Source organism: Massilia sp. CCM 8734 (genome assembly GCF_011682155.1).
GTDB lineage: Bacteria > Pseudomonadota > Gammaproteobacteria > Burkholderiales > Burkholderiaceae_D > Telluria_A > Telluria_A rubra.
Genome location: NZ_WHJI01000029.1, coordinates 56792 through 102587 on the forward strand (window position 1 = coordinate 56792; position 45796 = coordinate 102587).

Sequence of the window (45796 nt, forward strand, 5' to 3'; positions counted from 1 at the left end):
ATAAGCTTGCTTGGTTTCGCTGCGCCCCCCGCTAGTGCCAGGCAGGCCACGCGCGAGGCGTGCCACGGAATTTGCGGAGAAATGATGACAGGCTGGCTCGATTCGGTTGTGCAGGCGTGGTCCGGACGCCGGACGGCATGGCGCCGCGCGCGCCACTTGCGCCAGGGTGCGCGGCAAGCGGTGGCGCCACGCACGTTTGCGCTCACCTCGGCGCACTGGATCGGCGCGGCCGGCGCCATCGCCGCGTGCGCGGGCGCGCTGCTCATCAGCGCCCACGCGCGCCACCTGGCCGCTTCATCGGAACCCGGCGCCGCCATCCTGCATGACGCCGGCCTACCGGTATCGGCCGATGCCTTGCAGGGCGCCTTGCCCGGAGCGCAATTTGACGTGGCGCCGCAGCCCGGCATCAGCGTTACGTCCCACGCCGGCGGAACGCTGCTGGTCGCGTCCAGGCTGCGCAGCGCGCCGCCCGTGCGGATCGACCTGTGCACGCAAATGCAGGGTCCCGCCAATGCGCGCCTGCTTCCGCTGCGCATCGGCTACCGCTTCGCCGACGTGGCGCGCTGGGTCGCCCGCAACGACGCCTCGGCCAGCCCAGTCACGCTGCGTAACATCGCCCTGGCCGGGCCGGACGTGGCGGGCATGCCGCAAGTACAACTGAGCGGCAGGGCCTCGATCGATTATGCCGCCCCATTGCGGCTCGAATGGACCGGGGCGCAGCCGGCCATGCGCTGGGTCGGCGAGGGCGCGCTCGCCGCTGGGGGCGCGCGCGGCGCGGCCGATCTGCGGCGCGAGGGCTGGCTGGTCTGGAAAGACGCCGCCTTGCGCTTCCAGCGCCGTGCCAGCAAGCGCTGTCCGCAGGCCGGCGAGCTGCTGGTCCAGCTTTTCCAGACGGGCGATGTCGCCAACGCCGCCAAAGCGCTGGTGGTGGCGTTTCCGGCCGACGGGCCGGCCGTGTCGGCGTGGTTCTCTCCCGGGCGTTACCAGGTGCCGCTGCTGCCGCGCGCCAGCCTGGAAGACCAGGCCCTGTTCCAGGCCTTGCAGCGGCATGGCCTGGTGCGCCTGGGTTCCGGCGGACTGGCGGAACTGGCGCCGCGCGACCTGGCGGCATGGCAGGCGGTCGGCGACGGCACGCGCGCCGCGCAACTGGCCGGCTGGCCCGGTGCGCGCCTCGATCCCGATTCCCTCAAGCTGCTCAAGCGCCTGTACCGCATGGCCGACGGCGACTATGTGCGCGAACAGGTCCAGGTGTTCAACAGCGAACGGCGCCTGCTGGCGTGGCGCATGAAGCCGCATCAGGGCGGCGAGTGGCAGGCCAGCGTGGCCAGCGCGCCGGCGTCCACCACCGCGTCGATGCCGCCGGCGGCCGCGCGCCTGTTCGCCGATGTGCCGCAAGGCTGGGCGCCATGGACCCGCGTCAAAGCCTGGCCGGACGCCGTCGCCGGTGCGTCCGCGCGCCTGACGCTTGCGCTTCCGCGTGCCGCGCAAGCCGGCCAGGCGATCGAATTGATGCTGGTCGGGCGCCTGCTGTCGGTGGATGGCGCGCGCCTGCGCGGCCAGCCCCGCGACGCCTGCAGCGGGCGCGATTGCCCCTCGGCTGGGTCGGTCCAGTCGCTGGTGCTGGACGTGGAGCCCGGCGCGCGCGGCATCACCCTGGACGCCGCGCCGCTGCGCATGGCCGGTCTCGCGGGCGACCAGCAGTATCGCCATCTGCGCGTGGCCGGCGGCCAGTTGGCATGGCAGCCGCTGGCGGCCAACAGCGCCACCGCCCGCGCCACGACCCTGGCGTCGGTGACCCTGGCCGACCGTCATGGCACGGTCCTCTGGAGCGGCGGCGAGCCAAGCCGCGCGGCGCGCGATGCGGGACTGGCGCCGCTGCTCGGCATCCGCGCGGCGCACGCCAACAGCGTGGCCGGCATGCTGGCGCGCCTGCCCGCGCCCGATGGCGTGACCCACCAGGCGCGCCTGACCCTCGATTTGGCCTTGCAAACGGCCAGCCAGCAGGCGCTCGAGTGCATCGGGATGCGGCGCGGCCACTGGAACGGCGGCGCCTGCAGCGGCGCGCAGGCGGTGACGCCGGGCCGCCAGGCCGGCCTGGTGATCCTCGATACCGCCACCGGCGACGTGCTGGCGGCGGCCGGCGCCGGCGGCGCCGCCGTCACCCCGGCCAACTGGAACGAGGTGCGCGATTTCGACCGCGCCAATCCGGCCCGCAGCCCGTTGCGCCTGCCGGCCTTGCAGCACGATGGCGGCGCCCACCGCAGCCCCGGTTCGACCTTCAAGGTGATCAGCGCGCTGGGGCTGGAACTGGCCGCCAGGCGTGATCCGCAGCTCGAAGCGCTGCTGGCCGGCCTGCCGCTGCCGGCGATCAACCGCATGGCGCAGTCGAAGGGCTTCGCCTTCCAGACCAATGCGGCCAGTTATCCGCTCGATACCAGACTGGCCCACATCACCAACTACAAGGACCAGCACCTGGACCGGCGCGCGCAGGATGGGCGTCTTGGCTTGTCGCAGGCGCTGACCTACAGCCTCAATACCTGGTTCGCCTGGTCCGGTGAGCTGAGCGACCGCAGCCTGTTCGGGCGGCCGGACGGCGGCGCGCCCGACCTGCAGGCGCTCGACGGCGGCGCGCTCGACAGCGTGCGCCCGATCGTGGCAATGGCGCACCGGCTCGGCTTCGAACAGGCCGCGCGCCTCGATGGCGGCTTGCTGCCGCCCGATTTTTCATGGTCAAGCTGGGACGCGCTGCAAGCGAGTGCCGCCCACATCGATCCGATTCACACGCGCCACGAGCTGCGCCAGATGGCGATCGGCCTGCGCATGCAGGTCACGCCGCTGCAAATGGCGCTGGTGGCCGGCGCCGTGGGCGAGGGCAGGGTGATCGCTCCGCGCCTGCTGCTCTCGCTCGACGGCCGCGACGCGCTTGCCGGCGCCACGCCGGCGCTCGGCGTGCGCCTGGACCGGGTGCGCTCCGGGATGAAGGGCGTGGTCGACAGCGGCACGGCGGCCGGCGCCTTTCGCGGCGCGCACCTGGCGGCGGTGCGGCGTGGCCTGTCCGGCAAGACCGGCACCTCGCCTTCCATCGTGGATGGACGCGACCTGGCCACGGTGTGGTTCACCGGCTGGCTGGAACCGGGCAGCCTGCCGGGCCAGACCCGGCGCCTGGCGGTGGCGGCCTTTGTCAGCCATTCCGACGCTACCGGGGGCGAGCACGCGGCGCCCATCGTGGCGGCCGTGCTGGGGGCGATGGCGGCCCAGAATCCAGAACAGAAGGGTAAATAGGCGTTTCAAGCGCGCCTTGCCGATTCCGGTTGTATGGCATTATTTTGATGCCAAGACAACGATAGGGATGCTATGCGCTTGCCGGGAACCCGGTATCAGGAGCAGGGCTGGGAACAGGTGCGCAAACTGCTTGGGCACTGCTCCCTGGAGGCGTTTGCGGTTCTGTCGCCGGCGCGCCTGCTTGATGCGCCCGACGCGCCCGATACGCTGGCCGAGTATGTGGACCTGGCGGCCGAAGCGCTGCACGCGTGCGCGCGCTCGGCGCGTGCCGGGGCGAGCGCCAACAGCTATGGCGAAAGCGTGCTCGAACTGGCACTGAGCCTGTTGTACGAGCTGCGCGCGCGCCCCGCCGACTGGGCCGCCTTGTCCGCCGCGGTGGCCAACGAACACCGGAAAATCGGCCCGTTCTGGGCTGCGCCCGGCGGCGACGCCATGTTGCGCAAAAAGGTCAACGATATGTACGCGGGCGTGCGCGATAAAGTCGATTCGGACAACTACCAGGCCGCCTGCGGGCGCGCTTGCAGCCCTAACAAGATGTATGCGTACCGCATGCTGGACACCGCCTACAGCGACATCGCGCGCATTTTCGGTGGCTGGCGCGAGCATGCCGCGCAGGTGGCGGCCATCCTCGGACGCGAGGTGACGGCGATGCCGATCGAAGTGCGCCAGATGCGCTCCATCGGCGCCTGCAAGGCCGAGTGGGTGCTGCGCTGGAGCGAGTCGCTGGAACGCTTCGGCGGCGGCGCGGGGCCGCTGCACACCAAATCGAAGCGCTTCGCCAACCTGAAAACCAGCCCCGGGAAGATCGGCGCCATGCTGCTCGAGATCGGCGATTACGAAGAATTATCGTCCAACCGCGACAGCGACTGGCTGCACGACGCCGGCGAAGCGGCCAACTGGCTCGAAGACCTGTGGAGGGTGGCCGACGCCGCCGTCGAAGAGGGCGAGAGCCGCATCCTGCCAGAGGTGGCGCTTGATAGCGACGGCGCGCAGCCCGATCCGGCCGCACCGGAGGCGCCGCAGCCGGCCCCCTACGACAGCGCGATTGCCGCCAGCCTTTCACTGCCCCCCCGCTTCATGGAACTGGCGTGGGTGGCGCAGGAGCACGGCAGCTGGAGCGCCCGCGCACTGGCGGCGACTTCGCTGCCTGTGCGCCTCGCCGTGTATCTCAAGATGATCGGTGGGCAGGACGACAGCTATCCCGGCGAATGGCTGGACCCGGCCACCGGCGAGCTGCCGACCATGCAGCAACTGGCGCTGCTGGACCAGGTCTCGCTGCCCACCCTGCGCAAGCGCCGCGACGCCGCCATCGCCAGCCTGCTCGACGCTGTTCCATGAAGGAGAATGATGTGAAAATGAACCAGGAACCGGAGCGCAAGCTGCTTGAACGCCTGCTGCTGTCGCCGCGCGTGGAGGGCGACCGCCTGATGCTGGCCGACGCCGTGCTGCTCGCCGCCATCGACGCTAGCCACCCATTGAACAGCGCGGAACTGGCGGCCCTGCGTGCTTCGCCGCTGACCTTGCGCCGCTTTCGCCAGTTGGCGATCGAGCGGCGCGGCGCCGCGCGCGCGGCCAACGACGACACCTGGAGCGGCAGCGCCGGCATGCTGCGCGCCGCCTCCGGTGGCGCCGACCTGGCGCGCCTGCTGACCGACGACGGCCACTGGACGCTGCATTTCGTTGCCCACGATGACGACTGGCGCCTGATCCTCTCGCTCGACGCCGCCGCGCCGTTCGCCGCGCGCCTGCTGCGCGAGCAAGCGATACTGCGCGTGGTCGACGGCGGCGGGGCGATTTTGCTGCAAGGCCGGCTCGATGCCGACGGCGAACTGGAATGCGGCTGGCGCTTCGATGGCGCGCCCGCATCGCACTTCCAGCAGTGCGGCGCGTGCTTCGCGGTGGAACCGGTGCCCGCGTGAGAAACACCATGATCGGGCTGTTCAAACGCCACGCCAAAGCCACCCCGCCCGATACCACGGCGCTGGGCACGGCCACGCTGGCGCTGCGCATGGGCTCCGGCTGCACGGTGCCGAAGGGCTGTACCGGCGTGGTGGCCGACCAGGGCGGCCACACGCGCCGCGTTACCGAAGGCAGCCGCATGGTGCTGGCCGAGACCGAGAACGCATTCTGCTTTCATCCCGGCCCGTATGGTGTCGACCTGGCGCCGTTCGCCGCCGCGCCCGAACTGGGCCTGCGCCTCTCGTTCGCCGTCGATGGTCCCGATCCGCGCGTGGCGCAGCAGCGCTTCGACCTGTTCCTGGCCAGCGAGGCGGGCGACACGCTCGGCGTGCGCGAGTTCGCGGCGTCCGTCGAGTGCGCGCTCCAGCGCGAACTGGCGCTCGGTCACCTGGCGCTGCCGCCTTGCACCACGCTGGACGAATGGAACACTTTTCGCGGCGGCTTCAACCAACTGTTATATACACGCTTCGGCATCAGCGTCGACGATTGCATGCCGGTGGACCTGGGCGATCGCATCGACTACGCGCAAATGCTGCTGGCGCGCGCGGTCAGCGTGGCGGATGCGCCGGCGCCGCCGGCGCAAAGCGAGCCGATTGCCGCGCCGTTGGACGCCATTGGCGCCGACGCCAAAGCGCTGCGCCGCCTGTTCCTCGAACTGCCTTGCGTCATGCACGGCCTGCGCATGGCGCTGCTGCCGCCCGGCCAGGCGCTGTTCCAGCGGCATGCGGCGCTGCTGCAGCGGCTCGACAGCGTGAGCCTGTCGGTCAACACCATGCCGGCGCTGGAGCTGGCCGCGCCGGGCCAGATGCTGCCGGCCGACCGCCAGTTGGCCCGCACCCGCCACAGCCTGCGCGCCGGCGCCGCGCTGGACGAAGCCTGGGCCTTGCTGGCCCGCCTGGGACTGGCCGGGGATGCCGACCTGGCGGCGCTGTTCGATGACGCCGACCGCATCATCGCCAACCTCGAACACGCATGCGCCGCGCGCCGCGTGGCCATAGTTCTCCCCGAAAGCGAGCCGGCATGAGCATTGCAACGGACAAACCGGCCGACAAACGCCACGGGGCCGAATGCCGCAGCGTGCTGGCCGGCGGCGCACTGCTGACCGTCAGCGCCACCGTGCGCCCGCGCGCGGGCCGCGCCGACGTCAAATGCAGCGGCGCCGGTGACGCCGCCCTGGCCGAACGCATGCAACAGGTGGTGCGCCTGGCGCGCCTGACCGAAGGCTGTTGCGACAGCCGCGACCAGGTGGTCATCAGCATCGATCGCGCTCCCGGGCGCCATGAACGCGACTGGGAACTGGCCGTGGTGCTGGCCGACCGCATGGCGCGCGGCGTGTGGCGGCCGAGCAGCCCGGTGCTGGCCAACGGCTGGTCCGAGCAATGGCAACTGGGACGCATCGGCGGCCATGACGTGGTCAACGCCCCGGCGCACGCGCTGCTGGGCGGGCCGGATGGCCTGGGCTGGCTGGGCGCGCTGACCGGGCAGCCCGACGGCGCGGCCAGCGTGGCCTCGGCGCGCGCCTGGTTCCCGCTGCACAGCGGCGGCGTCAACGACAGCTTGTGCTGGGTCGAGGTGAATGTGTATCCGCTGGGCGGTGTGGGCGCGGACGAAGAAGAAACCATCGCCGCGCCCGGGCTCGACCCGGTCCAGCTGCTGGCGGTGCGCCAGGCGCTGGCCGGGGCGCGCCATTTCGACGGCCGCGCGCTGGGTCGCTGGCGCACGGTGGTGCGCTTCGGGCAGGCGCGCTTCCAGGGTAATTCGTTCGAACTGGCGCTGGTGATGGCCGACCGCATGGCGCGGGGACGCGAATTCCTGGCGCGCGGGCGGGTGATCGCGAGCGGCTGCTCGGGCGCCTGGCACGCGGGGCGGGTCGATACGGTGGACGGCTGCGCGCCGAAGTGCGAACTGATTTTGCGGCAGGCCGTCGCCGGCGACCGCATTTTGCTGCCCAAAACGTGGGAAGACGCGCTGGCGCCGGGCTTTGCCGAGGCGCTGCGCGAACGCGGCGCCAGCGTGGCGCTGGTGGAGCGGATCGGGATTATTTGAACACCCGTTCAAGAGAAACGGCGAGGGGCGGTGTGCGCGACGGTCGTGCGCCTTGTCCCCTGCTAAAATCGTGACGGCCGTGCCAGGTTTCGTAAAATGTGGTGCAAGTTGAACAACCAGGAGTCGATATGTTCCAGATGTTTGGTTTTGGCGGCGTCACCTGCCCGCGTTGCGAGCATCAGAATGCCGGCGATGCGGGCTATTGCGCCAGGTGCGGCCTGACCTTGGGCGGGCCGCGCAACGAACCGGTGTTCCGCGAGAACCGCTGGATTCCCGGTCCCGGCGAACTGGCGGTGTTTTTCGGCGTCGAGCAGCTTTCCGGCCTGTTCGTCAAGACCTTGCGGGTGCCGGCCACCACGCGCGCCTACATCCTCCAGGCGGACAAGGCGACCGAGGTGCCGCAGGGCGAATACGAGATCGAGGGCTTTTTCACGCGCCTGAACCACCTGCTGCGCAACCAGCACGCCGAAATCCTGATCACGCGCACCGCCGCCATGCCGGTCGAATTCTCGTTCGACGACCTGCAAACGTCCGAGCACCTGGCCATCGGCGCGCAGTTCACCGTGAGCATGAAGATCGAACAGGTCAGCGCCTTTGCCCGGCACTTCATGACCATGCCGGGCACGGTGACGACCGAGCACCTGCGCGAACTGCTGGCGCCTTCGGTGCGCCAGCTGGCGGCCGAATTCATCGCCGGCCAGTCGATCCGCGACATGTCGGGCAACCGCGACCTGCGCCCACAGCTCGACGAGCGCCTGCAAGGTGCGCTCAAGCTGCGCCTGGCCCAGTACGGTCTGGCGGTGGCGCAGGTCGATACGCTGGCCCTGCGCCACGATAAATTCGACGCCCACCAGGCGCGCATCGGCACGCTGTGGCTGGTGGCCGACGAGCGCCACGTCAAGCTCGAACACGCGAAACAGCTCGACCAGTTATACAACGACGAAGAATGGCAGCGCATCCGGGTCGAGGAGCAGGAAAACCGCCTGCGCTACCGCCGCCAGGAACTGCGCCAGGACGACAGCATCGAAAAAGCCGGGCTGACCTTGCAGAACGCCGAGCGCCTGCAGGCGCTGCGCGCGCGCGAGATCGACCTGTATGGCCGCATCGTCGAGTCGAAGAACCGCAAGCAGGCCATCGAGCGCGGCGCCGGCGACATCGTCACCGAGCTGGAACACGAACTGGCCAAGAAGGGCGCGGCGCGCGAGGACGAGTCGACCGAGTGGGCGCATCTGCGCCACCTGGCGCAGATTCGCATGCGCACCGAACTCGAAGTGGCGCAGCAGGGCGCGCTGGAGATGCGCCAGCTGGCGCAGCAGCGCTTTTCGCACCAGCTGCTGCAACAGCAGATCCAGAACAAGATCACCCAGGCGCTGGGGATCGAGGACGAAACGCGCAAACGCGCGGAGCTCGCGCGCCTGCACCAGGCGCAAAAAACCGCCAGCGAACGCCAGGCGGCACTGGAACAGGAACAGCACACCGCCCAGTGGCAGTCGCTGGCGCTGGCCAACGCCGCCTACAAGCGCGAGACCGAGCGCATCGCCGAATGGGAAGAAGAACTGGCGCTGGACCGCAAGCGCGACCTGCTGCGCGCCGACATGCTCAAGGATGCGGGCGCCAGGGCCGACGCGGAACAAATCAACCAGAAGATCGGGACCCTGCGCCGTGGCGGCGCGCAGCAGGATGCGATTGCCCAGCACGAAAAACTGCTGCGCACGATCGACGCCGACGGCCGCCACCAGCGCCAGTCGCAGCAGATCGAACTGGAAGCCGAAGAAAAGCGCCACGCGCTGCGCCGGCAGGAGCAGGAAGCGGCCTGGCAGCAGGAACTCAAGCGCCTTGGGCACGAGCGCGAAACGCAGTTCGCGCAGCAGGCGCACGAAGCGGAGCTGGCGCGCATCGAGATCAGTCGCGTCTCGACCATCGGCGCCTTGAGCGACACCGGCAAGGTGGCGCTGGCGGCCGGCCCGAACGCGCTGGCGCTGGCCGACGTGATGAAAACCCAGGTCCACGCCAGCATGACGCCGCACCAGTTGGCGGCGCTGGCGTCGGTGGTGGCGGCGACCTACAGCGTCACGCCGGCCGAAGCGGCGCGCGGCGCGCAGGAACGGGTCGAGCGCGAACGCGCCCTGCGCGACGCCGAAGTGGACAAGGACCGGCGCCACCAGCTCGACTTGCTGGGGATGCAGAACGACGTGAACAAGGCGGCGCTGGCCTCGCAGTCTGGCCTGGGCATCGGCGTGGCGCAGGGCGGGGCGAGGGTAGGCTATGATCAGGCGGCGCGAGCGCAGGTGCGCGTGTGCCGCATGTGCATTAACGGGCACCGGGCCGGTCCCACTGACAAATTCTGCGCCGAATGCGGCGCGGCGATCCAAGCTTGACAGGACAGATGCAAACGGCAAGAGACAAGATCCGCGAGCTGCGCAGCCTGCACGAAGACGGCCTGTTAAGCCAGCAGGAATTCGACAGCCGCAAGAACGCCATCCTGGACGCGGAGTACGCGCCGCCCGGCGGCAGCGGCACGCCCATGGCGCCGGCGATCCACATCCGCCAGGGCACCGAGATTGGGCTGATGGTGGGCCAGGAGATCGGGCCGCAAAACCGCCGCTACCGCCTCGAACAGCTCATTGCGCAGGGCGGCATGGGCCAGGTGTGGCAGGCGATGGACCTGGCCACGCACGCCGAACTCGGTCACAGCGCGATGGTCGCGCTCAAGATCCTGCCGCCGCAACTGACGCAAAGCGCCACCCACGCCAAACTGCTGATCGAAGAAGCGACCCAGGCGCGCCGCCTGGCGCACGAACACATCGTGCGGGTCTACGAATGGGCGCAGGACCCGGCCACGTCGAGCTACTTCATCATCATGGAATGCCTGGAAGGCGAGGACCTCGACAGCCTGCTGGCGCGTGAAGGGCCACTCACCCTGGCGCGCGTGCAGGAACTGCTGGCGCCGATTGCCGAGGCCCTGCAGTACGCGTGGGACAAGCACAAGCTGGTGCACCGCGATATCAAGCCGGGCAATGTGTTCGTCACCAAAAAGGGCGAGATCAAACTGCTCGACTTCGGCATCGCCGCGCGAGCGCGCAGCAGCGCGAGCAGCATCGGGCTCGAAGCGCCCGGTAATTCGGGCACCGCCGGCTACCGCGCGCCGGAAGCGGGCACCCTGCAACGCCAGCCGAGCCGCGCGCTCGACGTGTATGCGGTGGCGGTGATGATCTACCAGATGGTGGAAGGGCACATGCCGTTCGACGGTCCGCGCAGCGCCAGTCACGAGCCGCCGCGGCCCGAGGCCTTGTCCGCGCGCGAATGGGATGCGCTGCGCAGCGGGTTTGCGTTCGACCCGGACCGGCGCCCGCTCACGGTGCCGGACCTGCTGGCCGCCCTGCGCGGCGCGGTCGGGCCGTCGCCGCAGGAACTGGCGGTCCAGCATGCGGCGCAACAGGCGCAGGAACAGCTTGCGCACGCCGCCCAGCAGGTGGCCCAGCGCGCGCAGGAAGAAGTGCGCGCCAGGCAGCTGGCGGCGCAGCGCAAGGCCGAGGCGGAAGCTGCCGCCGCCGCCCATCTGCTCAAGGAAAAGCAGCGCAAGGAGCAGGAGGCGATCGACCGCGCGCAAGCCGATGCGGCCAAGCGCGAACGCAAGGAAGCATTGAGCCGCCAACTGCGCGAGCGGCGCGAGGCCGACTTTGAGGCAGAGCGCAAGGCGCGCGAGGAACAGCAGCGCAAGGCGATGCAGGCCAAGGCGGTGGCGGCGTATCGCGCCGAGCAGCAGCGTGCGCGCGAAGAGATGGCCGAACGCAGCGTGGCCGAATCGTCGGCCCAGCCGCCCGAGCAGGGCAGTCCGGTGGCCGATACCGAAGGCGTGCTGCGCGACCGCTTCCTGGACGGGACGGGCACCGGGCCGGAACTGGTTCTCTTGCCGACCGGGCGCTTCCAGATGGGGTCCCCGGAGCACGAGCGCAAGATCGCGATGCGGGCCGGCTCGCAGCAAGCGTGGGTGGAGCGCGAAACGCCGCAGCACTGGGTCGGCATCGAGCAGCCGCTGGCGATGGGGCGCTTTCCGGTGACGGTGGGCCAGTGGCGCCAGTTTGTGCGCGCGACGGGCTGGCAACCGCACGGCGAGGTCAATTGGGCCGAGCCGGGGTTCGCCCAGGCCGACGACCATCCGGTGGTGGGCGTGACCTGGCACGACGCGCAGTTGTACGTGCGCTGGCTGAGCGAGCAGACCGGCCAGGTGTACCGCCTGCCGAGCGAGGCGGAGTGGGAATACGCGTGCCGCGCCGGCACCAAAACCGCGTTCAGCTTCGGCGACGAGATCGATACCAGCCTGGCTAACTACGACGGCAACTACACCTACAACGGCAGTCCCAAGGGCGAGTACCGCCAGGGCACCACGCGCGGCGGGCTGTTCGCGCCCAATCCGTGGGGGCTGTACGACATGCACGGCAATGTGTGGGAGTGGGTGCAGGACACGGTGCACGACAATTACCAGGGCGCGCCGAGCACCGGCGACGCCTGGGAGCAGGGCGGCGACCAGAGCCGGCGCATCCTGCGCGGCGGCTCGTGGCTGTACAATCCGCGCTATCTGCGCTCGGCGCTGCGCAACGGGTTTTCGGCGCAACTCAGTAATGATATCGTGGGTTTTCGGGTGGCGCGCAATATCGTCGCGCCGTGATGCCCGTGTTTGCGCTTGCGCACGTGGCTTGCATTTCCGGCCAATGAATGGATAAAGGTGGTAGTGGTGGAATTGGACGACAAGATAGCGGCGGAGATTCGAGAGATCTGCGACGAAGCGGATGTGCTGATCGAGATCGGGGAGTTCGATCACGCCTTTCGGAATTTCTCGGAGGCGCTGTCGCTCATTCCGGAGCCGCGCGAAGAATATCGGGAAACGGCTGGCATTCTCGCGGGCCTTGGCGATGTCTATTTCCGTGCGAAGAGCTTCGCACAGGGCAAGGAGGTCTTGTCCGATGCGATGCATTGCACCGGCGCGATCGGGAGCCCGTTTTTACATTTGCGATTAGGTCAATGCCAGTTAGAACTAGGAAACGGTTACCGCGCCGCGGACGAACTGGTGCGCGCCTACATGGGCGCCGGTAAAGAAATTTTCGAACGCGAAGATCCGAAGTATTTCCTGTTTCTTCAGAGTCAAATCGATCCTCCCGCCAATGGTCAATGGTAGCGCGGCGCGTGTGCCGACTTCAACATGGTGGAATGAAGAAAGTGAGCACCGCCTCGGTGCAGCCGTGGGCATCGTCCACCTCGTCAAACCGCACGACACACGGCGCCGCTTCTTAGCGGCCGAGCCGGCGCCGTTGTTGGCGCCATGTAATCATCCCCAGACCGACCAGCAATATCGCATCGGTTTCGGGCTCAGGCACGGGCAGAGGCATGCCGTTGCCGTTTTCCCAGGCATACGCGTTGACCCAGAAGTACGCGTCGACCGACGTTTCCCCCAGTTGGCTTTCATAGGTCGTGCTCATGGTAAGCAGCCCCGGCGTACCCGAGCCCTGGTAGAGGGACTCGACCGCATGCGTCGCGCGCTCGACTGCCCGGTTACCAATCCAGAAAGAGGCGCTGGAGGTGCCATACCCGTTGAAGTTGGCATTGGTTTTTCCGGAAAGTACGGTGACATCCATCGTGATCGTTACGGCGGTGTTGGGCGAGAGCGTAAACGAGCGAACCAGCAGCGCTCCCGCACCAGCGGTGCGCTGGCGGGTCCCTGCGACCGTTGCATTGGCGGCAAGCGCGAAGTGATCGAACGAGTCTCCGCCGATGCTGACCGAGCCGGTGACGCGGTTGGGTTTGGGGCCTGCCGTGGGGGTATCGAAAGCGACCGTGCGCGAGTCGAAATACGCCGGATCGGCGGAAAATGATTGGTATTTGCGAGCATCATTGTCCTCGTACCAAGTCGAAAAATCGCGCGTCACCGCGCCGCCGTCGAGCTTGGGAACCAGCGACGGTGCGATGCCGTCGTCCAGATTGAGATCGGTGAGCGTGAAGCGGATGTTGGACATTGTCGCGCTAGCCGAAAAATCGGCATGCGCCTGCATAGGCGCGATAGCGAGCAGCGCGGCGAAGGGGAGTGCAAAAGCGCCTTGTTTCATAGGGAATGCCTCGAAGCAAGCACGTTGGCGAGGTTGCATTATAGTCAATATTTTATCGCTCGCTTAATAGGCGTGATGGAATTGGCTGGCGCTGCCAGCGACTTCGCGTTCGACCGCGACCTGAGCGCATGCTGTTCGCACCATGGCGGCGATGACTTTGCCGTGCGTCTACCGCTATCGTCGGGTTTCGGGGCGCAGCCATTCTCCGCTGCGCGCCCCTGCCGGGAAAATTGCTGATATCGCCACAGAAGATTAAGTGATACATTGCTATTTCGCCATGGGACGGCCAGGCGTTGACGGTTGGATCGTCGCCGGCGGCTTTGCCACGACTGCAATTGAATCGCTTCCAGGGAGACTTCCATTATGGCACTGCATGCTGGCTTTGCCGCGGCGCTCAGTTTCACCAAGGACGTGCTGCAGTCGTTTATCCATGCCGGCTATGTCAACAATACCGTGCTCGGACGTATCAAGGGTGGAGCGAACGGCGTCGCCCAGAGCGATCTGAGCGAGTATACGGTCGATTACGACTTGTTCCAGGTCGAGCCGCGCCTCACGCTGCAAACGAACGCGGGCAAACATGTCATCCTTGCGATGGACCTGGCCGGCACGCTCACCTGCAGCGCCGACAGCAAGCCCACCCGTACCGTGAGCGTGCGCGTGAAGCTGACGGCTACCTGCGAAGTGGCCGCCATCCGGCCGAACGGCAATGCGCTTCACTTCGGGCTGAAGATGAGCAGCCTTGCCATGCTGACGTACGATCTGAGCGTGATCGGCGGCGACCAGATCTCTCCCTTGTATCCCTCATCCATTTTAGGCCCGCTGAACGGGGGAATGCTCTCGGGCGTGATCGCGAGGGCGATGCCGACAGTGCTTCTGACGCCGCCCCAGCTTGCCCATTTCGTCCTGCTCGGATACACGCTGGGGCCTCTGGGCAGCAAGAAGGACAGCATCTCCGTGCGCGTGTCGGCCGACTCGCTCAACATCGGGGTCGACGTGCAGGAGTTGTACTTCCAGGGAGACGCCGCCCAGTTGGTCGATCTGAATCGCGTGTCGACACCGAAAGGATGGAAAAAGACCCTATTGCAATCCGTACACACGGACGACGACGAATACGGCACCCCCCTGTATGACACCCAATGGACAGCGTCGAAGTTACGCACCGCCGGGGCGCACAAGACCGATGCCGCGGTCAGCCTGCACGAAATGGCTTTCCAGCGCATGTTCGATCAGCTGGGACGTTCGCAGGTCATGGCCACCTTTGAAGGGCAAAAATATGCTCAGGTGCAAACTGCGCTCTTGCAGTTGATCGGCAAATTCCCCAAGAAGAGCTTCGAGCCATCGACCTTGCAGCTCACCGCCTTGAATGCCTTGAAGATCGTGTTCGGCCAGGACATCCTGATGATCAACGGCACGGGCAGCAATTTCGAGGTCTTGCCGGTTCATGTCGGTTTTTCCCTCAAAGCGCGCATCGTGCATACGTATTTCGATGGCGATACCAGTTTTGTGATGCGTTATGCGAATGCCGACGGCATCACCGGGGAAATCTACGACGTCGATCTCGATTCGCCGGCCTGGCTCGGCTTCATCCATGCCATGGGGATCGCGAGCGGGATCATGCTCGCCCCGCATGACGGCGCGGTCAATCTTGCCGTGTCGGCGGTGGCGGCGACGGTTGTCGGCGCCGTGGTCGGCAACCTGCTTGGCGCCTCGCAGGACGACCTGATGCCGGCGGTCCTCGATTCCCTGTCCGGTTTTCACACGGCTATCCAATTTACCTTGCCAAAGACCAGCGGGCCGACCTTCACCTTGCGCTGCGACGACGTCCTGCTGCGGCCGGGGGCCATGACGGCATGGTTCAAGCTCGAACGCAGCGCGGCCGGCGCGCGCATCTATGTCACGAGATTCCCCAACTACACCAGCACGGGGAAAGTCGAGCACCTGGATTGGCCCTCGAGCGAACTGAGCCAGATCGTCGTGCGTTTCAGTACGCCGGAGCCGCTCCATAACATCCACGACACCCAGGTGCGGATCGCCTGGAAGGTGTTGGCCGGCGCCTCCGCGGTGGTGCTGGTCGATACCGATCTGGCGTTCAACTCCGCGAGCGCGCAAGTGAGCGTCGATCATGCGTCGCCGGCACTGGGCAAATACGACAGCTTCATCATCCGCTGCCGCATCTACCGCCCGTGGGACAGCTCGACCGATGAATTGTTCAGCCAGGAGATGGCCGTCAGGATCACCGACCGGCTCAATCGCACCCACCGGTACGTGCACTGGAACCATGTGGCGTATTACCCCGGTTTTTCGGCACCGCTCGACCAGATGGACAAGCGGCACGCGACCGGCTGGGTGGTGGCTGAACGCAAGAGCAAAATCCATTACACCGATCCGGCCAAACGCTGCCGCTTCGCGGACGCCTACACCCCCGAGCTGGGCAAGGACGACCTGATTTACCATGACGTTTTGCCGTTTGACATTGCTCACATAGCGCAGCATCGCAAGCTGGTCTGCCCCTACTGTTTCTTTGGCGGGCCGGACAAAAAGATACTCAAGTGATGTTGTGAAAAAGGCGAAAAATATCAGCTTAATGTTTTGACATTCACCGCCCGGAATGCGATTATGAAATCGGAAACGTCCGGGTCTCGAAAGAACCCGTGGGAAAAATTGTAGACTGGCCTACTACGGTGCGCTGCTCTCCTTTACGGCTCGGGTCAGGTACCCGTGCGTGTGACACTCAATCGTCTTCCACCCATCCCGCCTCCTGGCGGGATGGTCCTTTTTGCGATAGGGCTTCCTGATATGGCCTTGCATGCGGGGTTTGCGGCAGCATTAAGCATCAGCGCAAAAGCGCTACAGGCGTTCATTCACGCGGCGTATGTGAACAACCTGATGCAGGTGCGCCTGAAAAATTCGGTGGCCCATGGCGCCAATACCGTGGCCTTCGATCTGGTGCTGGTCGAGCCCATGCTCGATCTGATCGACAACCCCGACAATCTCGTTTTCGCCGATATCGAGCTGGTGGGGCCGCTCACCTTTTCCGGCCCCGGACTTCCTACCCTGGGCTGCGTGATCAGCGTCAAGGCCCGGATCAGCATGCCGGTTGTGCGGCTGGTCGATGACAAGAGCAAAGCGATCCAGTTTGGCCTGGACACCGAACACGTCGTCGTCGTCTCGTCCGGCAGCACGCTCATTTCAGGCACCGATCCGAATCCCGTCTACGGCGATATCGTGGGCAACAGCCTGCTGACCTCTTTCGCGATCATGGGGGCGGTCACGCAGGATCCGAATCAATTTCTGTTTACGCCACCACTGCTCGAACCATTTGCCCGTCGCGCCTATGTGATTTCCGCGCTCGGCGTGCTGATCACGCAAGGTTCGCTCAATCTGGGCGTCGATATCGCCGGTTTCGGCCAGGGCGATGCGAGCAAGCTGGTGGACATGAACCTGGCGGCGACCGACAAAGGCTTCAAAAAAACCCTGCAGCAGGCGGCCCACACGGGTGACGACGACTACGGGGTGCCGTTCTACGACACCGTCTGGAGCGGCACCACCCTGCGCCAGAAAGGCCCGCACAAGACGGGTGTCGCGGTCTCGATCAATAGCGTGATCCTGAACGACCTGTTCCTGCACAGCGGCCGCTACGAGCTGTTTTCGCGCTTCGAGCAATCCAAGTTTGAGGGTATTTCGGGCGTCATCAAGCAGATCAACAGTCCGTACAATACCGTGTACGAGCCGTCGGCGGTTTCGCTGACATCGCTCAACGCGATCGACGTCGTGCTGGGCCACGACGTCATCGAGGTCACCGGTATCGCCAGCAGTTTCAGCGCCATCGCCGTGCATGTCGACTTTGCGCTCAAGCTGCGCATCGTCCACACTTACATGGAGGGCAATACGCAGTACCTGATGAACTATGCCAGCGCCGACGGCGTCACCGCCGAGAGCTTCGACGTGGACATCAGCCAGCCGGCGTGGTTGACCGCATTGCAGGGCGTTACCGGCGTGGTCGGGGTGTTGCTGGCGTGGCCCACGAGCGGCGCGAGCCTGGTGGTGGTGATGCTGCTCGAAACGGTCGTCTCGGCCGTCGTCGGCAGCGTGCTCGAAAACGCCGAAAGCGGTTTGTCGAGCGGCGTGTTCGATGCCGTGTCGGGCTTCAAGGGCATCACCGGGTTCACCTTACCCGGAACCCAAGGCCCCACCTTTGCGTTGACGCTCGACGATGTCGTCGTTCGCCCCGACAGCATGAGCGCCTGGTTTCATTTCGAGGAACAATTCACGCAGTCGTATATCCATATCCAGGGTAAAAACGGACCGGCCTACGCGCCTGTGGTGAACGATACCTGGTCCGCCCGCAGAAGCGAAGCGATCGACGTCATCATGGAAAATGGCGGCGAGCTGTATAACCGCTTCGATCCGCGGGTACGCATCCAATGGCGGGTCTACGCCAACGATACCGGTAATCCGATCGCCGAATCGGATGTCGACATCGCCAGTGCCGCCGATCCGCTGCACGTCTCGATCAACCATAGCTCGGCCGCGCTGGCGAGCTACACCGGTTTCATCGTCCGCTGCCGCATTTATCGTCCGTGGGGCGGATGGACCCAGGAGCTGTTTAACCAGGAACTGCGGATTGCCAAAGAGGACAGGCTGGACCGGACGCATCCTTACGTGCGCTGGCAGCACACCGTTTTTTATCCGGGCTATTCGGAAAAACAGAACGACCCCAAGCGCCAGGCCTTGGGCTGGGTCGTGACGGACCGGCTCAGCAAAATCCATTACACCGATCCCGCCAAGCGCTGCCGCTTCGCCGATGCCTACAGTCCCGACCTGGGTAAAGACCAACTGAACTACTTCAATACGCTGCCCTTCGAGCTCGCCGATATCGCCAAGCACCGCAAGCAGGTCTGTCCCTACTGTTTTTTCGGCGGCCCCGATAAACTCAAGCTGAAGTAGTCCCAGGCAGTGCGCAAGAGCGACGCCACGCCGCTCGATTTCGACCGGATTTTCGCGCCATCCCCCCATTCCGTGGGATGCGCGATGCCGCGAAAGGGTGTAAGTTCCGCCAACACCCACCCTGATTTAGAAGGAAACCCATGACCATTACCGTCAAGCGCGATCTGTCGCAACCGATGCGCCATATCGTCCACGTGCGCAACCACCTGATTCCGGCCGACGGCTCGGTCGAGGAGGGCGGGGCCGATGCCGGTCCGTCGCCGCACGACCTGTACGACGCCGCCCTGGGCGCCTGCAAGGCCCTCACGGTGGTCTGGTACGCCAAGCGCAAGGGCATTCCGGTCGAAGACATCGAAGTGAGCATCGAGCGCGACGCCAGCGACGAGCGCAAGGGCGTGTACCGCCTCTCCGCCGCCTTGCGATTCGGTGGCGAGCTGTCCGACGCGCAGCGCGCCGACCTGCTGGCCGCCGCCGAAAAATGCCCGATCCAAAAACTGATGACCGGCGTGACGACCGACATCACCACCACACTGGTAGCGCCATGAGCGTGGCCCACTTCTTCAAGCCGCACGAAAAAGATATCGGCGGCGGCTTTCGGGTACGCCGCGTGCTGCCGGCCGCCGCCAAGCAGGCGGTCGGGCCGTTCATCTTCTTTGACCATTTCGGTCCCATCGACGAGCCGGCCGAGGCCAATCACGACGTGCGCCCGCATCCGCACATCGGCCTGGCCACGGTGACGTATCTGTACGAAGGCGCCATCGAGCACCGCGACAGCGTCGGTTCGGTCCAGCGCATCGAACCGGGCGCGATCAACTGGATGACGGCCGGCAGCGGCATCGTCCACTCCGAGCGCACCCCGCTTGATCTGGCCGGCAAGCCGCGCCGCTCGCACGGCTTGCAACTGTGGGCCGCGCTGCCGCGCGCGCACGAGGAAGACGCGCCGAGCTTTGCGCACACGCCGGCGACCGCGATTCCGGTGGCGCAGCTCGACGGCGCGCTGGTGCGGGTGCTGATCGGCAGCGCCTTCGGCCACACGTCGCCGGTGGCCACCTTCAGCGAAACGCTGTATCTCGACATCGCGCTCGACGCGGGCCGCAGCATCGAGTTGGACGACCTGCCGCAGGAAGCGGCGATCTATCCGGTGACGGGCGAGATTGCCATCGATGGCGAGTTGCTGGCGCCGAACACGATGGCGTACCTCGACGCCGGCACCGGCGCGAGCGTGTATGCCGGCGCCGGCGCGCAGTTTGTGGTGATCGGCGGCGCGCCGCTCGACGGCCACCGCCACATGGTCTGGAATTTTGTCTCGTCGAGCAAGGAGCGCATCGCGCGCGCCTGCGACGACTGGGAACAGCAGCGCTTCGACAAGGTGCCCGGCGAAACCGAGTTCATTCCCTTGCCAAAACGTTAGACTTGCCTCAAAGAAAATGGAACTTTGCGGCAAGCCTGGAATCTAAGCCTTCACGCAAACAAAGTGTGGAGGTGATCATGAAAATTCCTGATGAGCTGCAGATTCCCGCTGTCGTTTTCAGCCTGCAGGCGGCAATGCTGGTCGGCCTGGCGATGGTGTTCCTGGTACTTCTTCCCGACTGACCACGCACCCGGCCGGCAGCAAGACGCTGCCGGCTTTCTCCACGCTCAAGCCTGCGCTTTCCCTCATGCTTGAACAGGCGCGACGGTCGTTGCGCGACTGCCTATCCAATTTTGCACGCAAGAAAAATACCCTGCGCGCGGAAGATTATTTGTTCGGCCATAGACAAGCGCCCTAATGGCTTGTGTTTCCTCATTACAACGATTTGGCGAATTTGAAGTAGTCCTCGGTAGGCAAATAGTTGCCCGTAGTCCACAATCCGTTCCCTGAAACAATTACACCTTTGAGGACAAAGAATGAATCAACCACTGCGCCTGGCCCTGGTCACAGCGATCCTGGCAGCCTTCAGTGTTTCATCGCACGCAGCCGATGATGCTCCTGCCGTCACCATCAGCGGATTCGGCACGGCCGCCCTGACGGCCGCCGATACCGATGACGTTGAGTACGCGCGTTTCAACCAGGCCGCTGGCGTGGGCAACAGCCCGCGCGCCGGCGTGGACTCCAATTTCGGCATCCAGGGCACCGCCAAGATCAACAACTGGCTGTCGTTTACCGCACAGGGCCTGGCCCGCAAGAATGCACGCGATTCCTATGGCGCCGAACTGAGCTGGGCGTTCGCCAAGTTCAAGATCAATGATGAAATCTCGATCCGCGTCGGCCGCATCGGCATGCCGGTGTATATGATTTCCGATTTCCGCCAGGTGGGCTACGCCAACACCATGATCCGTCCGTCGCAGGAAGTGTACGGCCAGATTTACGGCGATTCCTACGACGGTATCGATGCGGTGTACCAGCACAATTTTGGCGACACCACCGTGACCGCGCAAGTCGGCATCGGCAAAATGTCGACCAGGATTACCGACGACAACCGGGTCGAGTACAAGCCGGCGACCACGATTCATATCGTCGCTGAAAACGGCCCGTTCACCGTGCGCTTCGGCCGCGCCGACGCCAAGGTCAGCCTGCAGGGCAGCGAAACGCTCGACGGCCTGCTGGGCACCCTGCGCCGGGTCGGCATGGACAAGGTCGCCAGCGACCTGTCGGTGACCGACGTCGACGGTTCCTTCACCTCGCTCGGCTTCACCATGGACTACAAGAACATCCTGGTGCAGAGCGAGTACGCCGTGCGCAGGACCGATTCGCTGGTGATCCACGACACCACCTCGTACTACACGATGCTCGGCTACCGCTTCGGCAAGATCACGCCTTACTACTATTATGGCAACGTCAAGCAGGACAGCGATCGCGCTTACGCGGGCTTGCCATCGAGCGGGCCGCTGGCGGCGCTGTCGGCCGGCGTGAACACGGCGATGAAGGCCGGCCTGCAGTCGACCAATGCGCTCGGCGTGCGCTGGGACTTCCATAAATCGGCCGCGCTGAAGGTGCAGGTCGACCGCATCAAGCCACGCGATGGCTCGGGCACGTTCCTGAACGCCAAGCCAGGTGTCCGCGATGCGGTCAATGTCTACGCCGCCGGCGTCGACTTCGTATTCTGAGGAAGCGAACATGAAGACAATTATCGGCAAGATGTTGCTGGCGGCGGGTGTGTGCGTCGCAACCGTGCCCGCCCTGGCGGAAATCGTGGTCATCGTCAATCCAAAGAACCCGGCCACGCGCATGTTCAGCGAGCAGGCGGGCCAGTTCTTTATTGGTAAGTCGGCCTTGTTCACGCCGGTCGAGTTCAACGAGGGCGCGCCCATCCGCAACGAGTTCTACAGCAAGGTGCTGCAGAAGGAACCGGCGCAGGTCAAGGCCATCTGGTCCAAGCTGGTGTTTACCGGCAAGGGCACGGCGCCCAAGGAATACCATACGGCGGCCGAGGTGAAGAAGGCGGTTGCCGCCGATGTCAGCGCCATCGGCTACATCGACAAGTCGGCCGTGGACGACAGCGTGAAAGTCATCCTGACAGTGCAGTAAGCGATAGCGGCCCGCGCGCATGCGCCGGGCCGTTCTCATCAGTTGGTCCCCTTGCGCCGCTCGGCGCGGCCGCCGCCAGCCTCCTCGCACCATCCCGGCAGTCATCATTACTTTCCTCCTGGTTCGTCTTTGCTTGCCAAGCGTAATTCACGCTTGCGCTTCGTCACGTCTGAATATTTTCTCTTTTGGCATGCCATAAAAATACGGTTTACGAAGAAGGTTATGTGTTCGGCCATATTCAAGCGCGCCAATGCCTGTCTATGTTCCTTCGATACAACGCTTTCGTGAATTAAGCCGCGTTCGCTGTACACAAATAGTTACTCGTGTCCCACACTAGGGACTCAGCACTAGCGAACTATCGAGGAGAAAATATGAATAAACCACTGCGTCTTGCCATGGTCTCAGTCATCCTGGCAGCTTTCAGCATGTCGTCGCAGGCGGCCGATGGGCCTACCGTGACGATCAGCGGATTCGGTACCGCGGCCCTGACCGCGACCGATACGGATGACATCGAATTCGCGCGGCCGAATCAACAAGCCGGCGTGGGCAAGAACCCGCGCCCCGGGGTCGATTCCAATCTTGGTATCCAGGGTATGGTCAAGATGAACGATTGGCTGTCGTTTACCGTGCAGGGCTTGGCGCGCAAGAATGCGCGCGACGCCTGGGGCGCGGAATTGGCGTGGGCATTTGCAAAATTCAAGATCAATGATGAGCTGTCGGTGCGCGTCGGTCGCATGGGCATGCCGGTCTACATGATTTCGGACTTCCGCCAGGTTGGTTACGCCAATACCATGATCCGTCCGCCCACCGAAGTGTATCGCCAGGTCAATGGCGATTCCTTCGACGGCGTCGATCTGGTGTACCAGCACAGCTTCGGCGATACCACGGTGACCGCACAGGCCGGTATCGGCAATGTATCGGCCAAAATCACCGACGACAACCGGGTCACTTACAAGCCGGCCACGATGATTCATATCGTCGCCGAAAACGGTCCGTTCACCTTCCGCGTCGGCCGTGCCGACGCCAAGGTGACGATCCAGGACAGTGAACAGCTCGACGGCTTGCTGGCCACCTTGCGCCGGGTCGGCCTGGTCCAGGTCGCGAATGATCTGAGCATCACCGATGTGGACGGTTCGTTCACCTCGGCCGGCTTCACGATGGACTACAAGAATTTCCTGGTGCAGACCGAGTATGCGATCCGCAGGACCGACTCGCGCATCGTGCCGGACACCAATTCGTATTACGCGATGTTCGGCTATCGTTTCGGCAAGATCACGCCGTATTACTACTATGGCGACACCAAGCAGGACACTGCCCGCACGTATGCCGGTTTGCCGACGGCCGGCCCGCTGGCGCCGCTCACGGCCGGCGTCAATGGCGTGGTCAAGGCGGCCCAGCAGTCGACCAACGCGATCGGCGTGCGCTGGGACTTCGCCAAGTCCGCCGCCTTGAAGGTACAGGTCGACCGCATCAAGCCGCGCGACGGCGCCGGTACCTTTCTGCGCGCAAAGCCAGGATTCCACGACACCGTCAACGTATATGCCGCCGGCATCGATTTCGTATTCTAAGGAGAGCAGGATGAAGATAACAATCGGCAACATGCTGCTGGCGGCAGGCTTGTTTGCGGCGGGTGTGCCCGCCTTTGCGGAAATCGTGGTGATCGTCAACCCCAAGAACCCGGCCACGCGTATGTTCAGCGAGCAGGCGGGTCAGTTTTTCATTGGCAAGTCGACCTTGTTTACGCCGATCGAATTCAATGAGGGCGCGGCCATCCGCACCGAGTTCTACACCAAGGTGCTGCAAAAGGAGCCGGCCCAGGTCAAGGCAATCTGGACCAAGCTGGTGTTTACCGGCAAGGGCACGGCGCCCAAGGAATATCACACGGCCGCCGAGGTGAAGAAAGCGGTCGCGGCCGATGTGAGCGCGATCGGCTACATCGACAAGTCGGCCGTGGACGATACCGTCAAGGTGATTCTGACGGTGCAGTAAGGATCGGCGGCAGGAACACAAGCCCTCCAGCCCACGGCGGAGGGTTTTTCCGTTTCTGGCGCAAGCATCTTGCCCTTGCGGGGTCGCATCTGCTAGGCTGGGCGACCGCCGCCACCTTGCCACCGCGATGACGCCACTTTCCGCCGCACCCCTGACCGTTCCCGGAGCGGACGGCCATCCCGCCTTGGGCCGCTTTGCCGGCGCCGCCACGCGCTTCGACTGGGCGCTGCTGGCCGCGCCGTACGCGCGCAGCCGCTGGTGGCGGCGCTTTCACCACAAGCGTTGGCACTACACCGCACTGGCCACCGATCAGTTGTTCTGCGGTATCGCCATCGTCGATGTCGGCTGGACCAACACGGCGTTTGCCTACGTGTTCGAGCGCACCCGGCGCGAGGTGGTGGCCGGCTTCTCGCGCGACGGCTTGCCGGGACTGACGGCGCGCCTGGCCGGGCACGCGGGCGGCCACAGCCGTTTCAGATTCGGCGCCAGCCGGATCGACATGTCGGCAAGCGCGCTGTCGCTGCGCTGCAAGGGCTTGGAGATCGAGGCCGCCTTCGGCGCGCCCGCCGCACCGCTGTTGCTGGCCGTCGGGCCGGTGCGCGGCGGGGCGGTGCATGCGACGCAAAAATCATCGGGCCTGGCGCTGGGCGGCAGCGTACGCGTCGGCACGCAGGCCTATGCGCTCGATGGCGGGGTGGCCAGCTTCGACTACTCCAACGGCTTGCTGGCGCGCGAGACGGCGTGGCGCTGGGCCTCGGCGCACGGCCTGGCGCTCGGCTTCAACCTGCAGGCCGGTTACTTTGGCGCGCACGAGAACGCCTTGTGGCTGGACGGGCGCTTGATCGGCCTGGGCGCGGCCACCTTCGATTTCAACGAGCACGATCCAATGGCGCCGTGGCATGTGTTCACCGACGATGGTTTGCTCGACCTGCATTTCACGCCGGAAGGATACCGGCGCGAAGACAAGAACCTGCTGGTGGCGGCGAGCCGTTACGTGCAGCCGATCGGCACGTTTTGCGGATGGGTGAGGGCCAGCAGGGATGCGCCGCGCCGCGCCGTGACGCGGCTGGCGGGCGTGACCGAGGACCACGCCTCGCGCTGGTAGGCGTGCAGACCAGCAGGCGCGTGCGTGCGGCCTGCACAACATGCAATTCTTTTTATCTTGACATCAAAATTCAGGCGGCATATATTCCACCTGCCTGAGTTGGAAGCGTTTCCATAATGGAGGGAACCGGTTGTTTCCTTGCTCCAATAATTCAACAGGCCCCCGCATTTTGCGCAGTTCGGCACAGCGCGGTGTCAGCGATGGTGGAAGCGCTACCACAGCGCTTTCCGGCTTGATGCCGTTTTTATGAAGAGCAGTTATCAGGAGACATTGTGAAAAATCAAAACAACATCCAGGCAAAGCGGAAATTCATGCTGTCCGCCATCGCGGGCGGCATTCTCGCCATGTACGGCGCCGGCGCGCACGCCAGCGTGACCAATCCCGTCATCGGGCAATTGCTGTGGTCGGAAGAATTCAACGGCCCCAGCCTGAACAGCCTGGTGTGGACGGCGGACGACGGCAACGGTTGCCAGATCAACCTGTGCGGCTACGGCAACCAGGAATTACAGTACTACAGCCCGAATAACCTGTCGATCGTGAACGTGCCGTTCGAATCGAACTCGCGCGCGCTGGCGATCAAGGCCCAGCGCCAGACGATCGGCAGCAACTCCTTTACTTCCGGCAAAGTGACTTCGGCCGGCAAGGTGCAAGTGCAGTACGGCATGATCGAAATGCGCGTGAGCACGCCGGCGCTCGGCACCGGCTTGTGGCCGGCCGCTTGGTTGCTCGGTTCCAGCCCGCAGAGCTGGCCGCGCAATGGCGAGATCGATATTGTCGAGATGGGCCACCGCGCCAGTGCGCGCGCCGCCGCCGGTAATGCGCCGATCGACAGCTTCGTCGGCGCGAACGTGATCACGTACCAGCAGGCCGCCTGCGTGCCGGGTAACGAAAGCTGCGCGGCCTCGACCGCGTGGCAAACCAAGAACTGGTATATTGCGCCGACCTCGATGGCGAACCGCTTCGTGACCTATCGCCTGTACTGGACCGAGTCGCAAATGCGCTTTACGGTCGTCGATAACGGCGTCGAGCACAATATGTACGACAAGCCGTTGCCGGTTAATTCGAGCGCGCTGCAAGCGCCGTTCTACCTGCTGCTGAACCTGGCCGTGGGCGGGAACTTCACCGACGCCGCCTCGCCCGGACAAGTCACCGCGCCGCTGCCGGGCACCATGTACGTCGATTATGTGCGCGTGTATCAGCTCGACGGCAAGGGATCGGTCAAGCTGGGCAACCAGTCGACGCCGGAAGTGGGCAAGTTCGGCGTCTTCACCGATAACACCGCCGTCAACAACAAGCAGGTGGCCGGCGCCAGTTCGGATATCTTCGTGTGGAATAACGCGTCCATGTCGGCCGGTAATATCGCGCCGTTCGAGGGCAGCAATGTCATGGCCTTGAACTACACCGCGCCCAACCAGTGGTTCGGCGGCAGCGTGCAATCGCGCCAGGCGCACGATATGAGTAATTTCAGGAACGGCAACCTGAAATTCCGCATCAAGATTCCGGCCAATGTGGCCTTCAATGTGAGTATCCAGGATACCTACACCAACCAGAATGCGGTCAAGTTCCCGGCCAATGCGACCACGTACGGCCTGGTGCGCAACGGTGACTGGGCCACGGCGACGATTCCGGTTTCGACCCTGGTCGGGCCGAAAGTGGCCTTGCAGTCGATGCTGGACCTGTTCCAGTTTTCCAGCGAAGCGACGCAACTGCCGACGGCGCCGTTCCAGATGGCGATAGACGATATTGTGTGGGAGTCGGGTACGCCGACGCCGACGCCGACCCCAACCCCGACGCCAACGCCGATTTCGGTCAGCGCCACCCAGACCGGCCCGACCACGCTGCAATTCGCAGTGCGCTCATCGGCCTGGGCGGACGTGCATTACACGGTCAATTCCGGCGGCCAACAAAACATCCGCCTGCGCCAGGATGCCGGCAACAATACCTATGCCGCCGGCGGCCTGAAGGCCGGCGACGTGGTCAAGTACAGTTTCACGTACTGGGACGTGGCGAAGAACTATGCTGTCGATACTGCGCAGCAAACGTTCACGATGAAGTAAGCGCCAAGGGCGAGGCGCTTGCGTCTTGCCTGCCTTACCTGGCCTTGGCTGGCTGCGCCGGCAAGGCCGGCTTGCTGGCGGCCGGCGCCGCCGCCAGCCATTGTGTCGTCGGCGCCGTCATGTCCGGCTTGCGTTCCGCGGCGAAGGCCGCCGCGAGCGCCGTCGAATTCATGTCGCGGAACAGGCGAATCCACTTGCCGTCTTCCGACACCAGCATGGGAACCACAGGTTTGATGGCTTTCAAGGTGACCATCATGTGGAACAGCAAAGAAAAATCGCGCTGCACGTTTTGCGTGGTGAGACCGCACGCCTTGGGCTGCGGCAGCGTACGCTTGGCCCAGAATGTCTGCCATGCCAACGCCGGATTGGCGTCGCAGCGTATCTTGACCACCTTTTCCAGCGCTGGCACGGCTGCGGGGTCGCTTCCCAGCAAGGAGGAGGGGACCAGGTAAAACGTCGTGTTCAGGCGCGACGCGGCCTTGGCCAGGTCTTTTTCCAGCATTTGGCAGCCCGGACAATCGACCGCCGAGAACATCAGGATCTTGCGTCCGCCGCCGTTGCCGTAGCTGATCTTGATCAGCTTGTCGTAATCGAGATTGGCCATGACTTCGGCGCGCACTTCATCGACTTGCTTGGACGTCATCCGGCGTGGTTTGCCGGCTTGCAGCCCGATAGTGCTCAAGTCGCCCCCTTTGGTGCTGATGGTTCCGGCATCATTCGTGAGGGAAACCAGTTTACCGGCCGGCGTGAAAATGCCGTACATGCCTTTTACATGGGTTGGCACGACCTCGGCGTTGGCCGGGGTCACATCCGCAAGCGTCACGCCCGCCTTTTGCATGTTCGCAAAAAAATTGGTCCTGGCTGTATTCTGATCGGCCAGCGCAGCCGATGGCGCGATCGCCGCCGCCACAGCCAGCAAGGCGGCCATGATGGCGCTCGCCGGTTTGAACGGGGCGCGGGCGAGGTGGTGTGACATTGTTTTCACGGGAATACCTTTATGGAAAGATGAAAAATCAGCTTTTGCGCTTTGCAGCGGCCAGCCAATGGGTCGTGGGCGCAATCGCCACACGCTTGCGCGCCGCCCCGAACATGGTGTCGGCCACCTCGGGCGTCATGTCCAGGTTGAAGTTCTTCGGAACCGGCGAGCCATCTTCGGCGATGAACATGGGAACCGCCTGGATCATGGATTTCACACCCGCCATGATGCTCGACAGCGCCTCGGTATCGCGATGAACCGACTGGGCGCTCAGCGCGCAAGGCTTGGCCGGCGGCGCTTCGCGAGTCGCCCAGAACTTTTGCCAGGCGACGCCCGGCTTGTCCTCGCACATGATGCGGGCAACTTGTTCCATCAATGCCAGGCCACGATTCTCCAGCCCGCGCAGCGAGGCCGGCGCAATGTAGAAGGTCGTGTTCAGCGTCGACGTGGCCTGGACCAGCTCGGTTTCGTGGATGAAGCATGTGCGGCAGTCCACCGACGAAAACGTCAGGATCTTGCGTCCTCCACCATTTCCGTAGGTAACCTTAATCAGTTTGTCGTAGGCCAGATGGGCCATCACTTCCGCGCGCAACTCGCCCACTTCCGCGGGCGTCATGAGGCGAAGGCTGCCCGGTTTCGGCCCCAGGGTGCTGAACACGCCCGCCTTGCCGTACAGGGTGCCCGCCTCGTTGATGACGCCCATCAACTTGCCACTCGCGTTATAGGTGGCGTACAGCCCCTTGACCAGGGTGGGGGTGACGAGCGCATGCGCGGGGTCCAGGTCCCCGATGTCGATGCCGGCTTTCTCGGCGTTGCCGAAAAAATTGGCGGCGGCGCTGGCGCTGTCGGCATGGGCGCTGGCTGTCAGCAAGCCCAGCGCGGCGGCGCACAGCGCGCGTTTGAATAAGGTGTTCAGGGTATTGCCTTGTATAAAGATGCGGAAGGCGGAAACGAGCGCATCGACGCCGTCGCCCCGCACGACGCGTGGGCGAGGACATGACGCGCTCCGTACGCACTATGCGTCGGCGCCGTCCAGCCAGAAAATGGCGTAGGCCTTGGCCGGGGTCTTTTCGGTCGGCTTTTCGATCTGGACCTGGGCGCAGTCTTCCGCCACCAGGCTGCGCCAGTTGGGAATGCCGGCATTGGCAAACACCGTCGTCGCTTTGGAAGCCAGGCTGATATCGAGCGCCAGGCGTGCGTTGCGCTGGCCGGTCTTGGCGTAATTGACGCCGCGCAGTTCGAAGCCGAACGCGCTCAGCCACGGCTCCCACAAGCCCGATTCCACGCCCTGCACGATGCGGCCGAACATATCCTTGAGCGGCAAGCCTTTTTTGATCACGCCGCGCAGCGGTTCGAGCGACGGCGCCGTGCGCGCATCGGTCGACAGCTTGCCGGCGCCACGGTCGCCGATGGCCTTGATTTCCTTGGAAAAGGCCGCATCGCGTTCGGTGTAATCGCGCATCCGGGAGAAAAACTCGGTGCTGATAAACGGGTTTTCAGGCCGGCCGACTGGTTCTTCGGGGGCGCGTTTGGCCGGAGGCTGTTTTTTGGTGGTCATAGATTCGGAACTGGAGTGTAAGGGGCGTAGTTTAACTTACTTGCCAAGCAGGGCAAGCGACTCATTCCATTGCCCCAGCCACGGATAGAGGAAATCGTGGGCCTGGAATGCACGTTTGAGTTGCGAAATCGGCACGCGGTACGCATCGTTCATTCCCAGGGCGAGCGTCACCGGATTCCACATGGCCTGTTTTTTCGATTTGCGGGCGCTGCCTTTGATGCGCGCGCCTTCATCGCCGAAAATGCCGCCGGCGTCGTCGAGCGCCTTGTGCATATCGATCCGCAGCATGGTCCCGAATGCCGCCAACACTTCATCCTTGCTGATGCCGACGCGCGCCTCGCTGGCCGTTTCGACCACCACCGGCTTCGGCTGCGCATCGTGTTTGAGCCTGGCGACCAGGCGTTCCAGCTCCTTTTTGAGAAAGCGCAGCTCATGCAGCTCGCGCCGGAAACCCGGCGCCGGCAGTTGGGCCACGATCTTGTAGGCGTCCTTGGTCGTCGTGATCAGCACATCCTCGCTGCCGGCCACTAGGCGCGCCACATCGGCTTCCAGGAAGATCGGGGCCGCATAACCGCCGTTGGCGTCGCCGAACAGCTCGGCGTGATTGGCGTCGTAATCGAACCACACATACGGTGTGAGCGCGTTTTCCAGCAGCCGCGCCAGGGTCCACGGCGTGCCGGTTTGCTGTTCCATCCACGCGCAGGATTGTTCGGTAGTCGCCCGGAACGGGAGTTCGATGATCGTCATTGTTTATCCACTTGCAAAAAATTGAGCCACCGGGATGCCCGGTCAATACCGCCATGATAGGCGATCGGCCGGCGCACCATGCATTTTAGGATGGCATGCGCCGTGAGATAATGGCCGCCATGACGCTCAAAATCTCCAGGATTCTCCACGCCGGCTATGTGTTCGAGTGCGAAGGCACCCGCATCGCTTTCGATCCGGTAGTCGAAAACCCGTTCAGCCGCAATTGCCACGCTTTTCCGGACGTGCGCTTCGACCACGCGCAGTTCCGCGCGGTGCATTTCGACGCCGTCTTCATTTCGCATTTCCACGACGACCACTGCTCGTTCGACAGCCTCGATCTGCTGGACCGCGCCACGCCGCTGTACATCTACTGCCTGTTCGAAGAATTGTTCGACATGGTGCGCGAACTGGGCTTTAGCAAGGTGCACCAGCTGCGCCTCGACGCGCCGGTGCGGGTCGGCCCGATGACGGTGATCGCACGTGAAGCCATGGATGCGGATGTGGACTCGATGTTCCACATCCAGGCTGGCGGCCTGAATGTGCTCAATGTCGTCGATTCGTGGATCGATCCGGACATGCTGCCGGCGCTGGCGCGCTTTGCGCCGTGGGACATGGTGCTGTGGCCCTTCCAGACCATGCGCGAAATCGAAGTTTTATCGCCCTCGCGCGCCGCGCCCGCGCCGCCGCGACTGCCGGAAGAATGGATCGGGCAATTGGTGGCGCTCAAGCCGCGTTATGTGGTGCCCAGTTCCTGCCAGTTCGTGCAGGAACCGTGGTCCTGGTATAACCACGCGTTTTTTCCGATCACCTACCGCCAGTTCGAGCAAGAAGTGGGAGCGGCCTTGCCTGATGCGCAGGTGGTGCGGATGAATCCTTCGGTGTCGTTTGTGCTGGACCGCGATGGCATCTACGCCGCGCCGCCATTGAGCTGGGTGGTGCCGGTCGGTGATCAGGATGTCGATTACCGGTACGAAGGCCACGCGACGCCGCCGCCAACGGCCGATATCGCGCGCCATTTCCCGGCGCTCACTAGCGACGAACACGCGCGCGTGATCGATTACTGCACCTCGGGCTTGCTGGATAAATATCGCGGCATGGCACTGCCGGAAGAGAGTTTTTTCGAAAAACCGCGCGTGTGGCGCTTATCGGTATTCGATCATGCGGGGGAGGGCACGCATTTCCATTACCGGATCGAGTGCGACAAGATCGACCTGCTGGCCGGCGTGCCGGATGCCTTGTCGTGGACCACCGAAGTGCCGGTCGCCAGGCTGTATGCGGCGCTGGAACTGGGCGAGGCGCTGACGTCGATGTATATGCGCATGAACGATGCGGTGTTCGTCCAACAGACCGAGACCGATTTGCTCGATGCGGAACTGGTGGACGATCCCTTGATTCGCTGCCTGTTTAACGACGTGTTCGGGGCGTATCAGGCGGCGCAGCTGCGCCGCATCCAGGATCGGAACCGGCGCGCCTGACCATCTAGTGCCCGAAAAAAGGTAATACGCGCGTCTACGCCAGGTTGGCGCGGAAGAACGCGGTCAGCTTGTCGAAGGGAATCACATCGAGGCGGTCGTACAGATCCGTGTGGCTGGCCCCGGGAATGATCATCAGTTCCTTCGGCTTCGCCGCAGCCGCGTAGGCGGTCTCGCTGAAATAGCGCGAATGCGCCTTCTCGCCATGGATAAACAGGACCGGACGGGGAGAAATCTCGGCGATGTAGTTCAGGATCGGCAGGTTCATGAACGAGACCGGCGTGGTCATTGTCCATGAACCGTTCGAGTTGACAGCACGTGGATGGAAACCGCGCGGCGCCTTGTAATAGTCGTGGTAGTCCACCAGGAATTGCGCTTCGCCCCCTTTGAGCTCATTCATGGGCGGTCCGTAGGCCGGGCCGCCTTTTTCCGCATCCAGCCAGCCCTGCCGGCCAAGCTGCTCGAGCGCCTGCGTGCGCTGCTCGAGAGTCACGCTGTCGTTGTAGCCCTTGGACACGACCCGCGTCATGTCGTACATCGTGCTGACGGCGACGGCCTTGACCCGTTTATCGACGGCGACAGCGCTCAGCGCCATGCCGCCCCAGCCGCAAATGCCGATGACCCCGATGCGCCCACGGTCAACGAAAGGCAGCAAGCCCAGATGATCGACAGCTGCGCTGAAGTCCTCGGTGTTGATTTCCGGCGAGGCCAGATTGCGCGGCTCGCCACCGCTTTCCCCGGTGTACGATGGATCGAAAGCCAGGGTGACGAATCCCCGTTCGGCCATGGTTTGCGCATACAGGCTCGACGACTGCTCTTTGGCCCGCGGCGAACGGGCCGCTGACGACCAGCGCCGCCAGCGTGCCCCTATCTAGCATTTTCGGCTGGAATTACATCGCCCCCACTATGTGGCGTGCACTGACAGCGTTAGCTGCGCGGCGCCCGGCAATGTTCGCATACATGTTCCAGCTTGCCTTTACGGAGGCGTGTGTATGCAATTACATGCACGGGTTTTGGGAAGTGACATGATTTCATGACAGATTCCTTTCATCGTTTCGTCTCGATAATGAACTTGACGCTTGCAAAACAACGAAATCACGACTAAACTCCCGCTGCTGTTCAAAGCAAACATTGCAAGAGAAAATCAGAGACCATTTGATTTTCTTTTGCCTCGGCGCCTATAGAATCCCCACTCTATAGGCGCTTTTATTTGGATAGTTGATTAATAAATTCTGAATGTCATAGGCGATTTACGATGTCATCAATCGCTTCAATAGCTTGGTCTCGGTATTCCGGCTTCACTTGAACTCGATGCCCACTAATTTGTAGTTTTCCAGTTTGCATAGTGGAAAATGGACAGCCCCGAGCAAAAGCCACGATGCCGGTAGTGCCAAAGTCTCGGACGTCAACAATGCCGTCTTTAGTCTTCTTAAAAGTAAAATGTTGCCCATAAGATTTGATTAGTTGGGTCAAATCGCTATCAATTCCGGATAAGACCGCCGCATAAGCCGATGCCGAACCCATATATTGAGTAAGCCGATTTTTTAAGATAAGATGAACCTTTGGCAATTCTCTTTTCGCGGCATTTAACTTGGTTGCAAATGTATATTTAGAATATACCTCTGATGGCAACTTCAGCCCATAGATAAGTGAGAATGCATTTTGTATAGCTCGACGTGAGGAATCATCAGCCATTACTGGCAGAATAACTTTATTTGAAGTTGAAATTGCAATTTGGGTATACATCGAGAAACTAGGATTAGTATCGATAAAAATCAAATCATACTCTTTTTCTACAACCCTTATAAAGTCGCGCAACCAATCGATTACTCCGAGCCAAGCATTAACGCCTGGCAGGTCGGCATTGGCAAGCGTGTTCATGGCGATGGCTTGAAGTTCAAGCAGAGGGTCACCACATACTAAATGGATTTTCTTTGGGATGGCTGGATTGTATTTCGAAGGGTTTGTAATATAGCTGTGTGCCTCAATCTTGGGCGGAGAGAATGGTGCAGGTAAGCGGGAATCAAAATATCCACCTATACTGCAGCGAGGCGTAAGTCCTTGGCGCTCAAGTAAGCGCTGGGAGCCATTATTAGATAATCCACCCAGCATCAGTTCCGACAAGTTTGCCTGCGGGCACATGTCGATGACCAGAATGCGGGCCTTGGGGTTCTTTTCTGCGTAACGGCATACAGTTTGAAAGGCTAAACTGGTCTTGCCTGTGCCACCTTTATTGTTCCAAACGGCAAATATGTCCATTTATTCCTCCTTGATGTCTATATCTGATTGTCGCACGTCCATTGTGGACATGTCAAAGGAAAAATTGGACAATTTTGGCAATTGCACTAGAGGACTTATGATATTCCTGAAGAGCATCGACGTTCTGCCCACGGCTATGCGCGTTGGTGGTCCGGGCTTGCCATTGGCGAGTGTGGTCATCGCCGGACAATGCGGCGACGTGGCAAATTTGGGGTCTGCACTGGACGGAATTTGCGTGCCCCAGTTTGGGCACGCGCGTCCAGGCTAACGTTCCTCCAGTCTGTACGTTGAGCGTGTTGACTGACGTCGCGTTGTAGTCGATGTGTAATCGAGCCTCGCGGTATCTGGTACGTGCGCCTGAAGATCTTGATACACAAACACGTCGGCTATGCCGAGGATGCCGTGAGGTTCACCTCTACGGTTTGATGCCGAAGCCTACAGTGGCCGCAACGTCGTTGGGCGCGCGCTCAACCAACTGAAAAAATCCCGCGTCCTAGCAACAGCGGTACGACAAGCGCAGCTATAACGCCTTTACGGACGTGTTTACGGCACAATTATGATCTGACTCCTACAAAGTCAATCATACACACCCTAGCCGTGACGAGGCCCTGTCGGCCTGCTGAAAAGGGGAGTAGGCTTGGCGACAGTCGCCTCAAGCCGTATGCATCTCCGCCGCCGCATGCGTCGATTTCAGGGCCGTGCGCACGATCCAGCATTCCGGATACGACTCGCTGGCAAAGCGCGTATGGCGCGCAAACTGCGTCAGCCGGTCGAGCGGGGCGCCCGGACTGAGCGCGGTTTCCTTGCCGGTGGTCGGATCCAGGTGCCAGAAACCGCCGTTCTGGTGATACAGAACCGGCATCACCGCCGCCCTCGGCGCGGCGCCGAACGGCGCCACCGGGAAGCCCGGATGCTTGCCCGGCTCCAGAAAGTAAAAACACTCGGCATGCGCACCCTGGTCGATGCGGTGAATGATCACCCCGTGCGGCATCACCGCCGTCACACTGAGCACCACAATCCCCTTGATGCTGGCCGACAGCTCGATGCGCATGCCCAGCCGTAGCGGCACCGGCTTGTTCTTGCCCGGCCACACGCCGTCGAGCAAAATCCCATAGCGCGACACATCTTCGATCTCGAAACCGTTCATGCCGCGCCGGATCACCGCGTGACGCCCCGACAGGCGGCGCGTCAGGCCGTCGCGGTCCTGGCCGTCTTCGCCAAAATGGGTCAGCAGCACGTCGGCGTCCGGATCGTACAGTTCAAAACGGCCCAGCACGCACTCCGGCATGGCGAACAGGCGCACCTGGCGCTGCGAACCGGGCTCGGGCGCCGCATTGACGAGGCAGGCGCAGGCGGTCGGGTGCGGATGCGGCTCGGCATGCGCGGGCACGTCGATTTCGATCAGGTCTTCATCCCAGGCAATGGTCGAAAAGCCCATGTCGACCTTGCCCGGCTTGGCGTCCAGGTTCAAATGGGCGATCGAGGCGTTGCGCGCATGCACGTCGATATCGAGCCGGCCGCCGCCGGCCTGGGCGTTAACCCGGGCGATGGAGGCGTCGTCCGCCATGACACGCACGTTTTTGTGGGTCGACAGGAACGTCTGATGGATTTCGGTCAGGGTGGCGTCGGGACGCGGCACCAGGATGACCAGGGTGCACACCCATTTATGGCGGATGCGGCCATCGTGCAGGTTGAACAGCTCGACCTCGATCCGGTATTGCCCGTGTTCCTTGTCGCGCGAGGAGAATTCGATGAACAGCGGGCGCCAGTCGCCGCGCAGGGTGCGCACGAACGAGTGGCGCGCGTTGCCCTGTGCAATCAGGGCCGACTGCAATTGCATGGTGACCAGTGGCGCGCTGTCGGGCGGCATGCCGCGCAGCTCGACCTTGATGGCCTGGCGTCCGCCGGCGGCGCGCGGGTCAAAGCCGCTGATGTGCAGGTGCGGACGCTGCAGCGTCGGCAGCGCCTCGTCCGGATACGCGAGCGGCGCCGCGTCCGGCCTGGCGCTCGGGCGCGCGCTGCGCAGGGCGCTGATCAATTCATAGCTGGAATTGGCTGGGGCGGTCACGGACGCCGGCGTAGCCGCGGCCGGTACAGCTACGGCGGCCTGGCCATGGCCATTCGCGCATGCAGTTTCCCCTGGCATGACCCAGAAGGTGCAATGCGGATGCAAGGAGTTGTTGCATTTTTTCATAGCAATATTCGCCGTTCGTGAGTATCAAAGAATACGCGCTTTTCTTGAAGTGCGGCACGCCAAACGTCCGTGCCTAACAACAATATTTGTGTTTTGAAACAACATCTTGTCGAGTCATCAAGGCTCTCCGCCGCAAAGTTGTTCGCTTGCTATCGGCGCCGCCGTGTCATCGTGGACCAAGGGCCGCAGCACGATGGCCGTCAGGTTGTCGATGTGCAGCTCGGGCGGCGGATTACTGCTCATTTCGGCAAACAAAGCGTCGGTCATGGCGCGCGCGTCCGGCTGCGCCTTGAACAGGGCCGGCCAGCGGGCCAGCCAGGCGCCCGGGTCGGCGCACGCCCAGAAACCGTCGCTGGCCAGCAGGTATACCGCGCGCGGATCGAGTTCCAGCGCGCGCCGGTCGGGCAAGTGGTACAAATACGAGGGCAAGTTGCGTGGCGAGAGCTCATACAAACCATCGGCCAGCTCGGCCGGATTGGCAAACGCATTGCCCAGGATGAAGGCTTGCGAGATCTGGCAGCGGTGCTCGCCATGCACCTGCTGCCACCACTCGTGCTCGCCCAGCAAGCCGCCCATCGCGAAGGCCGTGGCGGGAACATGGTCGATGGTCATCGGAGTAACTTGCGTATCGATAATTTCGTACAAGCGCGAATCGCCCACGTGGTACAGCAGCGCCGGCTTGCCGGAGCGCAGTTCGAGCATGGTGAGGGTGGTGCCGGGGCGTTTGCCGGTACTCGGATCGCAGCCGAACTCTTCCTGCAACTGCGCGTGCAGCAGGTCGAGCCGGGCCGACAGCTCGCCCAGGGTGTGGCAGGCCGGCATGTCCAGCAAGCCGCCGACCACCGCCTCGGCGGCCTCGCGTCCGCGTCCGTGGCCGCCCATGCCGTCGAGCACCGCCACGCGCATGTGGCCGCCCGGCCAGCCGGCCACCTGCTGGCGTTGCGCGGCCTGCTCGTACAAGAACACCGCGCTGCCGGCGCTGTCGATGACCAGGTAATTATCCTGGTTCTCGAGGCGCTGCGGCGCATCGGCGCCGGCGCTGGAATGCACCGACACATCGAGATAGGGGCCAAAATCGAGGCTGGGAGCTGCTGTTGTCATCGGGCGTGGCCGGAATGGTTGGCAATCCTGACAGCTTATCGGAAAATTTGCCGTGCCAAAGCGACGATCAGATGGAGGTTTCCCGCTTTCCGGTCGCCAGTGCGATGGCGTTGACGATCACGCAGGCGCCGGCGGCGGCCAGCGCCGCCTGCACGCCGACCTTGTCGGCCAGCGCGCCCCAGGCCATGCTGCCCAGGGTGTAGCCGCCGGCCATCACGAACAGGTAGATCGACAGGGTGCGCGCGCGTATGCTTGCCGGAAAAGCTAGCTGCGCCGCCGCGTTCAGGGTCGACACGGTGGCCGACCAGGCCATGCCGGCCGCCACGATGAGCGGCACCAGCAAGGCCAGCGAGCCGATGAAGGGCAACAGGCACAGCATGGCGCCATACACCAGCAAGGACGCGCTTAACAGGTGCGTCTTGCCGATACGGCAACGCAGCGACGGCAGCAGGAAGGCGCCGCACACCGCGCCCGCGCCCAGGCTGCCCATCAGGACGCCGAACACGCTCGAATCCCTATGCAGCACTTGCTTGACGAACACCGGCAGCAAGGCCGCGAACGAAATCGTCGAGAAAAACACCGTGCACACATTGAGTAAGATGCGCCGGTAGCGAGCGCAGCCAAGCGCGGTACGCACGCCGAGCTTGAGGCTGCTTGCAAAATCGACTTTGGGGCGCACCTCGGGTACGCCATCGCGCCACCACGACCAATACACCGTCAGCAAACCGACAAAGGACAGCGCATTGACCAGGAACAGCGCGCCGGCCCCGACCCAGTTGAACAGCAGTCCGCCGAGGGCCGGCCCGAGGATGGCCGCCACGTTGTAGCTCAGGTTGTTCAGGGTGGCGGCCGCTTCGACCTCGTCTGGCTCGACCAGGCCCGACATCGACGCTTGCCAGGCCGGCCACATGAAGGCCGCGCCGGCGCCCATGCAGAACGTCAACACCAGCACGGGCGCGGTCGAAATGCGCCCGCTGATGGCCAGCGCCGCCATGACGCAGGCGCACAGGGCCATGAACAGATTGCAGAAGAACAAAAATTTGGGGCGGTCGACGGCGTCCGCGATGACCCCGGCAAACAGGGCGAACAAAAAGATGGGGATATAGCTGGCGGTCTGCACCAGGCTGGCGGTGGAGGCCGAACTTGCCACAAGGGTAATCAGCCAGGCCGAGGCGAAGGTCTGGGTCCAGGTACCGAGGTTCGATATCAGGTTGGCGGTCCACAGTTGCCGGAAGCGCGCGTGGCGCAGCGGCTTGGACAAGGGCACCTTGGGCCGCAGCGACGGCGCCGGCAGCGGTACGGACAGGCTCGGTTTAGGCATGATCGTTCCAGTCTAAAGCGCGTTCGTGCCGTGCGTCAACATACCGGCGCAAATGACCTGCACATTCGCGGCCAAACGTGCACAATGAGCGTTCTGTCAACCGTCCCGTACCGACAATGCACATCCGTCCTATCGAGCACAGCGACGTCTCGGCCGTGGCCGCCATGTTCCGCGCACTGGCCATCGAGTTCATCGTTCACGAATCGCCGCCGGAAGCGGCCGCCACCTTCTTGCGAGACAATGACGAAGAAGGTTTCCTGGGCTTTTTGCGCCTCGGGCATGCCTATCACGTCGCCGAGGTGGACGGCGAACTGGCCGGCTTTATTGCCGTGCGCGAGCGCCAGCACCTGTATCACATGTTCGTTGCCAAACAATTCCAGGGACGCGGCATCGCGCGCGCCTTGTGGGACGTGGCACGGCGCGCGGCGATTGTGGCCGGCGGCGACGGCAGCTTTACCGTCAACGCCTCCAACTACGCGCTGCCGGTCTACGAAGCGATGGGCTTCGAGCGCACCGCGCCGACGCAGTGCGTGAATGGCTTGTACTTCAACCCGATGAAGCGTCCGGGCTGACAGGATCAGCGCGGCGCTTCCTCGGCGCGCCGCAGCCACAGGCTGCTCGACCAGCCGCGCACCTGCCTGCCGTCGATGCGCGCGCTGACCTGCCACCAGTCGCCGTCGCGCAGGCCGGTCGTGGTGACCACGGTGCCCGCCGGCGCCACCGCGATGCGCGGCGCGCCGATGCCTTTGTCCGCGCGCAGGTTCAGGTCGTCGAAGACGGTGTAGCTGACGCCCGCATGGGAGGGCGAGGGCGGCGCGGTGGCGGCCACGACCGGGCCGCTTGCGGGCAGCAGCGACAGCAGCAGGGCGCCCAGCCCCCAGGTGCCGGCCGCCAGGATACCCGCCGCGCGCAGGTTCGGCCGGCGCCACCAGCGCGCGGGCGTGAGCCACGCCGCCAGCACCAGGGTGGCGATCAGGCCGGCCGCGTAGGCGAGCACGGTGAGGGAGTTTGCGCTTGGCATGGCACTGTCCTTACGCGTCGAAACGCAGCACGTAGTGGCCCGCCACCAGATGGTGACCGGCAGGCAGCTTGTACGGTTGCTCAACGCTCGCTTCGCCGATGCTGGCCACAAAAGCGAGCTTGTCGTCGAGGTGATACAGCGCCTGGGTGGCGGACAGGCGCCCGATCAGGTAACCGTTCGGCTCCGCCTCGAAGCTGAAGGCGCTGCGCGAGAGGCCAATGCGGTCGGCGCTGGCGCTGTCCGCCCCGCTCACAAGGTGCAGGAAGCGCGGCGAATCGAGCACGCGCAGCGCGGCCAGCATGGGCGCGCTGCGCCCGAAGGCAAAGCGCGCACCGCCGGCGACGGGCGCGGCGATCGGGTGCGGCAGGCGCAGCACGGCGCAGTATCGGTCGCTCATGGCTGGTGCGACCGCCAGCAGTTCGACCGTGCGCGCGTCGACCGGCGTGAAGCTCGCTGGCGCCGCAATCGGCTGGCGTCCGGTGCTGGTGAGCGCGTACAACTGGTCGTCCGCATTGACGCCGAAGGTCAGGGCCGCCGCTTCGCCGTCGCTTGCCAGCAGCAGCGACGGGGCCAGCCCGATCTCCATCGACACCGCACCGGTGTCGCGGTAGCGCGACAGGCAGGGCAGCGCCAGGCCGACCAGGCTGACCCGTTGCCGCGCCAGCGGGGCGTAGGTGGCGTCGCTTTCGACCGGCGCGGCGGCCGGGCGGTGGCTGAAGGGCACCGCGGTGTCGCCGCTGTCGATGCCGGCGGGAGCGCGCGGCTTCCACACGGCGGCCGGCTTGGCTGAGGGAGCCGGGATCGGAGCCGAACCGGCGCGCCGCACCCGCATCAGCAGGCGCGCAGCCGGGTCGCCCCTGGCGGTGACGAGGTACTGGCCGCTGAGCGCATCGAGCACGCAGTCGAACGCGCCCTTGGGCCGCACCTGCACCTCGATGGGAGCGTCGGGACCATCGTTAACGAGCAAAATGGCGCCGACGGTGCCGAACGGCCAGCTTGGTACCGCGTGGCTGGCCAGGTCGGCGTCGTGACCGATCAGCGCCAGGCGCTGTTGCGGGTAGATCGGGCACACCGCCTGCCAGATGGCGCTGTCGCGCGAGGTTTCCACTGTATACAAGGGCTGCTCGCCGGCGGCCGGCAGGTAGACCGCGTGGCCGAACTTGACTTCCACCTGGCCGGGTTCGAGCGCATCGGTGCCCACCACGTCGTAGCGCACGTCGTCGCTGCCGAGCAGGTCGCCAAAGTCTTTCTGGTGCAGGGCCGTGAGCGACTGCGCCAGGTCGCGCACGCGGGCGCCGCGCGTCAGGTGGCGGTCGTCGTCGACTTCGTCCTGCGCCAGCATCAGGGTGATGTGCGAGAAGCAGCGTGTGGGAGCGCGGCCCCGGTGCTCGCGCGGGGAGCGTTCGAGCAGGTCGCGCAGCAGCGGGCGGCGCGAGAACAGGGCCAGGCCGGGCGCCTGCCACAGGGTTTCGGCGTTGAACACATCGTTCACCTTGCCCAGGACTTCATGTTGGACGTAGACCGGCATGGTTGATTCTCCTCGAATGATTGCGCACTGATTGCACTGAACGTTAGCAGGGGGCAGATGAAAAACAGCAGATGGCTGCCGCCGGCCGACAGAAAACTCATGGGCTGGCCCATGATCGGGAAGATCGCCAGGTTGGTCCCCCACGACAGCAAAAAGTGGCCCAGCACGAAGGCCGCGCCGCCGCACAGGGCGAAGCAGCGGAAGCGCCACAGCCAGGCCTGGCGGAAGTCGCGCGTTTGCTCGCTCGCGCCAAAGGCGCGCGCCGCCGTTTGCAGCAGGCCGACCAAAAACAGCGCCTGCAAGGCCCACAGCGCCAGTGCGCCCAGCAAGCCGTGGCGGTTCAAAAAGAAGGAGGGCGCAAAGTCATCCTGCACCGCCGGGATATGCAATGCGCTGCCGCCGACCTGGCCCATGGCGCCCAGGCCAAGCCGGCTGTCGGCGCCCCACCACGCGCCTTCGGCGATGGCGCGCGCGGCCAGCAGCAACTGCTGGCCGGTATGCGGATGCTGGGCCGGGTCGAGCCACACCAGGAAGCGGTCGGCGTAAAAGCCCCATTGCGCCACCTCGGCCACGCCGGCGCCGCGCAGCCAGGCGATGCCGCCGGCGGCCACGCAAGCGACGCCGAACAAGGCGGCGGTGGCGCCGTGGGTGCGGGTGGCGAGCGACCAGGCCAGGGCCATCGCCATGCACCACACCAGTAACAGGATCAGGGGCGAATAATCGTCCACCTGGACCAGGGCCAGCCCGAGCAGGGCGGCGAACAGCAGCACCGGCGCGGCCAGGCGCAGCGACCGCCGCGCGGGACTCGACTGCTCCGGCATGTCCGCGTGCCAGCCAAGGCCGATGGCGAGGCAGTGCGCGGTAAGCGCGGTCAAGGCCAGCTTGGCAAATTCGACCGGCTGCAAGTCGAACACGCCGGTTTCGTCGCCGAAGACGACCTGCATCAGGAGCGCGCCCAGGGCCGCCAGCGCAAACAGGGCGAGCACCCATTCGAGGGTGGCCTGCGGCATGGCCGGGGCGGCGGCCCATGCCCGCAGGCGCAGGTGCGCGCCGATGCCAAGGCCGATCGCCAGCAGCGCCACCGACTTCTGGAAGTAGCGCAGCGCGGCCGATTCGGCGCCGCCGAAACCGAGTTCGAGCTGCGCCAGCAGGCCGACCGCCAGCAGCAGCACGCCGGCGGCGCTGGCCAGGGTCAGGCGCGCCGGCAGCAGCAGGCAGCCCCACAGCGCGGCCCAGGCCAGCAGCATCGACCAGCCGACTCCCGGCGCGCTGCCCGATCGTTGCGACAGCAGCGCGGCCACGCCGGCGATGACCAGCAGCGCGCTGCCTGCCGCCGCCGCGCGCACCGCCTGGCTTGTAGCGCGCGTAAAAGGCCAGGCGCCGCGCTGCCATTGGATGGCCGCCGCCACGGCCAGCAACAGGCACAGGCCCAGCGCAACGGACCACGCCCGCCCGGCCGGCAGCGTCCACAGGCCGCGTTTTTTCCACTGCCACGTCACTTGCGCCGGCAGCAGCGCATCGGCGTCGGCATACAGCGCCACATGGCGTTGCGGCAGCAGGTGCAGCACGCCATCGTCGATCCGCACACCCAGGCGGGTGCGGCCTGCGACCAGCGTTTGCACGCCGGCCAGCGGTTCCGCACGGCGCGCCAGGTCGACCTGGCCGGCACTTGACGAGATCAGGAGCGGCGCGCGGTCGGCGGCGCCCGCGAGCAGCAGGCCATCTTTGGTGCGTGCGATGGTGGCGCTGGCGCCTTCCACATAGGCGATGCCAAGCCGGTTGCCGCAATACAGATTGCCGCCAAAGGTCAGTGGACGCGCCACCGTCAACGCCTGCGGCATGGCGCGGTTCCACAGCGCGATGGTGCGCGCGGCGACGCCGGCGTCGGGACAGGCCGGCTGCGCGCTGTCGTTGCGGTACAGGGTGGCGCCGTCGTAGCGCCACTGGGCGCCGGGGCCGGAGAAGGCGACCTGGCGCGCGTTGGCGTCTCCCACATCGAAGCGCGCCGCACCAATGCGGAACAATTGGCCGGCGCGCAGTGCGCTCGAGCCCATGCGGCGGTCGGCGCCGTCGCGCTGCAGCAGCACCTGTTTGCCGGCGCTGACGTTGCTGGCCCACCAGCGGCCGTCGGCGGCGCGGCGCAGGGCCAGATGGGCGTTGTCGGCTTGCGGCGCGGCCAGTTCGGCGCTGCCCAGGGTGAGCGACTCGCCGGGCAGCAGCAGCACCGAAATACGCTCGGGCGACCAGGCCGGCGGCGCGCGCCACAGGCACACCAGCTGCAACAGGCACAGCACCGCGAGCAGGGCGGCGGTGAGGATGAACCCGGGCGAGCGGTCCGCGAAGTGCCTCATGGCCGCTCGCTCGCCGGCAGGGCGGCGCGGATGGCGCCGAGCATGCGGCTGATCTGCATGGCGTGGCACGGGCGCTGCGCACGGTCGGCATGGAGCAGCGCGCGCAGCAGGAGCAGCGCTTCGGCCGCGCCGTCATCGTGCGGGGCGCTATCCGGACTCCAGGTGCCGGCGTCGGCCTGGGCGCCGAAGGCCCGTGCGAAATGCGCCGCTTCATCCTCGTGCAGGGTGGGCGGAGGGCGATTGCCGTGGCGTGCCAGCAGCATGGCCGCACCGTCGCCACGGTGCTCGCGATACGCCTGGCCGCACTCGCTGCAAAAGCGCAGCGGCAAGCCACCGGTGACCAGATAGTAGAACAGCGCCCCGAGGGCAAAATAATCGGTGCGGGCGTCGGTGTGGTAGCCGCTGGGGTCCGGGAAAAACTGTTCCGGCGCCTGCCAGCTGGCCGTGCCGGCGTACGCACTGGCGTGGCCGTCGGCCAACGGGCGGCTGGTGCCGAAATCGGCCAGCTTGACGCTGCCGTGCCGGCGCGAGAGCAGCACATTGGCCGGTTTCAGGTCCAGGTACGACCAGCCGTACTGGTGGACCTTGGCCAGCGCCTGGTTGATCTGCCCGAGCCAGTCGAGCAGTTGCGTCTTTGTGATCGGGCGTCCGGCATCGCGTTCGATGGCGATATGGCGGCCAAGATCGGTGTCGAGCAGCTCGAGCGCCATGACGGGCAAGCCATCGTGTTCGCCGCTGTCGAGCAGGCGCACCACATGGCGCTCGTCCCAGGGCGCGAGCGAGCGCAGGAAGGCGATTTCGTTGCGGGCGCTGGCGATCCAGCGTTCCTGCTGCAGGGGATGGGCGCGCGCCATCTGTGCGCGGTTGACCAGCTTGAGCGCCACGTCGCCGGCCGGCCCAGTGGCGCGCCACACCACGCCGTAGGCGGAGCCGCCCAACTGGCCGCACAGGCGGTACTGGCCCGCGCCAAGTGCGATGATCGCGTCCGCTGTTTCCATGCTTTCCCCAAGAGGCGCCGGCAAGTGCCGTCAGCAAGCGATAGCGGAGGGGGAGGGGAAACGGGCGCCTCAACGCACGTAAACGAAAAAAGGCACGAGAATCTCGTGCCCGGGCAAACCTGGGAAAGCTACGCTTGATTAACGGCCGTACCCGTACCCGTGGCCGTATCCGCGACCGCGTCCATGGCCGTAACCATGGCGATGTCCGCGACCACGTTCAACATACACGACCGCCGGTGGACCGTAGTAGCGTGGAGGCGGTGCGTAATACACCGGGGCTGGCTGGTAATAGCTGCGCGATTCGACATACACGGGCGCCGGTTCACGGTACGGGCGCTCATAACGGCGCTCTTCGTAGCGGGTTTCGTAGCGATTGTCATAACGGTTGTCGTAGTAGCCTCGGTTGTTGTCGCGCTCACGGGTGCTGATCGAATTGCCGACCACCGCACCGAGCACGCCGCCGACCAGGGCGCCGTTGCGCGATCCGGTGCTGTTGCCGAGGGCTGCGCCGGCGACGGCGCCGATTGCCGTATTGACGCCACGGTCGCTAGCCATTGCTGTGGAGGAGATGGCCGCTGCGGCCAGAACCACCGCACCAGCAAATTTTGTGTTCAACATAGCGTTTCCTTTGGCCTCAACCGAGATCGGGATGATCACGCAAGCGCTGGGGCATGACTCCACTATATCCCGGCTTCATGGGAATTCCATTCTTAATACATAAACTTACAAATGCGGGAACAGTGTAACAAGGCAGGCAAACCATCCTCATATCACCGGCACGCTAAGCGGCCGGGTTGTTTTTCGTCACTCGTGTCATGCGGCGACAACGGCGCAAACCACGACGAGGCCATATGGACCCTTGGCCGCAATTTGGTATGTCGCCCCCGCCTTGCCGAGCAAGGGGATCCCAGATACTGAAGTGAGCATAAAAACCCCGTTTCTTCAGTTACATCGAACTTAACCAAGTTTTGACTTCCGCGTGGCTAATGTTGTCCTGACTTCGGCCATGTTGGATGGCTCCACCACCGTTTCCGGCGGGCGCTCCCTGGCAAGGGCAGAGAGGAACTGGACCGGCAAATTCAGTTGCCTGATGGCCCTGCCGCCAAGCACTCGGGGATAGGCGTTTTCGACATCCGCAGTACGAGGGTCCGGAGCGTGTCAAACTATTTGAGACCGGTTTTGCAATTAGTTTAGGGAGCATTTTTCAGTCTGAACATCTCCCAGGATTGTCGCTTTTGGCATATTGATGCCGGCTTCGGTCGGCAGTGCCGGTGGC

General features: G+C 64.4%; 35 protein-coding genes. 20 read left to right on the forward strand and 15 right to left on the reverse strand.

The genetic code is table 11. The features are described 5' to 3' along the window. Positions 1–84: 84 nt before the first annotated feature. From F2P46_RS23615 to F2P46_RS23650, 8 genes are all read left to right on the forward strand, one after another. Complete coding sequence (locus F2P46_RS23615; RefSeq protein WP_166894784.1) at positions 85–3282, forward strand: penicillin-binding transpeptidase domain-containing protein; 3198 nt, start codon at positions 85–87, stop codon at positions 3280–3282. Positions 3283–3354: 72 nt separating this feature from the next. Next, on the forward strand, positions 3355–4620 hold the full coding sequence (locus tag F2P46_RS23620) for a hypothetical protein (protein ID WP_166894786.1): 1266 nt from the start codon (positions 3355–3357) through the stop codon (positions 4618–4620). A gap of 17 nt (positions 4621–4637) precedes the next feature. After that, entirely contained in the window at positions 4638–5201 is a 564-nt protein-coding gene (locus tag F2P46_RS23625) for a hypothetical protein (protein WP_229509433.1), read from the forward strand. Further along, positions 5198–6265, forward strand: coding sequence for a hypothetical protein (locus F2P46_RS23630; RefSeq protein WP_368737949.1), 1068 nt, complete (start codon positions 5198–5200; stop codon positions 6263–6265). The genes F2P46_RS23625 and F2P46_RS23630 overlap by 4 nt, the downstream gene beginning before the upstream one ends. Further along, positions 6262–7287 carry a hypothetical protein gene (locus F2P46_RS23635; RefSeq protein ID WP_166894790.1) on the forward strand — a complete coding sequence of 342 codons (1026 nt, stop codon included), beginning with the start codon at positions 6262–6264 and terminating at the stop codon, positions 7285–7287. The genes F2P46_RS23630 and F2P46_RS23635 overlap by 4 nt, the downstream gene beginning before the upstream one ends. Before the next feature lie 128 nt (positions 7288–7415). After that, positions 7416–9665: a hypothetical protein gene (locus F2P46_RS23640; RefSeq protein WP_166894792.1), complete on the forward strand. Its 2250-nt coding sequence runs from the start codon at positions 7416–7418 to the stop codon at positions 9663–9665. Positions 9666–9673: 8 nt separating this feature from the next. Next, on the forward strand, positions 9674–11956 hold the full coding sequence (locus tag F2P46_RS23645; RefSeq protein ID WP_166894801.1) for a bifunctional serine/threonine-protein kinase/formylglycine-generating enzyme family protein: 2283 nt from the start codon (positions 9674–9676) through the stop codon (positions 11954–11956). A 66-nt stretch (positions 11957–12022) separates the two neighbouring features. Beyond that, complete coding sequence (locus tag F2P46_RS23650; RefSeq protein ID WP_166894803.1) at positions 12023–12463, forward strand: tetratricopeptide repeat protein; 441 nt, start codon at positions 12023–12025, stop codon at positions 12461–12463. Between the two features lie 112 nt (positions 12464–12575). Here F2P46_RS23650 and F2P46_RS23655 read toward each other — a convergent pair whose 3' ends face one another. Beyond that, on the reverse strand, positions 12576–13388 hold the full coding sequence (locus tag F2P46_RS23655; protein WP_166894805.1) for a PEP-CTERM sorting domain-containing protein: 813 nt from the start codon (positions 13386–13388) through the stop codon (positions 12576–12578). Between the two features lie 363 nt (positions 13389–13751). On the opposite strand from F2P46_RS23655, the gene F2P46_RS23660 reads away from it, so the two are divergent. The 10 genes from F2P46_RS23660 to F2P46_RS23705 all read left to right on the forward strand — a co-directional run bounded on the left by F2P46_RS23660 (position 13752) and on the right by F2P46_RS23705 (position 26994). Further along, positions 13752–15941: a hypothetical protein gene (locus F2P46_RS23660; protein ID WP_166894807.1), complete on the forward strand. Its 2190-nt coding sequence runs from the start codon at positions 13752–13754 to the stop codon at positions 15939–15941. 321 nt (positions 15942–16262) lie between these two features. Beyond that, positions 16263–18335 (forward strand): hypothetical protein, encoded by a 2073-nt coding sequence (locus F2P46_RS23665; RefSeq protein WP_166894808.1) that lies wholly within the window; start codon positions 16263–16265, stop codon positions 18333–18335. A 140-nt stretch (positions 18336–18475) separates the two neighbouring features. Further along, positions 18476–18880: an OsmC family protein gene (locus tag F2P46_RS23670; RefSeq protein ID WP_166894811.1), complete on the forward strand. Its 405-nt coding sequence runs from the start codon at positions 18476–18478 to the stop codon at positions 18878–18880. Continuing rightward, positions 18877–19746 carry a pirin family protein gene (locus tag F2P46_RS23675; RefSeq protein ID WP_166894813.1) on the forward strand — a complete coding sequence of 290 codons (870 nt, stop codon included), beginning with the start codon at positions 18877–18879 and terminating at the stop codon, positions 19744–19746. Before F2P46_RS23670 ends, F2P46_RS23675 begins: the two co-directional genes overlap by 4 nt. 476 nt (positions 19747–20222) lie before the next feature. Then, positions 20223–21422, forward strand: a complete 1200-nt coding sequence (locus F2P46_RS23680; RefSeq protein ID WP_166894815.1) for a hypothetical protein — start codon at positions 20223–20225, stop codon at positions 21420–21422. Between the two features lie 10 nt (positions 21423–21432). Further along, positions 21433–21843: a hypothetical protein gene (locus tag F2P46_RS23685; RefSeq protein ID WP_166894817.1), complete on the forward strand. Its 411-nt coding sequence runs from the start codon at positions 21433–21435 to the stop codon at positions 21841–21843. 371 nt (positions 21844–22214) lie between these two features. Beyond that, complete coding sequence (locus F2P46_RS23690; RefSeq protein ID WP_166894819.1) at positions 22215–23411, forward strand: porin; 1197 nt, start codon at positions 22215–22217, stop codon at positions 23409–23411. 10 nt (positions 23412–23421) lie between these two features. Further along, a complete protein-coding gene (locus F2P46_RS23695) occupies positions 23422–23832 on the forward strand; it encodes a hypothetical protein (protein ID WP_166894822.1) in 411 nt (136 codons plus the stop codon). Between the two features lie 127 nt (positions 23833–23959). After that, complete coding sequence (locus F2P46_RS23700; protein ID WP_166894824.1) at positions 23960–24937, forward strand: DUF2804 domain-containing protein; 978 nt, start codon at positions 23960–23962, stop codon at positions 24935–24937. A gap of 272 nt (positions 24938–25209) precedes the next feature. Next, positions 25210–26994 (forward strand): family 16 glycosylhydrolase, encoded by a 1785-nt coding sequence (locus tag F2P46_RS23705; RefSeq protein WP_368737950.1) that lies wholly within the window; start codon positions 25210–25212, stop codon positions 26992–26994. Between the two features lie 34 nt (positions 26995–27028). Here F2P46_RS23705 and F2P46_RS23710 read toward each other — a convergent pair whose 3' ends face one another. From F2P46_RS23710 to F2P46_RS23725, 4 genes are read right to left on the reverse strand one after another with little or no spacing between them, the layout of a single operon-like run. Continuing rightward, positions 27029–27979: a hypothetical protein gene (locus tag F2P46_RS23710; RefSeq protein ID WP_166894826.1), complete on the reverse strand. Its 951-nt coding sequence runs from the start codon at positions 27977–27979 to the stop codon at positions 27029–27031. 28 nt (positions 27980–28007) lie between these two features. Then, positions 28008–28949, reverse strand: coding sequence for a hypothetical protein (locus F2P46_RS23715; RefSeq protein WP_166894828.1), 942 nt, complete (start codon positions 28947–28949; stop codon positions 28008–28010). A 36-nt stretch (positions 28950–28985) separates the two neighbouring features. Continuing rightward, complete coding sequence (locus F2P46_RS23720) at positions 28986–29528, reverse strand: hypothetical protein (RefSeq protein ID WP_166894829.1); 543 nt, start codon at positions 29526–29528, stop codon at positions 28986–28988. Positions 29529–29564: 36 nt separating this feature from the next. Then, entirely contained in the window at positions 29565–30275 is a 711-nt protein-coding gene (locus F2P46_RS23725) for a hypothetical protein (RefSeq protein ID WP_166894831.1), read from the reverse strand. Between the two features lie 119 nt (positions 30276–30394). Here F2P46_RS23725 and F2P46_RS23730 point away from each other — a divergent pair, with 119 nt between their 5' ends. After that, positions 30395–31750, forward strand: coding sequence for an MBL fold metallo-hydrolase (locus F2P46_RS23730; protein ID WP_166894858.1), 1356 nt, complete (start codon positions 30395–30397; stop codon positions 31748–31750). Positions 31751–31784: 34 nt separating this feature from the next. Here the strand turns inward: F2P46_RS23730 and F2P46_RS23735 are convergent, their stop codons facing one another. From F2P46_RS23735 to F2P46_RS23755, 5 genes are all read right to left on the reverse strand, one after another. Beyond that, positions 31785–32534 carry an alpha/beta hydrolase gene (locus F2P46_RS23735; protein ID WP_229509431.1) on the reverse strand — a complete coding sequence of 250 codons (750 nt, stop codon included), beginning with the start codon at positions 32532–32534 and terminating at the stop codon, positions 31785–31787. A gap of 452 nt (positions 32535–32986) precedes the next feature. After that, positions 32987–34006 carry a ParA family protein gene (locus F2P46_RS23740; protein ID WP_166894833.1) on the reverse strand — a complete coding sequence of 340 codons (1020 nt, stop codon included), beginning with the start codon at positions 34004–34006 and terminating at the stop codon, positions 32987–32989. A 652-nt stretch (positions 34007–34658) separates the two neighbouring features. Next, on the reverse strand, positions 34659–36074 hold the full coding sequence (locus tag F2P46_RS23745; RefSeq protein WP_368737951.1) for an FHA domain-containing protein: 1416 nt from the start codon (positions 36072–36074) through the stop codon (positions 34659–34661). A gap of 243 nt (positions 36075–36317) precedes the next feature. Next, positions 36318–37301: a protein phosphatase gene (locus F2P46_RS23750; protein WP_166894835.1), complete on the reverse strand. Its 984-nt coding sequence runs from the start codon at positions 37299–37301 to the stop codon at positions 36318–36320. A 67-nt stretch (positions 37302–37368) separates the two neighbouring features. Beyond that, positions 37369–38622, reverse strand: a complete 1254-nt coding sequence (locus F2P46_RS23755) for an MFS transporter (protein WP_166894837.1) — start codon at positions 38620–38622, stop codon at positions 37369–37371. Positions 38623–38738: 116 nt separating this feature from the next. Between F2P46_RS23755 and F2P46_RS23760 the strand changes: the two genes are divergently transcribed. Beyond that, positions 38739–39194, forward strand: coding sequence for a GNAT family N-acetyltransferase (locus F2P46_RS23760; RefSeq protein ID WP_166894839.1), 456 nt, complete (start codon positions 38739–38741; stop codon positions 39192–39194). Positions 39195–39199: 5 nt separating this feature from the next. Here F2P46_RS23760 and F2P46_RS23765 read toward each other — a convergent pair whose 3' ends face one another. The 5 genes from F2P46_RS23765 to F2P46_RS23785 form a co-directional block, all read right to left on the reverse strand. Beyond that, complete coding sequence (locus F2P46_RS23765; RefSeq protein WP_166894841.1) at positions 39200–39643, reverse strand: SH3 domain-containing protein; 444 nt, start codon at positions 39641–39643, stop codon at positions 39200–39202. Positions 39644–39653: 10 nt separating this feature from the next. Then, the gene (locus F2P46_RS23770) at positions 39654–41171 is read right to left on the reverse strand and encodes a hypothetical protein (protein WP_166894843.1); all 1518 of its coding nucleotides are present in this window, start codon (positions 41169–41171) and stop codon (positions 39654–39656) included. Further along, a complete protein-coding gene (locus tag F2P46_RS23775) occupies positions 41132–43522 on the reverse strand; it encodes an FtsW/RodA/SpoVE family cell cycle protein (protein ID WP_166894845.1) in 2391 nt (796 codons plus the stop codon). The genes F2P46_RS23770 and F2P46_RS23775 overlap by 40 nt, the downstream gene beginning before the upstream one ends. Further along, complete coding sequence (locus F2P46_RS23780; protein ID WP_166894847.1) at positions 43519–44520, reverse strand: serine/threonine-protein kinase; 1002 nt, start codon at positions 44518–44520, stop codon at positions 43519–43521. The genes F2P46_RS23775 and F2P46_RS23780 overlap by 4 nt, the downstream gene beginning before the upstream one ends. A gap of 138 nt (positions 44521–44658) precedes the next feature. Next, positions 44659–45138 (reverse strand): glycine zipper domain-containing protein, encoded by a 480-nt coding sequence (locus F2P46_RS23785; RefSeq protein WP_166894849.1) that lies wholly within the window; start codon positions 45136–45138, stop codon positions 44659–44661. Positions 45139–45796: the final 658 nt, after the last annotated feature.

What these genes read in the sequence shown, in the direction of transcription:
- F2P46_RS23615 (WP_166894784.1), top strand. Translation starts at nt 85, where the DNA reads ATGACAGGCTGGCTCGATTCGGTTGTGCAGGCGTGGTCCGGACGCCGG.
- F2P46_RS23620 (WP_166894786.1), top strand. Translation starts at nt 3,355, where the DNA reads ATGCGCTTGCCGGGAACCCGGTATCAGGAGCAGGGCTGGGAACAGGTG.
- F2P46_RS23625 (WP_229509433.1), top strand. Translation starts at nt 4,638, where the DNA reads ATGAACCAGGAACCGGAGCGCAAGCTGCTTGAACGCCTGCTGCTGTCG.
- F2P46_RS23635 (WP_166894790.1), top strand. Translation starts at nt 6,262, where the DNA reads ATGAGCATTGCAACGGACAAACCGGCCGACAAACGCCACGGGGCCGAA.
- F2P46_RS23640 (WP_166894792.1), top strand. Translation starts at nt 7,416, where the DNA reads ATGTTCCAGATGTTTGGTTTTGGCGGCGTCACCTGCCCGCGTTGCGAG.
- F2P46_RS23645 (WP_166894801.1), top strand. Translation starts at nt 9,674, where the DNA reads ATGCAAACGGCAAGAGACAAGATCCGCGAGCTGCGCAGCCTGCACGAA.
- F2P46_RS23655 (WP_166894805.1), bottom strand. Translation starts at nt 13,388, where the DNA reads ATGAAACAAGGCGCTTTTGCACTCCCCTTCGCCGCGCTGCTCGCTATC.
- F2P46_RS23660 (WP_166894807.1), top strand. Translation starts at nt 13,752, where the DNA reads ATGGCACTGCATGCTGGCTTTGCCGCGGCGCTCAGTTTCACCAAGGAC.
- F2P46_RS23670 (WP_166894811.1), top strand. Translation starts at nt 18,476, where the DNA reads ATGACCATTACCGTCAAGCGCGATCTGTCGCAACCGATGCGCCATATC.
- F2P46_RS23675 (WP_166894813.1), top strand. Translation starts at nt 18,877, where the DNA reads ATGAGCGTGGCCCACTTCTTCAAGCCGCACGAAAAAGATATCGGCGGC.
- F2P46_RS23680 (WP_166894815.1), top strand. Translation starts at nt 20,223, where the DNA reads ATGAATCAACCACTGCGCCTGGCCCTGGTCACAGCGATCCTGGCAGCC.
- F2P46_RS23685 (WP_166894817.1), top strand. Translation starts at nt 21,433, where the DNA reads ATGAAGACAATTATCGGCAAGATGTTGCTGGCGGCGGGTGTGTGCGTC.
- F2P46_RS23690 (WP_166894819.1), top strand. Translation starts at nt 22,215, where the DNA reads ATGAATAAACCACTGCGTCTTGCCATGGTCTCAGTCATCCTGGCAGCT.
- F2P46_RS23695 (WP_166894822.1), top strand. Translation starts at nt 23,422, where the DNA reads ATGAAGATAACAATCGGCAACATGCTGCTGGCGGCAGGCTTGTTTGCG.
- F2P46_RS23700 (WP_166894824.1), top strand. Translation starts at nt 23,960, where the DNA reads ATGACGCCACTTTCCGCCGCACCCCTGACCGTTCCCGGAGCGGACGGC.
- F2P46_RS23720 (WP_166894829.1), bottom strand. Translation starts at nt 29,528, where the DNA reads ATGACCACCAAAAAACAGCCTCCGGCCAAACGCGCCCCCGAAGAACCA.
- F2P46_RS23725 (WP_166894831.1), bottom strand. Translation starts at nt 30,275, where the DNA reads ATGACGATCATCGAACTCCCGTTCCGGGCGACTACCGAACAATCCTGC.
- F2P46_RS23730 (WP_166894858.1), top strand. Translation starts at nt 30,395, where the DNA reads ATGACGCTCAAAATCTCCAGGATTCTCCACGCCGGCTATGTGTTCGAG.
- F2P46_RS23735 (WP_229509431.1), bottom strand. Translation starts at nt 32,534, where the DNA reads ATGGCCGAACGGGGATTCGTCACCCTGGCTTTCGATCCATCGTACACC.
- F2P46_RS23740 (WP_166894833.1), bottom strand. Translation starts at nt 34,006, where the DNA reads ATGGACATATTTGCCGTTTGGAACAATAAAGGTGGCACAGGCAAGACC.
- F2P46_RS23750 (WP_166894835.1), bottom strand. Translation starts at nt 37,301, where the DNA reads ATGACAACAGCAGCTCCCAGCCTCGATTTTGGCCCCTATCTCGATGTG.
- F2P46_RS23755 (WP_166894837.1), bottom strand. Translation starts at nt 38,622, where the DNA reads ATGCCTAAACCGAGCCTGTCCGTACCGCTGCCGGCGCCGTCGCTGCGG.
- F2P46_RS23760 (WP_166894839.1), top strand. Translation starts at nt 38,739, where the DNA reads ATGCACATCCGTCCTATCGAGCACAGCGACGTCTCGGCCGTGGCCGCC.
- F2P46_RS23765 (WP_166894841.1), bottom strand. Translation starts at nt 39,643, where the DNA reads ATGCCAAGCGCAAACTCCCTCACCGTGCTCGCCTACGCGGCCGGCCTG.
- F2P46_RS23770 (WP_166894843.1), bottom strand. Translation starts at nt 41,171, where the DNA reads ATGCCGGTCTACGTCCAACATGAAGTCCTGGGCAAGGTGAACGATGTG.
- F2P46_RS23775 (WP_166894845.1), bottom strand. Translation starts at nt 43,522, where the DNA reads ATGAGGCACTTCGCGGACCGCTCGCCCGGGTTCATCCTCACCGCCGCC.
- F2P46_RS23780 (WP_166894847.1), bottom strand. Translation starts at nt 44,520, where the DNA reads ATGGAAACAGCGGACGCGATCATCGCACTTGGCGCGGGCCAGTACCGC.
- F2P46_RS23785 (WP_166894849.1), bottom strand. Translation starts at nt 45,138, where the DNA reads ATGTTGAACACAAAATTTGCTGGTGCGGTGGTTCTGGCCGCAGCGGCC.